Source organism: Clostridium sp. DSM 17811 (genome assembly GCF_018861905.1).
Classification (GTDB): Bacteria; Bacillota; Clostridia; order Clostridiales; family Clostridiaceae; genus Clostridium_AD; species Clostridium_AD frigoriphilum.
On record NZ_JAHLDU010000010.1, the window covers coordinates 115,344 to 173,014 of the forward strand.

General features: G+C 29.4%; 59 protein-coding genes (1 of these 59 only partly in view). 45 read left to right on the top strand and 14 right to left on the bottom strand.

From position 1 onward, the window contains the following. From typA to KPL44_RS14095, 30 genes are all read left to right on the top strand, one after another. Positions 1 to 395 carry the final stretch of a translational GTPase TypA gene (gene typA / locus KPL44_RS13950; protein ID WP_216251403.1) on the top strand. It extends 1,432 nt beyond the left edge of the window, so only the last 395 of its 1,827 coding nucleotides appear in the window; its start codon lies off the left edge, out of view; it ends in the stop codon at positions 393 to 395. Positions 396 to 557: 162 nt separating this feature from the next. Continuing rightward, complete coding sequence (locus KPL44_RS13955; RefSeq protein ID WP_216251406.1) at positions 558 to 1,217, top strand: O-methyltransferase; 660 nt, start codon at positions 558 to 560, stop codon at positions 1,215 to 1,217. A gap of 15 nt (positions 1,218 to 1,232) precedes the next feature. Beyond that, complete coding sequence (locus KPL44_RS13960; protein ID WP_216251409.1) at positions 1,233 to 2,459, top strand: peptidase U32 family protein; 1,227 nt, start codon at positions 1,233 to 1,235, stop codon at positions 2,457 to 2,459. Then, positions 2,456 to 3,079: a uridine kinase gene (gene udk, locus KPL44_RS13965; RefSeq protein WP_216251413.1), complete on the top strand. Its 624-nt coding sequence runs from the start codon at positions 2,456 to 2,458 to the stop codon at positions 3,077 to 3,079. Before KPL44_RS13960 ends, udk begins: the two co-directional genes overlap by 4 nt. Positions 3,080 to 3,145: 66 nt before the next feature. After that, complete coding sequence (locus tag KPL44_RS13970; protein WP_216251416.1) at positions 3,146 to 4,846, top strand: penicillin-binding transpeptidase domain-containing protein; 1,701 nt, start codon at positions 3,146 to 3,148, stop codon at positions 4,844 to 4,846. Between the two features lie 104 nt (positions 4,847 to 4,950). Continuing rightward, positions 4,951 to 5,652 (top strand): RNA polymerase sporulation sigma factor SigK, encoded by a 702-nt coding sequence (sigK, locus tag KPL44_RS13975; protein WP_253199872.1) that lies wholly within the window; start codon positions 4,951 to 4,953, stop codon positions 5,650 to 5,652. 146 nt (positions 5,653 to 5,798) lie between these two features. After that, positions 5,799 to 6,854 carry a type IV pilus twitching motility protein PilT gene (locus KPL44_RS13980; protein ID WP_216251418.1) on the top strand — a complete coding sequence of 352 codons (1,056 nt, stop codon included), beginning with the start codon at positions 5,799 to 5,801 and terminating at the stop codon, positions 6,852 to 6,854. Between the two features lie 382 nt (positions 6,855 to 7,236). Then, positions 7,237 to 8,490, top strand: coding sequence for a cell division protein FtsA (gene ftsA / locus KPL44_RS13985; RefSeq protein ID WP_216251421.1), 1,254 nt, complete (start codon positions 7,237 to 7,239; stop codon positions 8,488 to 8,490). A gap of 15 nt (positions 8,491 to 8,505) precedes the next feature. Further along, positions 8,506 to 9,600: a cell division protein FtsZ gene (gene ftsZ, locus KPL44_RS13990; RefSeq protein ID WP_216251424.1), complete on the top strand. Its 1,095-nt coding sequence runs from the start codon at positions 8,506 to 8,508 to the stop codon at positions 9,598 to 9,600. 200 nt (positions 9,601 to 9,800) lie between these two features. Then, a complete protein-coding gene (gene spoIIGA / locus KPL44_RS13995; protein ID WP_216251427.1) occupies positions 9,801 to 10,607 on the top strand; it encodes a sigma-E processing peptidase SpoIIGA in 807 nt (268 codons plus the stop codon). A gap of 49 nt (positions 10,608 to 10,656) precedes the next feature. After that, positions 10,657 to 11,364, top strand: a complete 708-nt coding sequence (gene sigE / locus KPL44_RS14000) for an RNA polymerase sporulation sigma factor SigE (RefSeq protein WP_216251430.1) — start codon at positions 10,657 to 10,659, stop codon at positions 11,362 to 11,364. Positions 11,365 to 11,602: 238 nt separating this feature from the next. Then, positions 11,603 to 11,863, top strand: a complete 261-nt coding sequence (locus KPL44_RS14005; protein ID WP_216203071.1) for a YlmC/YmxH family sporulation protein — start codon at positions 11,603 to 11,605, stop codon at positions 11,861 to 11,863. Positions 11,864 to 11,942: 79 nt separating this feature from the next. Continuing rightward, a complete protein-coding gene (gene nrdR / locus KPL44_RS14010; protein ID WP_216107138.1) occupies positions 11,943 to 12,410 on the top strand; it encodes a transcriptional regulator NrdR in 468 nt (155 codons plus the stop codon). 52 nt (positions 12,411 to 12,462) lie between these two features. Then, positions 12,463 to 13,179 carry a peptidoglycan editing factor PgeF gene (gene pgeF / locus KPL44_RS14015; RefSeq protein WP_216251433.1) on the top strand — a complete coding sequence of 239 codons (717 nt, stop codon included), beginning with the start codon at positions 12,463 to 12,465 and terminating at the stop codon, positions 13,177 to 13,179. Between the two features lie 54 nt (positions 13,180 to 13,233). Beyond that, complete coding sequence (locus KPL44_RS14020; protein WP_216251436.1) at positions 13,234 to 13,929, top strand: response regulator transcription factor; 696 nt, start codon at positions 13,234 to 13,236, stop codon at positions 13,927 to 13,929. Positions 13,930 to 13,931: 2 nt separating this feature from the next. Beyond that, complete coding sequence (gene pnpS, locus KPL44_RS14025) at positions 13,932 to 15,635, top strand: two-component system histidine kinase PnpS (RefSeq protein ID WP_216251439.1); 1,704 nt, start codon at positions 13,932 to 13,934, stop codon at positions 15,633 to 15,635. Positions 15,636 to 15,812: 177 nt separating this feature from the next. Continuing rightward, entirely contained in the window at positions 15,813 to 16,706 is an 894-nt protein-coding gene (locus tag KPL44_RS14030) for a phosphate ABC transporter substrate-binding protein (RefSeq protein ID WP_216251444.1), read from the top strand. A gap of 67 nt (positions 16,707 to 16,773) precedes the next feature. Next, positions 16,774 to 17,685 (top strand): phosphate ABC transporter permease subunit PstC, encoded by a 912-nt coding sequence (gene pstC / locus KPL44_RS14035; protein WP_216251446.1) that lies wholly within the window; start codon positions 16,774 to 16,776, stop codon positions 17,683 to 17,685. Beyond that, positions 17,685 to 18,572 carry a phosphate ABC transporter permease PstA gene (gene pstA / locus KPL44_RS14040; protein WP_216251448.1) on the top strand — a complete coding sequence of 296 codons (888 nt, stop codon included), beginning with the start codon at positions 17,685 to 17,687 and terminating at the stop codon, positions 18,570 to 18,572. The genes pstC and pstA overlap by 1 nt, the downstream gene beginning before the upstream one ends. A gap of 12 nt (positions 18,573 to 18,584) precedes the next feature. Further along, positions 18,585 to 19,337: a phosphate ABC transporter ATP-binding protein PstB gene (pstB, locus tag KPL44_RS14045; RefSeq protein ID WP_216251450.1), complete on the top strand. Its 753-nt coding sequence runs from the start codon at positions 18,585 to 18,587 to the stop codon at positions 19,335 to 19,337. Between the two features lie 23 nt (positions 19,338 to 19,360). Further along, positions 19,361 to 20,017: a phosphate signaling complex protein PhoU gene (phoU, locus tag KPL44_RS14050; protein WP_216251452.1), complete on the top strand. Its 657-nt coding sequence runs from the start codon at positions 19,361 to 19,363 to the stop codon at positions 20,015 to 20,017. A 71-nt stretch (positions 20,018 to 20,088) separates the two neighbouring features. Further along, positions 20,089 to 20,913: a substrate-binding domain-containing protein gene (locus KPL44_RS14055; RefSeq protein WP_216251454.1), complete on the top strand. Its 825-nt coding sequence runs from the start codon at positions 20,089 to 20,091 to the stop codon at positions 20,911 to 20,913. Positions 20,914 to 21,209: 296 nt separating this feature from the next. Further along, on the top strand, positions 21,210 to 22,547 hold the full coding sequence (locus tag KPL44_RS14060) for a DUF512 domain-containing protein (protein WP_216251457.1): 1,338 nt from the start codon (positions 21,210 to 21,212) through the stop codon (positions 22,545 to 22,547). After that, complete coding sequence (gene der, locus KPL44_RS14065) at positions 22,547 to 23,863, top strand: ribosome biogenesis GTPase Der (protein ID WP_216121483.1); 1,317 nt, start codon at positions 22,547 to 22,549, stop codon at positions 23,861 to 23,863. Before KPL44_RS14060 ends, der begins: the two co-directional genes overlap by 1 nt. Before the next feature lies 1 nt (position 23,864). Continuing rightward, positions 23,865 to 24,857 (top strand): NAD(P)H-dependent glycerol-3-phosphate dehydrogenase, encoded by a 993-nt coding sequence (locus KPL44_RS14070; RefSeq protein ID WP_216251458.1) that lies wholly within the window; start codon positions 23,865 to 23,867, stop codon positions 24,855 to 24,857. Positions 24,858 to 25,028: 171 nt separating this feature from the next. Further along, the gene (gene spoIVA, locus KPL44_RS14075; RefSeq protein ID WP_216251460.1) at positions 25,029 to 26,507 is read left to right on the top strand and encodes a stage IV sporulation protein A; all 1,479 of its coding nucleotides are present in this window, start codon (positions 25,029 to 25,031) and stop codon (positions 26,505 to 26,507) included. Between the two features lie 186 nt (positions 26,508 to 26,693). After that, positions 26,694 to 26,897: a hypothetical protein gene (locus tag KPL44_RS14080; protein ID WP_216251462.1), complete on the top strand. Its 204-nt coding sequence runs from the start codon at positions 26,694 to 26,696 to the stop codon at positions 26,895 to 26,897. A gap of 90 nt (positions 26,898 to 26,987) precedes the next feature. Continuing rightward, positions 26,988 to 28,250 carry a putative DNA modification/repair radical SAM protein gene (locus KPL44_RS14085; RefSeq protein WP_216251464.1) on the top strand — a complete coding sequence of 421 codons (1,263 nt, stop codon included), beginning with the start codon at positions 26,988 to 26,990 and terminating at the stop codon, positions 28,248 to 28,250. Then, the gene (locus KPL44_RS14090; protein ID WP_216251466.1) at positions 28,243 to 28,974 is read left to right on the top strand and encodes a TIGR03915 family putative DNA repair protein; all 732 of its coding nucleotides are present in this window, start codon (positions 28,243 to 28,245) and stop codon (positions 28,972 to 28,974) included. Before KPL44_RS14085 ends, KPL44_RS14090 begins: the two co-directional genes overlap by 8 nt. Before the next feature lie 127 nt (positions 28,975 to 29,101). Further along, a complete protein-coding gene (locus tag KPL44_RS14095; protein WP_216251468.1) occupies positions 29,102 to 29,467 on the top strand; it encodes a hypothetical protein in 366 nt (121 codons plus the stop codon). 68 nt (positions 29,468 to 29,535) lie between these two features. Here the strand turns inward: KPL44_RS14095 and KPL44_RS14100 are convergent, their stop codons facing one another. Together KPL44_RS14100 and nudC are read right to left on the bottom strand one after the other, a co-directional pair. Further along, positions 29,536 to 30,711, bottom strand: coding sequence for a DUF4317 family protein (locus KPL44_RS14100; RefSeq protein WP_216251469.1), 1,176 nt, complete (start codon positions 30,709 to 30,711; stop codon positions 29,536 to 29,538). 57 nt (positions 30,712 to 30,768) lie between these two features. Beyond that, positions 30,769 to 31,596: an NAD(+) diphosphatase gene (nudC, locus tag KPL44_RS14105; protein WP_253201776.1), complete on the bottom strand. Its 828-nt coding sequence runs from the start codon at positions 31,594 to 31,596 to the stop codon at positions 30,769 to 30,771. A gap of 409 nt (positions 31,597 to 32,005) precedes the next feature. Here nudC and deoD point away from each other — a divergent pair, with 409 nt between their 5' ends. Continuing rightward, positions 32,006 to 32,719 carry a purine-nucleoside phosphorylase gene (gene deoD, locus KPL44_RS14110; protein WP_216251472.1) on the top strand — a complete coding sequence of 238 codons (714 nt, stop codon included), beginning with the start codon at positions 32,006 to 32,008 and terminating at the stop codon, positions 32,717 to 32,719. Positions 32,720 to 32,801: 82 nt separating this feature from the next. On the opposite strand, the gene KPL44_RS14115 is transcribed toward deoD, so the two are convergent. Continuing rightward, complete coding sequence (locus KPL44_RS14115; protein ID WP_171297080.1) at positions 32,802 to 33,800, bottom strand: inorganic phosphate transporter; 999 nt, start codon at positions 33,798 to 33,800, stop codon at positions 32,802 to 32,804. Then, the gene (locus KPL44_RS14120) at positions 33,793 to 34,416 is read right to left on the bottom strand and encodes a DUF47 domain-containing protein (protein WP_216251474.1); all 624 of its coding nucleotides are present in this window, start codon (positions 34,414 to 34,416) and stop codon (positions 33,793 to 33,795) included. Before KPL44_RS14120 ends, KPL44_RS14115 begins: the two co-directional genes overlap by 8 nt. A 413-nt stretch (positions 34,417 to 34,829) precedes the next feature. Between KPL44_RS14120 and KPL44_RS14125 the strand changes: the two genes are divergently transcribed. The 4 genes from KPL44_RS14125 (at position 34,830) to KPL44_RS14140 (ending at position 40,297) form a co-directional block, all read left to right on the top strand. Then, positions 34,830 to 35,066 carry a TIGR04540 family protein gene (locus KPL44_RS14125; protein ID WP_216251479.1) on the top strand — a complete coding sequence of 79 codons (237 nt, stop codon included), beginning with the start codon at positions 34,830 to 34,832 and terminating at the stop codon, positions 35,064 to 35,066. A gap of 467 nt (positions 35,067 to 35,533) precedes the next feature. Next, positions 35,534 to 38,257 carry a type I pullulanase gene (pulA, locus tag KPL44_RS14130; RefSeq protein ID WP_216251482.1) on the top strand — a complete coding sequence of 908 codons (2,724 nt, stop codon included), beginning with the start codon at positions 35,534 to 35,536 and terminating at the stop codon, positions 38,255 to 38,257. Between the two features lie 120 nt (positions 38,258 to 38,377). Then, entirely contained in the window at positions 38,378 to 39,292 is a 915-nt protein-coding gene (locus tag KPL44_RS14135; protein ID WP_216251487.1) for an alpha/beta hydrolase, read from the top strand. Positions 39,293 to 39,556: 264 nt separating this feature from the next. Then, on the top strand, positions 39,557 to 40,297 hold the full coding sequence (locus tag KPL44_RS14140) for a TRM11 family SAM-dependent methyltransferase (RefSeq protein ID WP_253201777.1): 741 nt from the start codon (positions 39,557 to 39,559) through the stop codon (positions 40,295 to 40,297). Between the two features lie 62 nt (positions 40,298 to 40,359). On the opposite strand, the gene KPL44_RS14145 is transcribed toward KPL44_RS14140, so the two are convergent. Continuing rightward, positions 40,360 to 40,659, bottom strand: coding sequence for a hypothetical protein (locus tag KPL44_RS14145; RefSeq protein WP_216251493.1), 300 nt, complete (start codon positions 40,657 to 40,659; stop codon positions 40,360 to 40,362). A 205-nt stretch (positions 40,660 to 40,864) separates the two neighbouring features. Beyond that, positions 40,865 to 41,017 carry a lmo0937 family membrane protein gene (locus KPL44_RS14150; RefSeq protein ID WP_216121452.1) on the bottom strand — a complete coding sequence of 51 codons (153 nt, stop codon included), beginning with the start codon at positions 41,015 to 41,017 and terminating at the stop codon, positions 40,865 to 40,867. A gap of 173 nt (positions 41,018 to 41,190) precedes the next feature. Here KPL44_RS14150 and KPL44_RS14155 point away from each other — a divergent pair, with 173 nt between their 5' ends. The 3 genes from KPL44_RS14155 to KPL44_RS14165 all read left to right on the top strand — a co-directional run bounded on the left by KPL44_RS14155 (position 41,191) and on the right by KPL44_RS14165 (position 42,992). Continuing rightward, on the top strand, positions 41,191 to 41,514 hold the full coding sequence (locus KPL44_RS14155; RefSeq protein WP_216251494.1) for a hypothetical protein: 324 nt from the start codon (positions 41,191 to 41,193) through the stop codon (positions 41,512 to 41,514). 165 nt (positions 41,515 to 41,679) lie between these two features. After that, on the top strand, positions 41,680 to 42,633 hold the full coding sequence (locus tag KPL44_RS14160) for an ROK family protein (RefSeq protein ID WP_216251497.1): 954 nt from the start codon (positions 41,680 to 41,682) through the stop codon (positions 42,631 to 42,633). Between the two features lie 44 nt (positions 42,634 to 42,677). Next, on the top strand, positions 42,678 to 42,992 hold the full coding sequence (locus KPL44_RS14165; protein ID WP_071612912.1) for a hypothetical protein: 315 nt from the start codon (positions 42,678 to 42,680) through the stop codon (positions 42,990 to 42,992). A 71-nt stretch (positions 42,993 to 43,063) separates the two neighbouring features. On the opposite strand, the gene KPL44_RS14170 is transcribed toward KPL44_RS14165, so the two are convergent. After that, positions 43,064 to 43,450: a hypothetical protein gene (locus KPL44_RS14170; RefSeq protein WP_216251499.1), complete on the bottom strand. Its 387-nt coding sequence runs from the start codon at positions 43,448 to 43,450 to the stop codon at positions 43,064 to 43,066. A gap of 257 nt (positions 43,451 to 43,707) precedes the next feature. Here KPL44_RS14170 and KPL44_RS14175 point away from each other — a divergent pair, with 257 nt between their 5' ends. Continuing rightward, entirely contained in the window at positions 43,708 to 45,723 is a 2,016-nt protein-coding gene (locus KPL44_RS14175; RefSeq protein WP_216251568.1) for a YgiQ family radical SAM protein, read from the top strand. 50 nt (positions 45,724 to 45,773) lie between these two features. On the opposite strand, the gene KPL44_RS14180 is transcribed toward KPL44_RS14175, so the two are convergent. Continuing rightward, positions 45,774 to 45,959, bottom strand: a complete 186-nt coding sequence (locus KPL44_RS14180) for a hypothetical protein (protein WP_216251502.1) — start codon at positions 45,957 to 45,959, stop codon at positions 45,774 to 45,776. A 304-nt stretch (positions 45,960 to 46,263) separates the two neighbouring features. On the opposite strand from KPL44_RS14180, the gene KPL44_RS14185 reads away from it, so the two are divergent. Further along, entirely contained in the window at positions 46,264 to 46,752 is a 489-nt protein-coding gene (locus KPL44_RS14185) for a hypothetical protein (RefSeq protein WP_216251505.1), read from the top strand. 120 nt (positions 46,753 to 46,872) lie between these two features. Here the strand turns inward: KPL44_RS14185 and KPL44_RS14190 are convergent, their stop codons facing one another. Then, on the bottom strand, positions 46,873 to 47,460 hold the full coding sequence (locus KPL44_RS14190) for a protein kinase (protein ID WP_216251508.1): 588 nt from the start codon (positions 47,458 to 47,460) through the stop codon (positions 46,873 to 46,875). Positions 47,461 to 47,635: 175 nt separating this feature from the next. Here KPL44_RS14190 and pulA (KPL44_RS14195) point away from each other — a divergent pair, with 175 nt between their 5' ends. After that, complete coding sequence (gene pulA / locus KPL44_RS14195) at positions 47,636 to 49,525, top strand: type I pullulanase (protein ID WP_216251511.1); 1,890 nt, start codon at positions 47,636 to 47,638, stop codon at positions 49,523 to 49,525. Between the two features lie 113 nt (positions 49,526 to 49,638). Here the strand turns inward: pulA (KPL44_RS14195) and KPL44_RS14200 are convergent, their stop codons facing one another. Beyond that, the gene (locus KPL44_RS14200; protein ID WP_071612906.1) at positions 49,639 to 49,821 is read right to left on the bottom strand and encodes a hypothetical protein; all 183 of its coding nucleotides are present in this window, start codon (positions 49,819 to 49,821) and stop codon (positions 49,639 to 49,641) included. Positions 49,822 to 50,510: 689 nt separating this feature from the next. Next, positions 50,511 to 50,726, bottom strand: a complete 216-nt coding sequence (locus KPL44_RS14205) for a YwbE family protein (RefSeq protein ID WP_071612905.1) — start codon at positions 50,724 to 50,726, stop codon at positions 50,511 to 50,513. Positions 50,727 to 50,947: 221 nt separating this feature from the next. On the opposite strand from KPL44_RS14205, the gene KPL44_RS14210 reads away from it, so the two are divergent. From KPL44_RS14210 to KPL44_RS14220, 3 genes are all read left to right on the top strand, one after another. After that, positions 50,948 to 51,577 (top strand): hypothetical protein, encoded by a 630-nt coding sequence (locus KPL44_RS14210; RefSeq protein WP_216251513.1) that lies wholly within the window; start codon positions 50,948 to 50,950, stop codon positions 51,575 to 51,577. A 234-nt stretch (positions 51,578 to 51,811) separates the two neighbouring features. After that, complete coding sequence (locus KPL44_RS14215) at positions 51,812 to 51,970, top strand: hypothetical protein (RefSeq protein ID WP_216121431.1); 159 nt, start codon at positions 51,812 to 51,814, stop codon at positions 51,968 to 51,970. A gap of 280 nt (positions 51,971 to 52,250) precedes the next feature. Then, the gene (locus tag KPL44_RS14220) at positions 52,251 to 53,399 is read left to right on the top strand and encodes an aminotransferase class V-fold PLP-dependent enzyme (RefSeq protein WP_216251516.1); all 1,149 of its coding nucleotides are present in this window, start codon (positions 52,251 to 52,253) and stop codon (positions 53,397 to 53,399) included. A gap of 22 nt (positions 53,400 to 53,421) precedes the next feature. On the opposite strand, the gene KPL44_RS14225 is transcribed toward KPL44_RS14220, so the two are convergent. From KPL44_RS14225 to KPL44_RS14235, 3 genes are all read right to left on the bottom strand, one after another. Then, positions 53,422 to 53,967, bottom strand: a complete 546-nt coding sequence (locus tag KPL44_RS14225) for a DUF4489 domain-containing protein (protein WP_216251518.1) — start codon at positions 53,965 to 53,967, stop codon at positions 53,422 to 53,424. Positions 53,968 to 54,120: 153 nt separating this feature from the next. Continuing rightward, positions 54,121 to 54,885 (bottom strand): hypothetical protein, encoded by a 765-nt coding sequence (locus KPL44_RS14230; RefSeq protein WP_216251520.1) that lies wholly within the window; start codon positions 54,883 to 54,885, stop codon positions 54,121 to 54,123. Between the two features lie 254 nt (positions 54,886 to 55,139). After that, positions 55,140 to 55,883, bottom strand: coding sequence for a hypothetical protein (locus tag KPL44_RS14235; RefSeq protein ID WP_216251523.1), 744 nt, complete (start codon positions 55,881 to 55,883; stop codon positions 55,140 to 55,142). A 212-nt stretch (positions 55,884 to 56,095) separates the two neighbouring features. Here KPL44_RS14235 and KPL44_RS14240 point away from each other — a divergent pair, with 212 nt between their 5' ends. Next, positions 56,096 to 57,631 carry a hypothetical protein gene (locus KPL44_RS14240; protein ID WP_216251525.1) on the top strand — a complete coding sequence of 512 codons (1,536 nt, stop codon included), beginning with the start codon at positions 56,096 to 56,098 and terminating at the stop codon, positions 57,629 to 57,631. Positions 57,632 to 57,671 lie beyond the last annotated feature (40 nt).

The following is a 57,671-nucleotide window of genomic DNA, read 5'->3' on the forward strand; positions in this document are numbered from 1 at the left end:
GATTTAAGGGTGAGATTCCAGATAGAAGTAGAGGTTCACTAATTGTATTTGAAGGTGGAGAAACTATAACTTACGGATTATTTAATGCTCAAGATCGTGGTACTCTTTTCTTAGAACCAGGAGTACCTGTATATGCTGGAATGATTGCTGGAGAATGTGCAAGAAGTGGAGATATGGAAATAAATGTTTGTAGAAAGAAACAATTAACAAACACTAGATCTTCAGGAGCAGATGAATCACCAAAACTTGTTCCAGTAAAACCTATGTCACTAGAGCAGTGCTTAGAATTTATAGCAATAGATGAGTTAGTTGAAATTACTCCTCTAAATATTAGAATGAGAAAAAGAATATTAGACTCTGGTGAAAGAAAAAGAGCCGGTGGCAAAAAGAAATAAATAAAATAAAAAGTAAATAATTTTATTAATGAAAAAGAAAACCGCATAATTAATTTATATGGTTTTCTTTTTTAATATAAAAGGTTTTTATATACATATTAATATAAAGATGAAGCGCAAGGAATTTAGATAACTTGTGTTATTAATTTTGGAGGAAAGTAAATGAGTGGGGTAACATATGATTATATGGAGCAATATTTAAGAGAACTTATACCAAGTAATAGTGGTATTTTAGATGATCTAGAAAAGTTTTCTATTAAAAACAGAGTTCCTATAGTTCAAAAGGAAACTGCAAAATTTTTAGAGTTAATGGTAAAAATGAATAAACCTAAAAAGATCTTAGAACTTGGAACTGCTATAGGATATTCTGCTATTTTAATGAATATCGCATCATCTGGTTTAAGTGAAATTACAACTATTGAAAGAGATCAGAGAATGATAGAAATTGCAACTGCTAATATAGCAAAATGCGGACTGCAAAATAAAATAACTATTGTAAAAGGAGATTGTTTAGAGCTTTTGGAAAGTCTCCAGGATGAATATGATATGATTTTTATGGATGCGGGTAAAGGCCACTATAATCATTTTCTTCCTAATTGCTTAAGGCTTTTAAAAAAAGATGGAGTTCTTATTGCAGATAATGTACTATTTAGAGGAATGGTTGCATCAAAAGAACTTGCAACACATAGAAAAATCACTATAATAAAACGTATGAAAAGCTACTTAGAACTAGTATCTAGTAATGATGACCTTATAACTTCTGTAATACCAATGGGAGATGGCATTTCAGTTACTGTAAGAAAGAATATAGGTAGCAGATAGGGGGGAATAAAACTTATGAAACCAGAAATACTTGCACCAGCAGGTAATTTAGAAAAATTGAAAGCAGCTATAAATTTTGGCGCAGACGCAGTTTATTTAGGCGGAAGTAAATTAAATTTAAGGGCTTTTGCAGATAATTTTAGCAATGAAGATTTAAAAGAAGGAATAGAATTTGCACACGTAAGGGGTAAAAAAGTTTATGTTACTTTAAATGTTTTTCCTCATAATGATGATTTAGATGGCCTAGAAGATTATTTAAAAGAAGTATATGAGATAGGCGCGGATGCTATCATTGTATCTGACCCAGGGATTATTATGACAGCGAGGGAAGTAGTACCAAATTTAGAAATACATTTAAGCACTCAAGCTAATAATGTAAATTATAAATCTGCTATTTTTTGGCATAAACAAGGGGTTAAAAGAATTGTTCTTGCAAGAGAATTGTCGTTAAAAGAAATTAAAGAAATTAGAGCAAAATTACCCGATACTTGTGAACTTGAAGCATTTGTTCATGGCTCTATGTGTATGTCCTATTCAGGAAGATGTCTTATGTCAAATTACATGACTGGTCGCGATGCAAATCGTGGGCAATGTGCTCAGCCATGTAGATATAAATATTTCTTAATGGAAGAAAAAAGGGATGGAGAATATTTTCCTGTAATTGAAGATGATAAAGGTTCTTATATTATGAATTCAAAGGACTTATGTATGATAGAACACATACCAGAACTTATGGAATCAGGCGTAATGTCCTTTAAAATAGAAGGAAGAATGAAAAGCTCATATTACGTCGCTTCTGTTTGCAAATCCTATAGAGAAGCTTTGGATGCGTATGTAGCAGATGGAGCAAATTATAAATTTCAAAAAAAATGGTTGGATAATCTATTAAAACCTAGTCACAGACAATTTTATACTGGATTTTATTTTGGGGATCCTAACAATCAGATATATGAATCTTCGTCATATATTAGAAATTATGATATAGTTGGAGTAGTAAGAAAATATGATGAAAAAAGCAATATTGCAACAATTGAGCAAAAAAACAAAACGTTTCTTTGCGATACTGTTGAAGTGCTAAGACCTATAGGTGACAACATTTTAATTACATTAGATGATATGAGAAATTCTAAGGGAGAAAGTATACCATCTGCCCCAAGTGCTCAAATGATATTTACTGTAAATGTTAAAGAAAAACTTTGCGAAAATGATATCCTTATTAAGGCTAAGGAGAAAAAGTTATGAATCATCCTATACTAATAGGGATAACTGGCGGGACAGGTTCTGGAAAGAGCACTATTGCTAGAGAAATATATAAACATTTTGATGAGTCATGTATTGCTATGATTGAGCAAGATTCTTATTATAAAGATCAAAGTGAACTCTCTTTTGAAGATAGAATTAAAACAAACTATGATCATCCTGATGCATTTGATTCGCAGCTTTTAGTGGAACATTTTAATCTTCTTTTAAAAGGTAAAGTTATTCAAAAACCTATATATGATTTTAAAATATTTAACAGAACAAAAGAAACAATTAGTGTAAAACCTAGGGATATAATTATATTTGAAGGAATACTTATACTGGATAATAAAATTCTTCGTGATATGTTAGATATTAAAATATATGTAGATACTGATGCAGACGTAAGGTTTATAAGAAGACTTACAAGGGATATTAAAGAAAGAGGAAGAACAATGGAGTCTGTTATAAAGCAATATCTAAACGTAGTTAAACCGATGCATGAGCAATTTATAGAACCTACTAAAAGATATGCAGATATTATAATACCAGAAGGTGGACATAATAAAGTGGCTATTGATATAATTAATGCAAATATAAGTCAGATACTACAAAGGCGATAAAAATAACACATGAGCAGTATAAAACATCTCATTTTAGGCTAGAATTAGTCTAGGGGAGGTGTTTTTATGTCTAGTAGAAACAACATTTTTGGTTACTCGAATCAAAATAATGAAATTAGAAAAAGAACTTGGCTAGTGATGGTTTTATTTATGATATTATTTGGCTTTTTAATTTATCGAGTTTCAAATTACATGTATTTTAACTCAAAGCCATTAAAAACAATGGCTGATGCACAGTATACTATTGATGAAAAATACGGTGCTTTATATAAGGTATTTGATTGTAATGGAGAGGACCTTTTAAATTATAAAGAAAAGTATTATGCGATTATAGATCCAGTGGATTATACTAGATTTAATGAATACACCAGTAAATATGACTTAGAAACATTAACAATTACACTTAGAAATTACAATAAAACATATGATTTAGAAAAAATTAAAGCAACCGGTAATGGAGAAAAGTTAAGATATGAAATCGATAAAGTTACATATGAAAAGCTCAAAGATATTAAAAAGGTAAAAGGGTTTTATACTTATTGTTCTACTGATGTTGTAAAGGATGGGTATTGGAAAACAGAAAATATATTGACAAGTACAACTTACAATAAAGTAAGTGTTAACCCACTATCTAAAAAGGAAGTTAGTAATACTGTATCTAAGAGTTCTGATTCCCTGGAAATGAAAATATATAATAAAACTAAGAATAATGAATACACAAAAACTAGATTTTCTAAAGGAATTAATGGTGAAATGGGAGCAGCTACAACCGTTACACCTAAAAACAACATAAATGTAAGACTTACAATAGATAAACAAATTCAAGAAAAAGTTGAGGAAATTCTTCACAATGAAAAATATAATAAAATTGGTGTTGTACTAATGGAGAGTAGTAGTGGAAAGATAAGGGCTATGGCACAAAAAGATGATAATGCATATAATGTAAATCTAGGATATCCAAGTACTAATGGTGCTTTACCGGGATCGATTTTTAAGGTTATTGTTGATGAAGCGGGTATAGATATGAATAAAATAGATAAGAACCAACAATTTACAATAAATCCTAAATTATTCACTCAGGAGAACTTTAAAGGAAATACATTTACTGTAGCAGAGGCTTTAGTCAAATCTTCAAATAACATATTCGCTCAGATAGGTTGGAAGGTTGGCGTTCAAAATATATATAATTATGCCCGAAAACAAGGCATGTTAAGTAAAGTATTAGATTTCCAGCAAGAGGATATTGGTAATTTTGAGGAGGATATATCAAATCCTACATATGCCCAAACGAGCCAGACAGCCATTGGTCAAAATGTTACAATAACGCCTCTAGAAGCACTTAGCATTCCAAATACTATTATAAATAATGGAGTATATGTTAAGCCAAGTATAATAGATGCATATGTAAATGACAAGAAAGAGGTTTTAGAGAAAATTAAACCTAAAACCAGTACCGTATTAAAAAAAGAAACAGCAGAAACGGTTAAACTTCATATGATAGATGTTGTGAATAAAGGAACTGGTGATGCGGCTTACATTAAAGGTATGGATATAGGTGGGAAAACAGGTACTACTACATACGAGAAAGGAAATAAATCCGATGGTTGGTTTGTAGGTTTTTTTACTTTAAACGAAAAAAATTATTCTATGGTTGTATATGTGAATGATATTAAGATGAATAGATTAGGTATTGCAGATGAGGAAGGTGGAGGTACAGCTGCTCCAATATTTAAAAAGGTAGTTTATGCGCTTAAAAATATTCAGTAATAAATTTATATAAAAATTAAATAAATTTTTAAGTACAGGCACTTTTAATAAAACAATTCATATTATATTAATAAGCTCTATTAGGAGGAACAGCTGTGTTTTTCATGAATTGTTTATTAGATATGATTGGAAATGTTACATTTTTGACAGCTTATATAACTGGTAGTAGTTCATTCCCTCAACCATTAAGTGAAGAAGAAGAAAAATTTTATTTAATAAAGCTTGGGGAAGGCGATTTACTAGCTAAAGGAATACTTGTTGAACGAAATTTAAGACTAGTTGCACACATAGTAAAAAAATATTCCTATCCTGGAAAAGATGTAGATGACCTCATATCTATTGGAACTGTAGGACTTATTAAAGCCATTGATTCTTTTGATACAAATAAGGGAACAAGGCTTGCTACCTATGCTGCAAGATGCATAGAAAACGAAATACTTATGCTTATTCGAAACAATAAGAAAACAAAAGGTGAAGTGTATCTGCAAGACCCTATTGGCACAGATAAAGAGGGAAATGAGATATCACTTATGGATGTACTTAGTAGTGATGAAGATTCTATAATTGATATAGTAGAAAGCAAGATACAAATTAAAAAATTGTATAATAAGATAAACGTAGCTTTAATGGATAGAGAGAAGACAATAATTCAAATGCGTTATGGATTACTTGATGGCAACCCTAGAACTCAAAGAGAAATTGCATTGATACTAGGAATTTCTAGATCATATGTATCAAGAATTGAGAAAAGAGCATTGAAGAAGCTTAATAAAGAATTAAATAGTACGAAAAAAATTGGTAAATAGTTCTAGAAAACTAGAACAACTATGGTATAATTATATAATCTACAATTGTAAGTAAAATAAAAATCTTGAATAGTATAAGTTGAAAATTAAAATTAACGATGCAAGATTAATATTAGGAACTTCACTAAAAAACAGGAGGACAAAAGATGAAATCTCTTAGCGAGTTATTAAAATGGACAATAGAACAAAATGCATCAGATTTACATCTAACAGTTGGCTCAGTACCAGTTATTAGAGTTAATGGCCATCTAATACAAGTTGGTGAAGATAAATTAACTCCAGCAGATACTGAAAAATACGCAAGAGTAATATTGGATGATTCATATGAAGAATATTATAATAATGGTGAGATTGATACTTCTTACTCTATTGGAGGACTTGGAAGATTTAGAGTTAATGTTTATAAGCAAAGAGGAAGCGATACTATTGCAGTTAGAGTAGTTGCATTAAAGATACCTACACTCAAACAACTTGAACTTCCAGAGGTTGTTCGTGCACTTACCACAAAACAAAGGGGCTTAGTCTTAGTGACTGGACCTACAGGAAGTGGTAAAAGTACAACGCTCGCGGCTATGGTTAACGAAATTAATTCAACTAGAGCATGTAATATTATTACACTTGAAGATCCTATTGAGTATCTGCACAAACACAATAAATCAATTATTAATCAAAGAGAAATTGGAAAAGACAGTAAAAATTATCAAAATGCATTAAGAGCAATTCTTAGAGAAGACCCTGATGTTATATTAGTAGGTGAAATGAGAGATCTTGAAACAATTTCTATAGCTATTACTGCAGCTGAAACTGGACATTTGGTTTTCTCTACACTACACACTATAGGTGCAGCAAAAACAGTAGATAGAATAGTGGATGTATTTCCTCCATATCAACAACAACAAATTAAGGTTCAATTGGCTGCAGTGATGCAGGGAATAATTTCACAGCAATTAATACCTAAGATAACTGAAAAAGGGAGGGTTGCTGCTCTTGAGGTAATGATATCAACCCCAGCAATTCAAAATCTTATTCGCGAGGGTAAAACGCATCAATTACAGTCTTGTGTTCAAACTGGCGGGAAATATGGGATGAAAACTATGGATATGTCAATTTCAGATTTATATAAAAGATCGGTTATATCTAAAGATGATGCAATAACTTACTCTGTTGACAATGAAATGATGGTAAGAATGTTAGCACTTTAATTAATAATTCTAAATAAGCTAAAAGCAAAGATAAATTATGGCTTTTAGCTTGTTCTATTTTAATTTGAAATTAAATTATATATTACAAGAAAATATTACCTTGGGAATATTCCCATATAATATAACATTGCATTTTCTATATATTGATATTATACTTAGTGTATGAAAATAAATTATCTTTTAAGTATTATTAGGTTAATATAGTTTACTAAATTGAAATTAAAGTTATAAATATTCAATTATACAATAAAATGTAAAAACTTTTAACCGTATTTAGATTTAAAGTAAATTTTTTATTAAAAAAGATAAAAATAGGAGGAAATTTTATTTTCTTGTTGAATATATACACTTGAGGTTTCTCTTATGAGGGGGGATAAACTTAATGAATGAACAGATTGTAGGAATTGATTTAGGATCATCGAAAATATGTGGAGCAGTTGGTAGAATTAACAGTAATGGAAAACTTCAGATTATAGGCATTACATCAGTTGTATGTAGTGGTTTAAATAAATCAGTTGTAATAGACATAGATAGTACAGCTGAAGCTATTAAGCAATGTGTTACTCAATTGGAACGTATGACAGATACTCAAATTAGTGAAGGATATATATCACTACCTGGAGGAATTTGCGAATTAGTGAGGAATACTGGCATGATTGCAATATCTTCTGAAGACAGGGAAATCAAACAAAGTGATGTGGATAGAGTAATTGAAGCAGCTAAACTTATTTCAGTTCCGGCCGATAAAGAAATAGTGGGTGTTGAGCCTGAACAATATATTGTTGATGGATATGACAATATTAAAGATCCTAGAGGGATGAGTGGAATGAGGCTCGAAGTTGAGGGACAAGTTGTCATGGCGCAATCTACAGCAGTTAGTAATTTATTGAAAAGTGTTAAAAGAGCTGGAATTAAGGTAAATGGTATAGTGCTTCAACCATCAGCAATATCTGAGTCTGTACTTCGAAAAGAAGAGAAAGATATGGGAATAGCACTTGTTGATGTTGGAGCTCAGACTATTGACATATCAATTTATAAGAGTGGAAAATTAAAATATACATCTATTGTTCAATTGGGTGGAGATAACATAACTAATGACATATCAGTTTGTCTTAAAGTTCCTTTTAGTGAAGGTGAAAGATTAAAACTTAAATATGGAAGCCTTATCAAGGGTGCAGAATTTGATGATGAAAAGATTAGAGTTAAAGATTCTTATAACAATTTAATGGAGATTGATAACAATTTATTAATTGATATAATTTGTGCTAGGGTAGAAGAGTTATTACATTTAATTAAAAGAAATTTATTAAATAGTGGGTTTTATAAGGAAATTTCAGGCGTAGTAATAGTTGGTGGAGGTATATCTTTGTTTAGAGGTATGAATGATTTAAGTAAAGATATACTTGAAAAATCAGTGAGAGTAGGATCTCCTGAATATGTAGGCGCAGCTAGTCCAATATATGTTACAGCAGTAGGAATAGTACTTCAGGCTGTTAATAATCTTAAAACTAATACTAGTTCAGATGAAGAGTCAGATGAACAATCGCACGATAACAAATGGTCGAAAAAACAAAATACAAAAGGGAAGAATAAATTAGCGGCAAAAGTTAAAGGCTTTTTTGCGGATTTTTTCTAAAAAGGAGGTATTGTTGTGTTAGATTTTGATGTTGATGTTCAAGAGTTTGCTCAAATTAAAGTAATTGGGTGTGGTGGTGGAGGAAACAATGCTATAAACAGGATGATTATGGAAGGGCTTAAAAACGTAGAGTTTATAGCTATTAACACAGATAAGCAAGCTTTAATTCTATCTCATGCTGTTCAGAAAATTCAGATTGGTGATAAACTTACAAAGGGACTTGGAGCAGGTGCTAATCCAGAAATTGGTATGAAAGCAGCAGAAGAAAGTAAAGAAGAAATATCTCAAGCAATAAAGGGTGCAGATATGGTGTTTATTACCGCAGGTATGGGTGGTGGTACTGGTACTGGGGCTGCACCTGTGGTCGCAGAAATTGCTAAATCCATGGGAATACTTACTGTAGGAGTTGTTACAAAACCATTTCCATTTGAAGGCAGGAAAAGAATGATTAATGCTGAAGTAGGAATAAAAACTCTTAAAGAAACAGTGGATACTTTAGTAACAATACCAAATGAAAGACTATTAACTATGGTTGATAAGAAAACTACATTGATGGATTCTTTCAAAATGGCAGATGATGTTTTAAGACAAGGTATACAAGGTATATCTGATTTGATTACAATACCAGGCCTTGTAAATCTGGATTTTGCAGATGTAAGGACAATTATGCTTGCAAAAGGTCTTGCACATATGGGAGTTGGTAGAGCTTCTGGCGATAATAGAGCCCAAGAGGCAGCAAAACAAGCTATCTCAAGCCCATTACTTGAAACATCCATAGTTGGTGCTACAGGTGTGCTTTTAAATATTACTGGTGGAATGGACCTTGGATTACTTGAAATTAATGAAGCTGCAGAGATTGTGCAAGGGGCGGCTGACCCAGATGCTAATATTATTTTTGGAGCAGTTATAGATGAAGAGCTAAAAGATGAAATAAGAATAACGGTTATTGCAACTGGTTTTGAAAGTGATAATGTTGTAAAACAAAATAAAACTGTGCAAAAACCTAAAGTAAAAGAACCGGTTGTTCCTAACGAAGAAGTTGCGTATACTAAGGATTATGAAGATTCTGATTTAGAAATCCCAGCTTTTTTAAGAAGACAAAACAAATAATAATACAAAATAATAATATAAAATAAATTATAAAGTGCCCTTTGGGCACTTTATTTGCGTTTAGGGCAATTATAAATGTATTTACAATAATATGGGAATAGGTGACGTTTTATGAAAGAATAAAAATAATTACATGTGGTAAAAAATGACAAAATTTTGATGCTAATAGTTATATAATAATCTTAAAGGAGGAAGAGAGGATGGTAGTATATGTAGATGTTCTTATATTAGTAAATTTTATAGTTAATCTATTCATATTACACGTTACTGTTCAAACGTTAAAAAAAAGAGTAAAGCTTAAGTGGCTATTCATTTCAAGTCTAGTAGGTAGCTTATATGTTATAACAGTATTGTATCCTAGTCTTAAGTGGCTGACATTTTTACCTTTTAAGATATTAATAGTAATTGTTATGATAGTTATTGCATTTCATGAAAAAAGACTTTTATTTAATATTAAAGCTTCATTAATCTTTTTATTATACTCAATTCTTTTAGCTGGGATGTGTTTTTTTATTCAGATGAATAGTAAAAAGGATATGTCATTTGATGTAGTTATAATAAATTTCTCTTATGAAAAGTTGCTACTTTCAGTAATGACCATTTATATAGTGATATATAGGGTCGTAATTTTTGTAAAAGATAGGAAGAAAATATCTACGCTTATATACACAGTAGATATAGTAAATAAGAATTATATAAAAACTATTAAAGCATTTCTAGATACTGGAAATGAGCTTCGCGAGCCTGCTTCCAATCTACCAGTATTGATTGTTGAACGGAATATTTTAAGCGAAATTTCCCTAGAAAAAAACAATACATACTTCATTCCTTATACTGTAGTAAATGGAACTAGTGGTAGATTTATTGGATTTAAACCAGAGTATATTAACATTCATATTAATAAAAAAAATATAGAAACAAAAGATGTAATTGTAGCATTTTGTGAGTATAAATTAAGTAAAGATAATGATTATAATGGGCTTATGTCTAGAGGAATACTCAATTAATAAGCCTGAAATTAGTAATTATTTTAATAATATGGATAAGGAGGAAATTATGTTTAATTTTAAAGTAATGTTAAACAAGTTATTTGCTAAATTTAAAGTATTTTCAAACAATTTGTTTTATATAGGAGGCAATGATGCGTTACCACCTCCTTTGACTAAGGATGAAGAGGATGAATTGGTAGTTAGACTTGATACCGGGGATAAAAGTGTAAGAGCCACCTTGATTGAGAGGAATTTAAGGCTCGTAGTTTATATAGCAAGGAAGTTTGAAAATACAGGAGTGAACATTGAAGATTTGATTTCAGTAGGAACTATAGGGCTTATTAAAGCAGTTAATACCTTTGATCCTGAAAAAAAAATTAAGCTTGCTACATATGGATCGCGATGTATTGAAAATGAGATTCTAATGTATCTAAGGAGAAATAGTAAAATAAAAACTGAAATTTCTCTTTATGAACCGTTAAATGTTGATTGGGATGGTAATGAATTATTGCTTTCTGATATAATTGGAACGGATAATGATGTGGTTTATAATATTATTGAAGAAGATGTAGACAAACAATTACTTTGGCTTGCTATGCAACGGTTAAATTCACGAGAAAAAGAAATTGTGCAACTAAGATTTGGATTAAATGGAACAACAGAAAAGACACAAAAGGAAGTTGCTGATATACTTGGAATATCACAATCTTATATATCAAGGCTTGAAAAAAGAATAATAAAAAGATTGCAAAAGGAAATTAATAAAATGGTGTAGGTTAATTTTAGATTGGTATTAGGCACATGAAAATAAATAACAGGTCAGTATTATTTTTGACTTATTATTTATTTTCATGTGCCTTATTTAAAAAGATCAAATAAAATTCTAATTATAAATATATTCTTAGTGTCTAATGAATATAGATAATATAAAGTAGTAGGCATTCAAAAGACCTAGTTTAAGAATTACTAGCTACTTGAATAAGAAGGTTTAAAACACTCTAGGAGGGAATAAAATGGAAAGCTTAATGTTTGCGATTAACAATTTAAGACAGATGGAAATTATAGATATAAATTCAGGGTCAAAAATGGGATATATTAAAGACTTAAAAGTGGATTGTGATGACTATAAAATTATTTCAATCTTAATGCCAACTCAGAAGTCATCTTGGTTTAATAAAAATAATAGTATTGAGATACCATGGGAAAAAGTTAAGAAAGTTGGTGTTGATGTAATTCTTGTAGATGGTAGTGATCTAATTATGGAAAACGAATAATAGACTATTTTAATTTATAAGATAAGTGTATAATGTTAGTATATTTGTTAACTATACTAGAAAAAGGGCGTGAAGACCATTGAAGTGTCCATATTGCAGCTGTGAAGAAAGTAAAGTGGTAGACTCTAGATCAACAGATGACAATATTGCAACTAGACGTCGACGCGAGTGTCTGCGGTGCTTTAAACGATATACTACTTATGAAAAAGTTGAAGATGTGCCTATTTTAGTAATAAAGAAAGATTTTAATAGAGAATATTTTGATAGAACAAAGATATTAAATGGACTTATGAAGGCATGTCAAAAAAGACCAGTTTCAAGAAAACAAATTGAAGCTATTTGTGATGAAGTAGAAAAACAGTTGAATAATGAAATGCTTACAGAAGTAAAATCTGATTATATAGGAGAACTTATCATGAGCATACTAAAAAATGTAGATGAGGTTTCTTATGTGAGATTTGCTTCGGTTTACAGACAATTTAAAGATATTAATACATTTATGGAAGAGATAAGAAAATTGATGTCTAATGAAAAAAAATGCCCATAGGCATTTTTTTTTCATTTCTAAAAATCATGCAATATATATAGGGGATGAACTAATGGAAATAGAAACTTTTGATAACTATAAATTTCTGAAATTTAAAATTGATAATGTCGTTATTTTGTTTTCAACAGCAAGTGGTGGCCTTAACTTTAACTGCCATACTGATGAAGGATTGGTAAATCTAGAAAAGATAAAAACATATTATAACCTAGAATCTGTTGGATATTTAAATCAAATCCATAGTGACTTAATTTTTGACTTTGATGGTAATATAAAAGATGGAGATGCTTTAATAACAAATAAAAAAAATAGAGCTATAGGTGTTTTTACGGCAGATTGTGTTCCTGTAATTTTGGTAGATACTAGTAGAAAGATTATAGCCGCAATACACAGTGGATGGAAAGGTACAAATGCTTTGATAGTAAGTAAAACAATTGAAAGAATGCAAGAAACTTATGGTACATTAACTAAAAACATTAGGGCATATATTGGACCACATATTGGAGGGTGTTGCTATGAGGTTGGCAAGGAACTGATAGAGGAGTTTACTAGTAAAGATATTTATAGTAATATTAAAATAAGTAATAATAATAAATTGGATTTAGAAAAGTGCATTATAGCGCAGCTTAATGCAAAGGGTATAAAAAAAGATAATATTAAAATTACTAATACATGTACTGCTTGTAGTAAAAAGTATGAATTGTATTCGTACAGAAATAGTGAAAATAAGCAAGGGAGAATGTTTTCATTTGTTTATTTCGAAGACATTTAAGAACAAAAGGTGGCAATTTAAGTAATAACCGCATAAAAATATGGAGGGATTAATATGGCTGAAGAAAAAGTATTAGTAGTGGATGACGAGGAACATATAAGGGAATTAATTAAATTTAATTTAGAAAAAAATGGATATAAAGTTATATGTGCTGACAATGGGATAGATGCTGTAAAGCTTGCTAAAGAACAAGCACCACAATTAATGTTATTAGATTTGATGTTGCCTGGAATGGATGGATTAGATGTATGTAAAGAAATTAGAAAAGATTCAAATATGTCAGGTATGCCGATAATTATGATAACAGCAAAAGGGGAAGAAATAGATAAAATAATAGGGCTTGAGCTAGGTGCAGATGATTATATTACAAAACCATTTTCAGTAAGGGAGCTTGTAGCGAGGGTTAAAGCTATACTTAGAAGAACTACTATGCAGATAGTTGAAAGAACTTTTAAGATTGGTAATCTGGCCATTGACTTTGGTAAACATGAGGTTCTAAAAAGTGAAATAAGAATTGATTTGACTTTAAAGGAGTTTGAATTATTACAAATATTAATAAAAAACAAAGGTAGGGTTATGACCAGAGATTTTTTGCTGGACAAAATATGGGGTTATGAATATGTAGGAGAAACAAGAACGGTAGACGTCCACATAAGGCATTTAAGGCAAAAGATTGAAGAAGATGATAAAAATCCAGTGTATATCCAGACTATTCGTGGTATAGGATATAGATTCAATTTTGGAGAATAATAATGAAAAAGAAATTATTAATATATTTATTAAGTACTGTGATTTTTATATTTGTAGTAGTAACATCATTAATTGTATCTATCTTTAATTATGAATATGAAGAAAATTTAAAAGACAAACTACAAATAAATAATAATATGATAATTAGTTTATTGCAAAGCAATAATTTAAAAGACCATCAAAAGTTTTTTAAGCAGAACTTAAAGAGTTCTGAGCTTAGAGTTACATACATCGATAAAAAGGGTAAGGTTCTTTATGATTCAACTGTAGATGCGAGCACTATGGATAATCACAATGTTAGACAAGAAATAATAAAAGCAAGAAGTAGTGGAACTGGATCCTCAGTTAGATATAGTGCTTCGACTAAGAAGCATATGATGTATTTTGCAACTGAATTTGGTGATGGTTTTATAATTAGAAGTTCTAATCCACTTAAAATTATAAGTGGGCTAGGTAGTAAATACTTCAAGCTTTACATTTTAGCTATAATTTTTTCTGCTATAATGTCAATTTGGTTTTCTTTAAAACTATCATATATTATAGTAAGGCCTATTACAGATTTAATTTTCATTACTTCTAGAATTAGTAAGGGTGAATTTCATAGGAGAGTTAGTATATTATCAAATGGTGAAATAGGACAATTAGCCAAAAATTTTAATGAGATGGCAGATAAACTAGAGTCTACATTAAATGAAGTTACTGATAAGCAAAACCGGCTAGAAGCAATTTTGCAAAGTATGGATAGTGGAGTCATTGCAGTTGATAGAAAAAATAGAGTTATAATAATTAATCCATATGCTAAAAAAATGTTCGGTATAACAAAAGATATTATAGGGCAAAATCTTTTAGACAATATAAGGAACTTTGAATTAGAAAATATATTACATCAAAGTGATGATAATTACAAAGAAATAAGAATATCTTGGCCAAAAGAAAGAGAACTTAGGATAAAAACTGCAGATATTATTAATGCAAATGATCATATCGGTACTGTTGCTGTTGTTCAAGATATTACTGAAGTAAAAAAACTAGAGAATATGAGAACACAATTTGTTGCTAATGTTTCTCATGAACTTAAAACACCATTAACATCTATTAAAGGATTTGCTGAAACCTTAAAATACGTTGATGATGTAGAAACAAAAGAAAAGTTTTTAAATATAATCAATGAGGAAGCTGATAGATTAACTAGATTAATTACAGATATTCTAACACTTTCACATATAGAGCAACAAGAGGAAGTAAAAACGGAAAAAATTAATGTTAATAAAATTGTAGAAGATGTGTACAATTTAATGAAAAACACAGCAGATTTAAAAGGAATTCATTTATCAGTGAAACAGCACAATGTTAAAATATTGATAGGGGATACTGATAGATTTAAACAAATGTTAATTAATTTAGTGGATAATGGTATAAACTATTCTGAATCAGGTAATAGTGTTTGTATAGGAACTGAGAGTAAAACTGATGGATTTATTTTATGGGTACAAGACACTGGGGTTGGAATAGCTAAAGATCAGATTCCACGTCTTTTTGAGAGGTTCTATAGAGTAGATAAGGCTCGTTCTAGATCAAAAGGTGGAACAGGTCTAGGTCTTGCCATTGTTAAGCACATAGTACTAGAATTTAACGGAAAAATATATGTGGAAAGTCAATTAGAAGTTGGAAGCAAATTTATAATAGAGATCCCATATCAAGAATAAAAATAGAGCTACCACATTATAATGCGGTAGCTTTATTTTTATTGAATGTAAAGTTTAATTAACATTAGCTAAACTAAAGTTAACTTTAACATAATATAAAGTTAACTTTATGGGTATATTATTATAAGAGTAATGAGTAGTTAATAAAACGATATAAATTGAATGGGGGAAATATTAATGAGAAAAAAATATTTGAAATTGATGGTTGCTGCACTAACAGTTGTAATGACAGCAGGATTTTTTACTGGGTGTGGAAGTAAAACTGAAACGACTCCTAAAACTACAACAAAATCGGCTGCAATATCCGGTTCAATAACTGCAGCAGGATCAACTGCTCTTCAACCATTAGCAGAACTTGGAGCTAAAAAATTTAAAGTTAAAAATCCAGATGCAACAATAAATGTTCAAGGTGGGGGAAGCGGTACTGGACTTAAGCAAGTAGGAGAAGGTAGTGTGGAAATCGGTAATTCAGATATATATGCAAAAGATAAAGCAGGAATTGATGCAGCTGCATTAACAGATACTAAGGTATGCGTTATAGGTTTTGCTGCAGTAACAAATCCAAAAGTTAAGGTTGAATCATTAACAAAAAAACAATTAATAGATATATTTACAGGAAAGATAAAAAACTGGAAGGAAGTTGGCGGAGCTGACATCAAAGTTACTATTATAAATAGACCAAAATCTTCAGGTACTAGAGCAACATTTAAAGAATTTGGATTAGATAAAAAAGAAGAAGCAACTGGTTTGACTCAGGATTCAAGTGGCTCAGTTAAACAAGCGGTTAAACAAACAGACGGAGCAATAAGTTACTTAGCATTATCATATTTTGCTGATGCAACAAACAAAGAGGGCTTAAACATATTAAAAATTGATGGTGTTGAAGCAACTGCAGCAAATATAAGCACAGATAAATATAAAATTTGGTCATACGAGCATATGTATACTAAGGGTGAACCTACAGGAGCAACAAAAGCATATTTAACTTATATGACAAGTGCTGAAATGAAAGCATCAATAACAAAATTAGGATACATTCCAATGGCAGATATGAAAGCTAAAAGAGATTAATGCTGACTAAAGGTTGGATAAAACCAACCTTTATTTTTCATTAAAATAATTTTTGAGGTAAAATATTATGAAAAAAAATGATAAAAAAACAATGTTTTTAAAACTTAAGAATGAATATTTGGGACGTGGTTTTGCAACATTTTGTGGTGCGATTATAGTAATTCTTACTTTTTCAATAATAATATTTCTAACTAGTAAAGGCTTAAATACATTTATTAAACATGGATACTCAATATTCCGTTTTGTATTTTCTGGAAATTGGGACCCTGAGGGTAGCGGAAAATCCTCGATTCCTCAATTTGGAACTTTAATATTTATCTTTGGTTCTACAATAGTATCTTTTCTTGCGGTACTAGTAAGTGCACCAATAGGAGTAGCACTCGCTGTATTTATGAATTTGATTTCACCAAAACTCGGGAAAAAAGTTCTTCAACCTGCCATAGAATTGTTTGTTGGAATCCCATCCGTTGTTTATGGTTGGATAGGTGTAAGTGTATTAGTTCCTTTTATTAAAATTTTCTTTGGAGGAATAGGATTTAGTTTACTTGCAGGAGTACTAGTTATAAGTGTAATGATTTTACCGACAATAACAAGTATTTCATCTGATGCTATAAGAACCATACCAAAAGATTATATAGAAGCATCTTATGGACTTGGTGCAACAAGGTGGCAAACTATAATTAAAGTGATTATACCTGCAGCTAAAAGTGGAATACTTACAAGTATTGTACTTGGAGTCTCAAGAGCATTTGGGGAGGCACTTGCGGTGCAAATGGTTATAGGAAACTCAGTTACTTTCCCTAAGGGGTTACTTGGAACTACAACTACATTAACAAGTATACTTACTATGGATATGGCAAATACAATAAATGGTACAGCTTGGAATGATGCATTGTGGTCAATAGCATTGCTATTGCTAATAATATCATTTATATTTATAATTATTATTAGAAAAATAGGGAAAAGAGGTGAGCAGTAATGAACGCTAAAGTTAAGGATAAAATTGCAACAATAGTTTTGTATATAGTTTCTGCTTTAGTAATTCTTTTGCTTGTAAGTCTCATTGGATATATAGTATATAATGGAAGAGAGTCATTAAATTTAAAGTTTTTATTTGGTGAGCCAAAAATTGGTGAAGCTGGTGGAGGAATTGGACCTCAATTATATAATTCATTAAGTTTACTTGTAGTAACACTTATAATTACAGTACCATTAGGTATAGGAGCTGGAATATATTTAGCTGAATACGCAAAAAAAGGAAAGATACTAAATATTATTAGATTGTGTATTGAAACTATGGCATCATTACCATCCATTGTCGTTGGTTTATTTGGACTTTTAGTTTTTGTTAACATGACGGGATGGGGATATTCTCTTTTTGCTGGAGCTTTAGCCATAACTATAATAAATTTACCAGGACTTACTAGAGTTTGTGAAAATGCTGTTAAAACTGCGTCAGAAGGTGTTAAAGAAGCTAGTTTGGGATTAGGTGCTACTAGGTGGCAGACTATTAAAAACGTCGTGTTACCATCTGCAATGCCTCAAATTTTAACTGGTGTAATACTAGCCGCCGGTAGAATATTTGGAGAAGCAGCAGCTTTACTATATACTGCAGGTATGAGTGCACCAGCTGTAGATTTTGCTAATTTTGCAGTGAACAATAAGGATTCAGCTTATAGCTTATTTAGACCTGCTGAAACCTTAGCTGTATATATATGGAAACTTAATTCTGAAGGAATGGTACCTGATGCTACTAAGATAGCTAATGGAGCCTCTGCCGTTTTAATAATAGCAGTGCTAATATTCAATGTATCTGCAAGAATAATCGGGAAGAAATTATATGAATCTCATGCAGGTAGTAAATAAGGAGGTAACAATATGGGAATAATTACAGCAAAGAATTTAAATCTATATTATGGAAATACGCAAGCATTAAAGACTGTAAATATTGATATAGAGAAAAATTCGGTTACTGCACTTATAGGACCATCAGGGTGTGGTAAATCAACATTTTTACGTACTATTAATAGAATGAATGATTTGATAGATTCTGTTAAAATAGATGGAGAAGTATTATATGAAAATGAAAATATATACGGTCAAGACTATGATGTTATAGATTTAAGGAAAAAAGTTGGAATGGTATTTCAAAAGGCTAATCCATTTCCTATGTCAATATATGAAAACATTGCCTATGGTCCCAAAATACATGGGATAAAGAATAAGAAATTGCTTGATGAAATTGTAGAGAAAAGTCTTAAGGGGGCTGTGCTTTGGGACGAAGTAAAAGATAGACTTAAAAAGAGTGCACTTGGATTATCTGGTGGACAACAGCAGCGTCTATGTATTGCAAGAACTTTGGCCGTAGAACCTGAGGTGCTTCTTATGGATGAGCCAACTTCTGCATTAGATCCTATTTCAACTTTAAAGATTGAAGAACTAATGGATGTCCTTAAGAAAAAGTATACAGTTATCATTGTTACACATAATATGCAACAAGCTGGTAGAATTTCTGACTTTACAGCATTTTTCTTGAATGGAGAAATTGTTGAAAGCGGGAAAACGGAAGAAATATTTTATAAACCTAAAGATAAAAGAACAGAGGATTATATTACAGGAAGATTCGGCTAAAATAAAGCGAGGAAGGTGATAATATGGCAAGAAAAGTATTCGAAGCAAATCTTCAAGAGCTCCATAATGATTTAATTAGAATGGGGAGCATTGTAGAAAAACAAATTTATGACTGTATCGATGCATTAGTTACTCAGAACATTGAGAAAGCTCAAAAAATAATGGAAGATGATGATATCGTTGATGTTATGGAGAGAGAAATAGAAGATAAAGCAATAAGGTTAATTGCTATGCAGCAACCTTTGGCAATAGATTTAAGAAATATTTTCACTACAACAAAAATAGTAACGGATCTTGAAAGAATGGCTGATTATGCTGTTGATGTTGCTAAAATTACAGTAAGATTGAAAGATGAAAAGTATATAAAACAACTTGTGGATATACCTAGAATGGCAGAAATCGTAGTTCTTATGATAAGAGATTCTTTAGATGCATATGTATCTGGGGATATTGAAAAGGCTTATGCTGTATGCAAACGAGATGATGAAGTAGATGATATATATAAGGAAGTGTTTGGCGAACTTCTAAGAATAATGTTTGAAAATCAAAAGACTGTAAATCAAGCTACTCAATTTTTATTTATTTGTAAATGGTTAGAAAGAATTGCTGATCATACAACAAACATATGTGAATGGACAATTTATTTAGTTACAGGTGAAAAAGTTAATTTAAATGAATAAATTTTAGAAAAATCACAAAAACTATAATATAAATAGACTTATATTTAAAATATTATAGTGGAGTAGTGATTATGAAGAACAAAAAATTCAAAACTTTTTTTATGTTTTGTTGTATTAGTCTGATTATGGTAAGTATAGGATGCAAAAAAGATGTTGGAAACAAAGCAAATGGACCCAAAAATATTAATATAATTTGTGAAGATACAGTTTTTCCAATGGTAAGTGACTTAGTACATGATTATAATTCAAATAATGAGACTACAATAACTGTGAGATCTGAAGATAGAGAAAGTGCCTTTAATAAATTATATAATTCTGAGGTTGATGTATTGATAGGATATGTTCAGCCAATTAGTGATAAAATTAAGGCTGAAATGTTAGCATATGATGGTATAGGAATCATTGTTAATCCTGGTAACAATGTAAATGGTATCTCAATTCAGGAATTAAAAAAAATATATATTGGCAAAATTGCAAATTGGGAAGGACTAAATGGTGGATCAAATACAATAATACCAGTAGCATTTAAAGATAAATTCAATTCAATTCAGCAAGAATTTAATTTGAAAATAAAAGATACTCCTATAAAAGAAGAAATGAGCAAAAGTACTCAGTACGTATCAAGTATGGAAGAAATGAAAACTTTTATTGCTCAAAACAAAAATTCTATAGGTTTTATACCAGGACAATGGTATAATAAAGAAAGTAAGTTTTTAAAATTAAGTGGTGTTGAAATTACTATATCAAATTTAAAAAATAATCTTTATTTTTTAAGATTTCCAATAAAAATGTATTATTCGGAGAAAAAAGAAGAGAGTTTAAAGGATCTTTTTCAGTATTTTAAAAGTGAAGACGGCAAGAAAATCATAAGAAAATATTGCATAGAAGCATTTTAATACCTCCTTCTTAGGAGGTATTTTTATTCTGTATTAAATTATATTATAATTTGAATTATTTATTTTGAAGTGTCGAAAAAACTTGTAAGTAAGCGAAATATGCTATTTATCTTCATTTAAAGACAAATGCCGTTGACTTAGGGATATAATTCATGTAATATAACTTAATGGAATGCTATAATTTATTGTATAACTAATTTCTTATTATATTAAGAACATATTTAGTCTTAATATATTAATTCTAATTCCTCATAAAACCTTTTATTTAAAAGGTCATTGTAAAACAGGAGGTTAAAATGAAAAACCAAATAGCGAAGATACTTCCAGGGAGTATTGCAGAAGAAATTGAGCTTGAAGTAGGAGATAGATTAATTAGTATAAATGGCAATAAAGTAATAGATATTATAGATTACAAATTTTTGATTACAGATGAACTTCTTATCATTGAAATTGAAAAGGTAGATGGTGAGATTATTGAAATCGAATTTGAAAAAGATTACGATGAAGATTTGGGAATCCAATTTGTTGATGCCATTTTGGATAGGCCAAAGAGCTGTCATAATAAATGTATATTCTGTTTTATTGATCAATTACCTGATGGAATGAGAGATACTTTATATTTCAAAGATGATGATTCAAGATTATCGTTTTTTCAAGGTAATTTTGTAACATTAACTAATATGAAAGAAGAGGACATTGATAGAATTATTAGATATAAGATAAGCCCTATTAATGTATCGGTTCATACTACAGATGTTGAGCTTAGAAAGATAATGCTAAACAATAAATTTGCTGGAAATGTGTATGATAGGTTGAAAAGACTGGCAAAAGCTGGCATTAAAATTAATTGTCAAGTGGTCGCATGCCCTGGCATCAATAATGGAGTAGAACTTATAAAAACTATTGAAGATTTGTATAAGCTTTATCCGAGCATTGAAAATCTAGCGGTTGTACCAGTTGGAGTAACAAAGTATAGGGAAGGCCTGTTTAATTTAACATTGTATGATAAAAAGACTGCGGCAGAGGAAATAGAGAGTGTTAAAGAATTACAAGAAAAATACATTAGAGAAATAGATTCACCGTTTATTAGATTATCTGATGAATTCTATGTTGTAGCAAATATCGATGTTCCTTGTGAGAAGTTCTATGATGGTTATTCTCAACTCGAAGATGGCATTGGTATGATAAGATTACTTAGAAGCGTTATTGACGAAGATATAGTAAAACTAAAGCTTAATAATGAAGGAAGTTTTACATTTATAACAGGTCATTCAGCTTATGCAGAAATATTAAAGGTAGCTGAGAAAATAACTGCATGTAATAACAAAATAAATATTGACGTAAAAGAGATAGCAAATGTTTTTTTTGGCGAAACTATTACAGTAGCAGGTCTTTTAACAGGAAATGACATAATCAAGCAACTGACAGGTGAAAAACTCGGTGAATATTTAATACTTCCTAGTAATATGTTCAAAAGTGGATATGAACTAGGAAGTAACGAGCAACAAATTTTCTTGGATAATGTTACAGTAAGTGATCTAGAAAAAAGATTAAATACAAAAGTTTTAATATGTGATTATTCAGGAGAAGATTTAATAAATATAATAAACCAAAATAGTCGGGAGGCAAAGTAATGGCAAAACCAATAGTAGCAATAGTAGGAAGACCCAATGTAGGTAAATCTACATTATTTAATAAATTAGCAGGGAAGAGAATATCAATAGTTGAAGATACACCAGGGGTAACAAGAGATAGAGTGTATGCTGATGCAGATTGGTTAAGACATAATTTTACAATAATTGATACAGGTGGTATAGAAGTTGAAAGTCAAGATATCATTTTAGCGCAAATGAGAAGACAGGCACAAATAGCTATAGAAACAGCAGATGTTATAATTTTCATAGTAGATGGTAAACAAGGACTTACAGGTTCAGATTATGAAGTTGCACAAATGTTAAGAAAAAGTAAAAAGCCAATAGTACTTGTAGTAAATAAAATAGATCATCTGGAACTAGAAGCAAATGCTTTTGAATTCTATAATTTGGGAATAGGTACACCAGTAGCTATTTCAGCAACTCAAGGTCTTGGACTTGGAGATATGTTGGATGAAGTAGTAGTGCATTTTGATAGTGTTTATTCAAATACAGAAGATGCAGAATATATTCAAGTTGCAGTGGTTGGTAAACCTAATGTTGGTAAATCATCCCTAATAAATAGAATGCTTGGAGAAGAAAGAAATATAGTAACTGATATAGCAGGTACTACAAGAGATGCTATAGATAGTAAATTAGAAACTGCAGAAGGAAAGTTTGTTCTTATAGATACAGCAGGAATAAGAAGAAAAAGTAAAGTAGAAGAGGGTATTGAAAGGTATAGTGTTATTAGGTCACTCGCTGCTGTTGAGAGAGCTGATGTTGTTATACTTATGCTAACGGCTACTGAAGAATTAAGTGATCAAGATGAGAAAATTATAGGGTATGCTCATGAAATGAAAAAAGCAATTTTAGTTATAGTAAATAAATGGGACCTAATAGAAAAGGATACTAAAACTATGCTGGAGTTTAAACAAAGAATTCAAGCAGGCTTAAACTTTATGGCTTATGCACCATATTTATTTATATCTGCAAAAACAGGTCAAAGAGTACATAAGGTATTATCATCAATAAAAGAATGTTATGATAACTATTCAAAAAGAATTGCTACGGGTATATTAAATGAGGTTATAAATAAAGCTGTACTCATGAACGAACCTCCAACAGTAGCAAATAAGAGATTGAAAATATTTTATGTTACGCAAGTAGACTCTAAACCACCAACATTTGTATTCTTTGTAAATAACCCTAATTTACTACATTTTTCTTATCAAAGATATTTAGAAAATCAATTGAGAAATAGTTTTGAGTTTAGTGGAACGGGTATAAAACTTATATTCAGAGAAAGGAAAGAATAAAATGTCAAAAGTTGCTTTTTTAGGTGGAGGTAGTTTTGGTACTGCATTGTCAATAATGCTTGCGAAAAAAGGAACTAGCGTTAACATCTGGGATAGAAAACTAAGTGTTATTAATGACATTAACATAAAAAGGGAAAACATTAAATACTTACCCAATATTACGGTACCCTCAGGAATAACAGCATTTGTTGATATAGAAGAGGTTATAAATGATACTGATATAATTGTGTTATCAGTTCCATCGCATGTTATAAGACATATATGCAAGATGATAACTCCATATTTAAAACAAAACCAAATTATTGTTAGTATTGCAAAAGGAATTGAAGAGGGTTCATTAAAAAGAATTTCAGAGGTTATAGAAGAAGAAATCCAAAGTAATCCAATTGTAATACTTTCAGGTCCCAGTCATGCAGAAGAGGTTGCTTTAGATATACCTACAACTGTAGTAGTCACATCTAAACAAATGGAATATGCAATGATTGTTCAAGATGTTTTTATGACTAATAAATTTAGAGTTTATACTAATGAAGACATTATAGGAGTAGAAATTGGTGGAGCAGTTAAAAACATTATTGCATTAGCAGCTGGTATATCAGATGGTATAGGCTATGGAGATAATGCTAAGGCAGCCCTTATGACAAGGGGCATGAGTGAAATTATAAAAATAGGAACTAGGCTTGGCGGCAGAATTGAAACATTTTATGGATTAACAGGTATGGGTGATCTTATAGTAACTTGTACTAGTATGCATAGTCGAAATAGAAAGGCTGGTATTCTAATTGGAAAAGGTATTCCAATGGAGAAGGCGTGCAATGATATAGGAATGGTAGTTGAGGGTATAAAAGCTATAAGAGCTTTTTACGAACTTAAAGAAAAAGAAAAAGTTTCTATGCCTATAACAGATGTATTATACAAAGTACTATTCGAAGGTAAAGATCCTAAATATGGAGTATATGAATTAATGTCAAGAAATAAAAAAAGTGAGTTTTAATTATATCAAGTTACTAAATATAATTAACCTAAAAACCATTATAAAAAATCCGATTTTTATTAAGAAATTAATAAAAATCGGATTTTTTTATATTTTTTTAATCAATAGTAATAATTTGATGAAATCTAAAGTATATTTATATTGATAATAATAAGTATTGGGAGGTATATATTGGATAATTTTGATATATATAAAGATATAGCAGAAAGAACACAAGGAGATATTTATGTAGGTGTTGTAGGTCCTGTAAGAACTGGCAAATCAACATTTATAAAAAGGTTTATGGAGCTTATGGTAATTCCAAACATAGACAATCCGCATAAGAAAGAAAGAGCAAAAGATGAACTTCCTCAAAGTGGTTCAGGTAAATCAATTCATACTACGGAACCTAAATTTGTGCCAAACGAAGCAGTTGAAATTGAGTTTGAGGGTGGCACTAAATTTAAAGTTAGAATGGTTGATTGTGTTGGGTATATTGTTAAGGGAGCGCTCGGATATGCTGAAGGAGAAGTTCCAAAAATGGTTAATACGCCTTGGTATGATCATGAAATTCCATTTGAGGAAGCAGCAGAGATTGGAACAAAAAAAGTAATAAATGAACATTCAACTATTGGACTTTTAATTACAACGGATGGTTCTATCACTGGGATAGAAAGAAATGAATACTTAGAAGCCGAAGGAAGGGTTGTTGATGAGCTTAAATCAATAAATAAACCTTTTATAATGGTATTAAATTCTAGTAACGCAGCTGCACCTGAAACATCAGTTTTAGCAAGAGAATTAGAAGAAAAATATGATGTTCCAGTTCAGGTTATGGATGTTATAAATATGAATGAAGAGGATATCTCTAATATATTTCAAAGGGTTCTTAAAGAATTCCCAGTTAAGGAAATTAACATAGATATGCCAGAATGGATTGAAAATCTAAGTTCTAAACATTGGGTTAAAGTAAATTTTATGAAAGTTTTAAAAGATATGTGCAAGGATATTTTTAAAGTTCGCGATATAACTAAATCTTTACTCAGTTTTAAAGAAGTTGATTTTTTAGAATCAGCAAACCTTGATGAAGTAAATATGGGTGAAGGGACTGCTAGAGTTAAAATAATTCCTAAACATGAACTGTTTTATAAAATACTCGGTGAAACCTGTGATTGTGAAATTAAAGGTGAAAATGATTTATTAACATTAATGGGAGAATTCTCGAGAGCAAAAGTTGAATATGATAAAATTGCAGATGCATTAAAGGATGTTCGTGAAAAAGGCTATGGATTAGTAGCGCCACAGCTTTCAGAAATGACCTTAGAGGAACCTGAAATTGTTCAACATGGAGGTAGATACGGAGTCAAATTAAAGGCATCAGCTCCATCACTTCACTTTATTAAGGCGGATATACAGACAGAAATATCTCCTATTATGGGTACTGAAAAGCAAAGTGAAGATTTCTATAAATCCATTTTAGATCAATTTGAAAATGATAAATCACAAATTTGGCAGAGTAATATGTTTGGCAAGTCCTTAGAAGTATTAGTTAAAGAGGGCCTTCAAAATAAATTGTTTAAAATGCCTGATGATGTTCAAGTGAAAATTCAAAAAACGCTACAAAGAATTATAAATGAAGGTAATGGTAGCTTAATATGTATTATTTTATAAATTAATCTAGAATATATTAAAAGTCTGTATCCGTAACGGTTGCAGACTTTTAATACTATACTTTAGGAAAGAAAACTTATCCATATATAATTACTATATATTTACTATGAATTTAGTGTACAATAAGGTAAAGACAATATTAATTTATTTTTAAATATGAATTACAAGTTAATTGGAGGTTTGGAAATGTTAGAGGGAGAAGTTAAAGAAAGTTTGATTAGAGAAGGTATACATGGTGATGCAATAAAAGCATTAGATGAAAAGGGGAAATGTTTATTTGATATAAACAGTACAAGAGATGTTTGCTTTGAATTAATTGACGCTGGGGTTAAGTTTAGTTGTGAACAAAGCATTTTGGATGATGGATTGTATTTAATAAAAATATTATAGTACATATGAAAGTTAAAATTCCAACAAATAACTCTTTTAATTTAGCATCAAACATGGTAAAATGAGAACAAATGTTTGCGAGGTGCTATAATGGATGTAATGAAAAAACTTGAGATATTATCAAATTCAGCAAAGTATGACGCTTCTTGTTCATCAAGTGGCTCTAATAGAAAGAATACAAAAGATGGAATAGGCAATGCAGCAACCTCTGGAATTTGTCATTCATGGTCACAAGATGGTAGATGTATTTCACTACTAAAAATTTTATACAGTAATAAATGTATATATGATTGCAAATATTGTATTAATCGCTCTAGTAACGAATTAGAGAGGACAAGCTTTACTCCTAAAGAAATAGTAGATCTAACTATAAATTTTTATAGAAGAAATTATATTGAAGGACTATTCCTTAGTTCTGGTGTAGAAAGAAGTCCGGATTACACTATGGAAAATTTAGTGAAAATAATAAAAGAATTACGATTGGTCCACAAATTTAATGGTTATATTCATGTAAAAGCAATCCCAGGAGCTGATCCAAAACTTATTTATGAGGCAGGATTATATGCTGATAGGATGAGTGTAAATATTGAGCTTCCTTCGGAGAAAAGCTTAAAGCTTCTAGCACCGCAAAAAAATAAAGCAGATATATTAAAACCTATGAGTCTTATTAAACTTAGTATAATAGAGTCAACCGAATATAAGAAGAAAGGTTTTAACGTACCTAAATTTACACCAGGTGGGCAGAGTACTCAGATAATGGTTGGAGCAACTAATGAAAGTGATTTAAGCGTAATTAGTCTTACAGAAGGGTTATATAACACTTTTGGACTTAAGAGAGTATATTATTCTGCTTATGTGCCAGTTATGCAACATGCAAATCTACCAGCGATTCAAACAACACCTCCACTGCTTAAAGAACATAGAATGTATCAGGCAGATTGGCTTTTAAGACACTATGGATTTAAGGCAAATGAATTATTAGATGATTTAAACCCTAATTTTGATACGGATTTAGATCCTAAAGCATTTTGGGCATTGAACAATCTTGATAAATTTCCAGTAGAGGTAAATAACGTTGCTTACGAGACTCTTCTTAGGGTGCCCGGAATAGGAGTAAAATCTGCATTAAGAATTGTAAGGGCAAGAAGGCTTTGTAATCTCTCTTATGAGAACTTAAAAAAACTAGGAGTAGTACTTAAAAGAGCTAGGTTCTTTATAACTTGTAGCGGTAAATTTTACGGGGACAAGAGTATGGAGAGATTGACTCTTAAGAATTACCTATTAGATCATGAAAGTTTTGACAAGCCACAACAAATAAGCTTGTTTAATTTAAGGAGTGATTTGTTTGCTTAGATATATTTATGATGGAACATTTGATGGGTTCCTATCTGTTATATATAATTGTTATTATGATAAAATGCCTGAGTGCATAGAGCGGGAAGATAGGTATAAATACAATATGTTATTTGATGATAATATTATTATGAGCGATCTAGTTATATCCAATAAAGTATCAAAAGCTATAGCTCAAAAAATATCAACTGACACATTAATTCATGTATATCAATCATTTTTATCTGAGATTGAAGGCATTGAATTAAAATTACTTAAATATATACAATTGGGATTTAAGATGGGAAGTATTGCTAATGATTATCTAGTAAATGAATCAGTGAATGATATACAAAAGTATTCAAGGAAAGTGGCAACTGAAGCACACAAATTTTTAGGCCTAGTTAGATTTCAAGAATTTAATGGCATATTATATGCAGCAATAGAACCAACGTATAATATTTCAGAGCTAATTGCTAATCATTTTAAGGAAAGGCTTGCCAACGAAAAGTGGATAATTCATGATGTTAAAAGAAAATTTGGTATAGTTTATGAGAATAACGAATGGATACTTAGGGATCTTAAATTCGAGAAATTAGAAAGTCATGAAGAGGAAGAGTTATTTTATCAAAATTTATGGAAGGTATTCCATAAAAGTGTTTCAATAAAAGAAAGAAAGAATGAAAAGCTGCAAATAAAAAATATGCCTAAAAAATATTGGAACAATCTAATTGAGATGGAATAATATTTTGGGAATATGATGACACTTTTCTTATATTTTACTGATTCTTTAAAAAATACCCTAAATCGTGATATAATAGACATGAGTATATTTACTAAATTACTGTTAGTTAAAGGAAGGAACGATTATTATGAAGAAATCACAAGAATACATACAGGTTGAAAGTCCTATTATAAGTATGGAAAAAAGAAAAAAGATGATGGAAACAATTTACAAAACACTAGAAGACTTAGGAGCTATTAGTAAAGAAACAGCAAAAACTAGTAAGGAGATACACAATTGTATTCCAGATGAGCCGACTGTTAAAGACATAGATACTGGGAAAAAGATTAAGAAAGTGCAATTGAATACACCTTCATTTATAGGTTCACTTTCAGGAGTTATGTCTAAAGAAAAAATAATAGGAAAAGTGTATAGTGTAGAAAAACAAGAAACTACATGGTACATTAGGGGTAATAAAAAAAAGATTGATGATATAGACCCTAGAGATATGTAATTTAAATAACTTATATAAATAAAAATAAGTCTTATAATCTAAGACTTATTTTTTATTTATTAAATTTATTAAAATTCTTCAGTTTCTAATTTAAAACCTTCTATAACTATGTCATCCTCAATTTCAATAAGTAGACATCTTCTGCCATCCTTGTTTCTTACCTGTTTAATCGAGTTAAGATCTTTTGGAGTTAAAGTGATATTTGCGATTTCACTAGTAATTTTAATTGATTTAGAATTAAATTCTGGTACAATATTATTTATCTTAAAATCATACTGACTACCGCAAGTCTCTTCAAATGCTGTTTCTATATCAGATATGATCTCCGCGCCACAATTACTAAGAATATTTTTCACATCTGTAACTCCAAGGATTGGAGTTTCGCCTTCTTCAACTTGCTCTGCTAACTCATGTATATTAGCATAGATATCTTGCATAAGTTCTGGTTTTATTTTATCTCCAATTATAGATTTTAATATATCGCCAAAGCAATTTTTTTCATCTTCAGCAGTAAATTTGAAACCACAGTTAAGAACATTTTCTATAAAAGCTGAATTTAATTCCTTAGGCTTTGAAGCATAATATAAACACTTATTAAAGTCTGAATAACCGCAACTAAGGCTAGGGAACATAAAGCCCTCTAAAGGAGCATTAAGATTAATAACTGAATCAAGCACTGAATTTGCTTTAAATTCTTTATCAGTATAATCGAATTTTAGTGTTCTTTTTGGAATGTCTATTTTATTAACACTGGATAAAATAAAATTAAAAGCATTCATTGAATCTTGGATACTTTCATCTGTGTCCATATTCTTATGACTTGACCCTATATAGTACTCAGCTTTTATAAATGTGACAACAACATCTGTTTCATATTTATAGTTAGCTGCAATTTTATTAATAATTATATTAATATTACTTTCTATTTCATCTTTAGTAGTTGATTTTAAGGCACTTGTTAAAAATTTCTGAGTGTTATCTTCATCTTCGATGTTTTGAAAATCTAATTCAAATATTTTAGTATCAAGTGCGCCTGTAAGTACTTTCTTAAAATTTCCTAGAAATAGTTCTTTTTTATCCATATCCATTCTATCAAAGTAATCAAACTCTGAATGGATAATAGGTTCATAATCAATTTGTACATTATCCTTTTTTAGATAAACGCTATAAATCTCCTCAATTTTTATCATGCCATTTTCTAATTTGAATTCTTTTCTTATATCTGCCAATTCTTTTTTATTCATAATTAACCTCTTTTCGTTGTTATTTTATATTAAAATTATACCACTCGTCTTGCTTAATTAATAACTCTTTACAAACCAATCAATTAACTTTTTAGCTATACTTATACTGTCTGGTGTTATAGGCATATCACTTGGATCATACCAGTGAGCCTCGCCTATTTCTTCACCATCCACTTGTATTTCTCCACTTGCATATTCTGCAGTAAATCCAATCATTATAGAGTTTGGGAAAGGCCAAGGTTGATTTCCAAAATAGCTAATGTTCTTTACAGTAATTCCTGTTTCTTCCTCAACCTCCCGAACAACACATTCCTCAAAAGTTTCCCCAACCTCTAAAAATCCAGAAACTACACTATATAAATCCTTAGGAAATTGAAGGTTATGAGCAAGGAGTAATTTTCCATCACGTACAACAGCTACAATTATGGCCGGTGATATCCTGGGATAATTTGAGAGCCCACATTCTGGACATTTTTTAGCCCTTTCTCCATCCACATTTTGAGTTAATGTACCGCATCTTCCACAATATACATGATCATTATTCCAATTTACTACTTGAATTGCTCTACCTCCAATCCAAAACATATCTTCTGATAGCTTGTGAGTTAAAGATTTAAGATTCATATAAGACATGAAATTTGGAATAACAACGTCTTCACTTATTTCTCCACAGTAACAATTTATTTCATTTTCAGAACCCAAAAATTGAACATTATTCATTTCTAAATTTTCTAATTCTTTAATAGTTGGTATACTTGCTATATTATTTTCTAATTTCACTAGTAATTCATCATTGCAAAATAGAAAATATAAATCCATATTGGTTTTAGGTAAAACTTCAATTACTCCGGGTATATAATTTGTGTTATTTTCATTCTTACACATTAATATCATATCTCCAATCTATAGTTATATCGTACCTATTTAATAAGTACGATATGTTATTAAATATTCATATAAATATCACGTAATTATATCATATATATTTATGTTTTGATATTTAAAAAGGAATAATATAGTAAAACCATGATATAAATTAAAATTATATCATATATTAATAGTGAGTCTAATTTTAAAAACTGCTCAAAAAAATATCAATAATTAAATTAGTTTACATACTTATAATTATGTAAACTAATTTGAAAATGTAAACCAAAATAAAAAAATATTAACTAATAAAAAACCGAAATAAAAAAATAAATATTCAATATCAAAACATTCTATATTTTGGTATAATATAAATAATAATAAAATATTAGTTACAAAATAAAAAACAATTATAAGGAGGTTCAATATGATACCTACACCACATATTGAAGTAAAAGAAAAAGGAATTATTGCAAAAACAGTATTAATGCCAGGGGATCCATTACGTGCAAAATTTATTGCAGAGACTTTTTTGAAAAATGTTATTAAATTTAATACTGTGCGAAATATATTCGGATACACTGGTACATATAAGGGACGTAAAATTTCTGTAATGGCTAGTGGCATGGGTATGCCAAGTATCGGTATATACTCATATGAGTTATTTGATTTTTATGGGGTAGAAAACATTATACGTATTGGTTCTTGTGGTGCTTACACTACTGATTTGAAATTATATGATGTAATATTATGTACGCAGGCTTGGAGTGAATCTACGTATGCAAAAGTTCAAAGTGGATATGATAAAGATACTATTGATGCATCCTCTTCACTTAATAATAAGTTAGAAAAAATTGCAGATGATTTAGGAATTATAGTACATAAAGAAAAAATCCATTCTTCGGATGTATTTTATAGTAAAAATAGTGATAGTTATAAGGAGGTTTATGAAAAACATTGTTGTACTTGCGTAGAAATGGAATCCTTTGCTCTATTTAGTAATGCAAAAGTATTAAATAAGAAAGCAGCTTGTTTGTTAACAGTATCAGACAATTTGGTAACTCATGAGTTAACTACTTCTAAGGAAAGACAACAATCATTCACAAATATGATAGAAATAGCTTTAGAGATGGCAGAATAATATTATATAATAAAAAAATCCTCAATATAAAATTATTGGGGATTTTTTTAAAGTTTTTAAGGACATTTCATAATGTATTGTATTATCTATAAAATACAAGTGCAATCACTGACGATATAAGGGCACTACACGGAATAGTTAAAACCCATGCAACGAGTATAGTTCTCGCAAGGCTCCATCTAACGGCAGAAAGCCTTTTACAAGACCCTACACCCATTATTGCGCTAGTTATTACATGGGTAGTGCTCACTGGTGCACCTAATGCAGTAGCTGCTTGAATAGTAAGTGCAGCTGCAGTTTCTGCTGCAAATCCATCAATTGGCTCTAGCTTTATCATATTAACACCCATGGTTTTTATTATTTTCCAACCACCTACCATTGTACCGAGTGACATTGCTAATGCACAAGAAATTTTTACCCACAATGGTATAGCAAAGTTAGTAGCATTTAAAAAGCCACCAGCAATTAGTGCCATAGTTATAACACCCATAGATTTTTGAGCATCATTTGAACCATGGCTATATGCCATTAAAGCAGCAGAACAAATTTGTAATTTTTTAAATACACCATTAACTTTTTTATGAGTTGCTTTATGGAATAACCATGTAAGCAAAAACATAAATAAAAATCCAAATACAAGTCCTATTATTGGTGACGATATAAGAGGGATTATTATTTTATCAACAAACCCTTTCCAGTTAACTACAGAAAAATCAAGTTTATGAGTAGTTATGGAGGCACCTAAAAGTCCACCAACAAGTGCATGAGAAGAAGAACTAGGAATAGCATAATACCAAGTTATTAGGTTCCAAATAATAGCACCTACTAAGGCTATAGCTACAATTTGAGGAGTAGCTATGCCATTATTTATTATTCCCGTTCCTATAGTTTTTGCAACTTCTGTATGTAACATAGCACCAACAAAATTCAGTACTGCAGCCATTCCCAATGCTTGCATAGGTGTAAGTACTTTAGTACCAATAGATGTAGCAATAGAATTAGCTGTATCGTGAAATCCATTTATAAAATCAAAAATAAGAGCTAATATTATTACAACAACTATAATTGATGAACTAAGCATATTTCATACCAACTCCTCGGATTTCATTTGCAAGTGTTTCACAAGCATCAATGCTATCTTCTAGATAATGGTATAAATCTTTCCATTTCATTACGAATAAAATATCTTCGGGATTTTCGAATAGTTTTCTCATTGCTTTTCTGTAAATTAAATCAGCTTCGTTTTCCAAAGTGTTTATATCGATGATTTTATCCACTAAGATAGTGCTTTTGCGAAGAGATTTTAATTCAAAAATCACCTTAACAAGGTCTGATGAGACAACCATAAGTTTGTCAACAAGTTCAATAGCTTCTGGAGTAGCCGAGGTAACATTATACATATAGAACAAATGGGCTGTAGATTCAATACTATCAGTAATATTGTCTATTCCTTTTGTTATATTAAATATATCTTCTCTGTCTAATGGAGTTATAAACATTTTTTTAGTATATTCAATTAATTCATGGGTTACAAGGTCGCCTTCATGCTCAAGCTTTACTAGTTTCTCTAATCTTTCATTAGGATTATCGAGTTCATTCATTAACAATTTTAGCTCTTTTGCGGAACTATTAAATATTTCAGCTCCCTTCGAGAAAAGCTCAAAAAACAAATTGTCTTGTGGTTTAAAATTAAACATATATTGTTCCTCCTTCGATAAATAAAAAACATGTTTTAAATTAAAATATGTACTGCTGAATTTAAAATTAAGATATATTTTAAACCGTACAAGCCTAATTATATGATATTACTTAACAAAGTACAATATTGTATTAATATATTTAACATAACTTAACGTAGACTGTAATATTATGTTTTATAATGTAAAATTTTACTCTGAGTTTTTTGCTATTTCGTCAATATTAATGAAAATAAGATAGCTTTCTTAAAAAATATTGTCTACATTAAGTAAACATATCTATATTTAAACTAAATATTTTATTAGTAATATAAGATTATAATAAAAATCTGTGATATAATTTTAGTCGAGTTTAGGATTTTACTTAGGTATTATTCAATAAAAACTAATTATAAATCAATGAGGAGTACAATATGAGAAAAATTTATAAGAACCCAAAAGAATTAGGAACATGTTTAAAAGATTTAGTAGATTTTTATTTAGATGATGTTATAGAATATAATAAGCTAAAAGAAAAAATAATTATATTAGCCAATGCCAACGAGGATAAACTTTCTAAGGAAGGCTCTATTCCTATAAAAATTTCAAATATACTAGGTGAATCTAGAGTAGCTATTATTAAGAAAATTTTATCTGAAAAAGAAAATTAATTTTTATAATTTCATCAAAAAGTAGGCTATGTATCACAGAATAACAAACCACTTGTATATATCTTACGTAAATTATATAATGTATTAAGATGAAAATGTTTAAATAGCAAGAAGTGGTATAAATGACTAAAAAAAAATGATAAGAATACACAATAAATTATTATCATTAATGGAATTCGTCGAGGGCTATTTGATTTAAAAAAGGTATCAAATTGCAGACTTTTAGTCAGCTATCTGTGCCTTAATATTTTAATCATTAGCCCTATTTATTTTAAACGATATATTAATTCTATAAATACAACATTAATTAGTATATTGCTAGAACTTAACAAAATAATGATTTCATTTAGTTGATTGTTGTAAAATATTTCAATATAATATATACTAAATTTATTCACAATTATTATTTAAGTTATAAGTAAATCAAAAAAATATAGACCATAATTTTATTTTTAGGGGAGAGATTTATGAACTTTTGGAACGGGAATAACAAAAGAAATACTTTAATTATTTTTCTTACTACTGTTTTAGTTATGACAGGATTTCTTTTTATATTGCCAAATATCCACACCTTTGCACAGAGTGATAAAACAAAGATAATTATTCATTATGCTAGAAATGCAGACAATAATTCAAAATGGAAGATGTGGTTATGGTCTGACAAAAAAGAGGGAAATAAGTTCGATTTTACTAGTAAAGATTCATTTGGACAGATTGGTGAAACTGAGTTCGATGGAGACCTTAATAAAGTAGGTTTTATAATTTACACAAATGAGTGGAAAAAAGATACAGAGGATGATAGATTTATTGAAGAATTCAAGAATGGTGTAGGTGAAGTTTGGATTAATGGTGGAGACCCTAAAATATACTATTCTTTAGCTGAAGCAACCAAATTAAAAGTTACCATTATACCTGGTAAGACTATAAACAAACCAAATAAATTTGTAAGTGCGAAATTAGATGATTTGAAAACTATAAACATAGAAACTAATGTATCATTTCCATTTGTCTCAGCTGATGCTCAAGGCTTTATAGTTAAATCAAATGGAAAAGCTTTAAAAATAAATAAAATAACAAGTGCTAAGGTAATTGCTGGTTCTACAACAGTAGCGAATATAGAACTTAGTGAAAATGTAAATTTAAATCAAACCCTTACAATCTCAAAGACAGCCTTTCCAGAAAAGGAAATAGCATTTGGTAATGTAATGCAAAGCGCTAGTTTTGAAAAAATGTTTTCTTATGAAGGAAATGATTTGGGTAACACTTATTCTACTAGCAAAACGAGCTTTAAAGTCTGGGCACCTACTGCAACTGAGGTTAAGCTAGTAACCTATGAACATTGGAATGATAAAACTGGCACTGAAATCAAAATGAAGAAGAGTGAAAAGGGAACATGGTCTTTTGACCTAAATGGAAATCAAAGTGGTATATTTTATACTTATAAAGTTAACATTAAAGGCGTTTGGAATGAGGCTGTAGATCCTTATGCGCATTCTGTATCCGCAAATGGTGATAAGGGTGCTGTGGTAGATCTTAAGAAAACAGACCCTACGATCTGGAAGCCAAATGAAAAGCCTGATTTTTCGAATTTAACTGATGCAATTATATACGAACTACATGTTAGAGACTTCTCCATAGACACTAACAGTGGTATAAAAAACAAAGGCAAATTCCTAGCATTTACTGAAATGGGCACAAAGGGAATTGATGGTAACTCGACAGGGGTAGATTATATAAAGGCATTAGGGGTAACACATGTGGAGCTTATGCCCATATTCGATTACTCTACTATAAATGAAACTTCAAATAAATCACAATTTAATTGGGGCTACAATCCAAAAAATTACAATGCACCTGAAGGAAGTTATTCAACTAATCCATATAACCCAACTACGCGAGTTAAAGAATTAAAACAAGCAGTACAAGCCCTTCACGATAATGGATTAAGGGTAAACGTGGATGTAGCTTATGATCACATGTACAGCGGTATTAACTCTAATTTCAATAAAATAGTACCTGGGTACTATTTTAGAACTAATTCAAATGAAAGTGGTTATGGAAATACAATAGCTTCTGAAAATGTTATGGCAAGGAAATTCATTGTTGATTCAGTTATCTATTGGGCAAAAGAATATAATTTAGATGGATTCAAATTCGATCAGATGGGTCTTATTGATCAAAAGACGATGAATGAAGTTAGAAAAAAACTAAGCAGTATAAATCCTTCTATTCTCGTTTTAGGAGATGGATCAGATAAGGGTACTACCCTTTCACCAGATGTAAAAGCAAATAAACAAAATGCAAGTAAACTTACTGAAATAACACAATTCAATGATGAAATAAGAGATGGTCTAAGTGGAAGTGTGTTTTTACCAAAAGCAAAAGGTTTCATTAATGGTGCACTTCAAAAAGATACAGCCATAAAAAAAGGAATAGTTGGAGGTATAGATTACTCTAATATTATAGAGACTTATGGTAATGTAGAACCGGTACAAATTGTTAATTATGCTGAATCCCACGCTAATAATACCTTATGGGATAAGCTCCTTTTAACAAATCCTAAGGATAGTGATGAAATAAGAGCAAAAATGCACAAAATGGCAGATTCTATGATTCTTACTTCACAAGGTATTCCATTCTTCCAAGCAGGTCAAGAATTTTTAAGAACTAAGGCGGGTGTTAAAAACTCTTATAAGGCAAGTGATAATGTAAATAAGATTGATTGGACAAGGGAATCTAAAAACATTGAAACTGTTGATTATTTCAAAGGCTTAATTGAATTAAGAAAAGCACATCCTGCCTTTAGAATGACCTCTGCAGATATGATTAAGAAAAATTTGAAATTTTTAGTAGTTCCTGAAAATGTGGTAGCATATGAAATGAATTACAATGCAAACATGGATAGTTGGGCGCACATTGTAGTTGCATATAATGCAAATAGGGAGGATAAGACTGTAAAATTATCAAATAATGGCACATGGAATATCGTAGTAGATGGCGATAAAGCAGGAGTTAAAACTATAAAGCAATTTAATGGAGAATATTTAGTTGTTCCTGCACTAAGCTCTATTGTGGCTTATTATGAATCAGAAAATATATTTACATCACTAACTTTTAGAACTTATATTATATTAGCGCTAGGTGTAGTTGCTTGCATAATGTTTTTTTTGAAAAAGAGAAAAAAAATCTAAAAATGCACTGATTTGCGTATTTTAAGGGTCCTATATTAAAAAAAAGGGCTCTTTTTTGCTTCATAATTAATAAATTTATACGGATTTATAATTTTAAATATAGTCAAAAGAGGTGTTAACATGTTAATTATAATATCTTTTATAGTAATATTAATTATTATTACTAGTATCATTTTATTTGTAGGTTGGCATTTTTCAAGTATAGTCATTTATCCTGAGGTTATAAACTATACCTGTACATATGACACTGAAGTAAAAGATGGAAAAATAGAAATAGAAAAATTTAACAATTTGGAAAAACAAGAGGTATATATAGATTCAGAGTATAATTATAAAATTCATGGATTTTTCTTCCCGAATAATAATTCAAAAAAAGTTATTATATTGTGTCATGGAATAACTTGTAGTTTATATTCTTCTGTTAAATACATGGATATGTTTTTAAAAAAAGACTTTGCTATTTTTATTTATGATCATAGAAATCATGGTTTAAGTGGGGGATGTAATACTTCATTTGGTTATTACGAGAAGTTTGATTTAAAAAAATGCACTGATTGGTTATTTGATAAATTAGGAAAGAATATTATAATTGGTCTACATGGGGAATCCATGGGTGCTGGCATAGCTATTCAAAATATTGCAATCGACGATAGAATTGATTTCTGCATAGAAGATTGCGGTTACTCTGATGCGCAGGATTTATTTAGTCGTAGATTAAAGAAAGATTATAATATAAATAATTTTGCTCTAATAAAATTAGCAAGTAAAATCAGCAAAATCCGAACAGGATGGGATTTTAAAGATGTGTCACCTATAACAACTCTACCAAAAGTAAAAGTTCCGATTTTGTTCATTCACGGAGAAGATGACGATTATGTACCTACCTATATGTGTAAACAAATGTACGCAGCCACGAATAGTTACAAGGATATGTATATTGCTCAAAAGGCTGGTCATGCACAATCATACTGGAATAACAAAGATGAATATACAAAACGAATTTACAAATTTTTAACGGATATTAATATAATTTAAACAATAAATTCATTTAACTAATATAAAATAGAATGTTCTATATAGAAAGGTTGTGTTTTAATGTTTCATCTATTACAAAATGAAAAGAAGTATTTATACGTCACTAATTATTCCAGTGACGAAGAAAGTTTATGTAAAATGGAAATCAAATGTCTTTTCAATAAACCTCTTAATGATAAATATCTGTTTTCTAATATACACATAGACCCCTCTAGAAGTCCTTTCATAAAAAAATGCATTTCAGTAATGTATACGGGAGAAACAATGGAGAGAATTATAGAGCAAATTAATAATGACGAATTAACTAGCAAAAAATATAAAGTTGCTTATATTAATGCACCTCATGAAAATATAGGTTTTCATGAGAGTCGTAGAATTGAATTTGAAATAGGATTTAGCATACTTGGAGAATGTGAAATGAAAAAACCAGAAACTATTTTTGGTATAACAAAAATAGCAAACACATGGATATTTGGTAAATGTGAAAGCAACACTTCTGAATGGTTACAACGGAATAAAAAACCTTTTTCTTATTCTAATGCATTAAAGGTTAACGTTTGTAGAGCCATTGTTAACATAGCCGTAGGTAATAATCTAAACTGTAGTGTTGTAGATCCCTGTTGTGGCATTGGAACAGTACTAATTGAAGCTATTTCAATGCATATTAATATTAAAGGTTATGAAATAAACCCTTTAATTGGTAAAAATGCTAAGACGAATCTCCGATATTTTGGATATGAAGATGTGATAACTATTGGTGATATGAATGATATTCAAAATAAATATGATGTAGCTATCGTTGATCTTCCCTATGGTATATTTACTCAAATTACGACAGCTCAGCAGTTAGCTATTATGAATAGTACGCGTAGGATAGCAGCTAAAATGGTAATCATTACTTTTGATGATATGGAAGAACAAATTAAATCTGTTGGCTTTCAGATAGATGATAGGTGCAGTGTATCAAAAGGAACCTTTCAAAGACATATATACATATGTAGTTAATAAAAAGGAGGTGCATAAATTTATATACACCTCCTTTTTAGGGTCGGATTTAAACTATGTAATTAGAACTTTTCTATAGAAATATCATATTTTGGAATTCTACTTTGAAAATACTTTCTTAAATCAGGTACAGATATATAAATTTGATTTTCTAGTACTTCTAAATAAGCACAAGCTGTAATAAACTCTTTTTCATTTTTATTTGGTTTTCTGTCGTTTCCTAATACAAAATCAATATATTGATTTCTTAATATATTAGAAATACATATCTGTTCATTTTTTTTTAGTTGGCACCATTTCTTGTTATTTTGGGCAGGTGGCTCGTTACATTTTATATCATTATCAATTTGTTGTTTTACCATTATTTTACCTCGCAATTTTATTCTTTTATAATCTACATTATACGTTAAAACAATAATTTATTTCAACAATAATCTAACTAACACAAATAAGTATATTTGCTTTTATGCAAATATACTTATTTGTGTCAGCTATAATTTATATTTTACTAGAAATTTCTCCGAAAATGTGAATATTGGTTAAAAAAATTATCTGGACAATAGGTTTTCAGACTTTTTTTCTACCTGAAATCATATCCACTATAAATACTATTGCGGCGATTACAAGTAATATATGGATCATACCACCACCTATTTTAAATATAAGGCCTAAAACCCAAAAGAATACTATTATTCCACCTAACCAACGTAAAAATCCCATATAAAACACTACCTTTCATATATATGTTTATTTATTATCATTAATTAATATAATGGCCCAAAGTCACCTAAAATATACAAAATATTTTTCGTAAAATAATTAGATTTATCAATGACCCTATTTTTTAACAATTTACTGTATAATGTAATTAATATAAAAGATAGGGTGATAAAATGTTTTTTAATAGTAAAAAGACAAAAGCGAAAAAAGAAAATGAAGCAAGACTTAAAAGAATCAATAATTTTGAAGTAAGATATGTCACAACTAGAGATCCAAATCAATATGGTGAATCTATAATAGGGAAGAATTGTGTAATAAATATCTTAAATAACCAATTTATCATTCAAAGTGATAATAATGTCATTTTTAAACACTCCATAGAAAGTTTACAGTGTTCTGAATTAATGAGCCAAAATGGAATAATTCTAAGTTATACTGATGATAAAACAAGTAAATATGTAGAAATTATAGCATATTATAAGTACCATAGAAAATAAATGTATAAATAATTTGGCAATTTTTAAAATTTACAAAGCATGAATACGTAAATATGATATAATTTAACGGTACATAAAATTATCTAATTTTATTAAAACATAATTATAAATAAAATATTTTTATCCAAAATAAATGGTAGCAGAAGCTATGGAAGGAAGCAATGTATGTATATAGGTATTGATTTAGGAGGTACTAATATCGCTATTGGTATTGTTGATGAGAATGGAAAAATAGTGCACGAAGAATCATGTGAAACAAGGTCAGAAAGAGAACCACAAGAACTAATAGACGATATGATAGCCCTAGTTCTAAAGATTCTAGACGAATACAATATGCAAATCAACGAAATAACAGCTATAGGGGTCGGTATTCCAGGTCTAGCCGATAAAGATGGTAATGTGATATTTTGTGTCAATCTTGGTTGGAGAAATGTACCATTGCGAAAGATGTTAGAAGATGCACTTCATACACCAGTTTACATAGATAATGATGCAACAGTGGCTGCACTTGCCGAATATGAGAGTGGTTCTATGCAAAATTGTAAAAGTGGTTTAATGCTAACTTTAGGTACAGGTATTGGTGGTGGAATTATAATAAACGGTGAAATATATAGTGGGTTTAATGGTGTAGGGTCAGAACTTGGACATACAGTTATTGGTGAAAATTTTTATAATTGTAATTGTGGAAGGAACGGCTGTTTAGAGACTTTTGCATCATCTACTGCTATAATAAAATATACAAAAAAATTAATTATGGAAATGAATGAACCCACTATAATTATGGGAAATGTGGAGGGTAATATAGATAATCTAAATGCAAAAATAATCTTTGATTGTGCTAAAAAAGGGGATAAAATAGCCACTTTAGCTGTTAATAGATTAATAAAATATTTAGGTATAGGCATCCTTAATATAGTTAATTTTATTGATCCAGAAATAATAGTCTTGGGTGGTGGAATTGCAGGGGCAGGTCAATATCTTTTGGATTTGATTACAAAAGAAGTAATAGCAAATAAGTATTATAAGGATTTACCTATTGCCAAAATTGTTTTAGCGCAGTTAGGTAATAAAGCGGGTGTAATTGGTGCTGCAATGGTTGCAAAACATGGAGATATATAACATTAATATAAAATAATAATGTTATACTTTATTAAGGAGTGGTTATGATGGAAATTCAAGATATAATGTCAGGCAATTTTTCTCAGTACCCTGAAGAAACACAAATTTTTATGAAAGAATACACAGAAAAGCTTCGAGAAAATATAAAAGAAGAATTAATAAAAGATATATCCTCAAAAATGCTTAATAATATAGATAAAAGTAAAGACTATTTTATGAATGTTTTAACTGATATTTTAGATAATGGATATAAAGGTCTTAATAAATTGTCTACTCAGTCACTTATCGATATGTATTTGGAAAGAAAAAATCAGGATGACTTTTTAATATTGCTTGAAAAAGTAAATGAACAAATCTAATTCCTATTTAGGTTTATTAAATTTTAGAAAGAACAATTTAATAAACCTAAATAGGATTAGAAATATGAGGACTAGTAATTAATAGATATTTCTCCACATAGAGTTGTATCTTTAGTTTGCGTCCAAGTAGCTTCAATTAGAAGGTTTACTTTTAATCCTGTTTTATATTTAAATGATATCTCTTTATCATGTACTACGTTATGATTTTCGTAAACCACTAAATTTCTTTTTGATTTGTCTCTAATTACAATATCCCAAACTCCATTTTGAGGTTGAAATATTTTAGCAGTAATAATCAAGCTTGACCAAAAGGAATTATTAGTTCCAGTTTCATAAGAACCTTTTCCATTATGAATATTTATTTTAAAATCTTGTTGAATATTGTTAGTAGTGTTTGTTATTGCTTCTTCATTATATCCTATGTTTTCATTTTTTACGCTACTTATTGAACGATGCATACATTTCCCCCTTATTATAAACTGTTAAATTATAGTTTATATATGTGAACTTCACAACGTGAAGTCATTATATTATATGCAAACATATAAAAATGGTGTTACTAAAATTACAAAAAGTTGTTTTTTTTTATATAAGAGGTACCTTATATATCTAGTTAAATTTATTGATTTTAAAGAATTAATTTATAAAGCATGCTATAATTGTATTTCACATTATATATTAAAACTTACGATTAAATCAAAAGAAGGTGGACTTAATTAAAGATAATAAATATTTACCTATTAGCAAACAAGATATTGCAGATAGAGGCTGGACCGAATTAGATTTCATTATAGTTACAGGTGATGCATATGTAGATCATCATAGTTTTGGAACTGCAATCATTTCAAGGGTTTTAGAAAATGAAGGTTATAAAGTAGGAATAATAGCCCAACCTGATTGGAAAAATATAGATGACTTTAAAAAATTAGGCAAGCCAAGACTTGGATTTTTGGTCAATTCTGGAAATATGGATTCTATGGTTAACCATTATACCGTAAGCAAGAAAATAAGAGAAAAAGATTTATATTCTCCAGGTGCAAAAATGGGCCTAAGACCTGATAGAGCAACAATAGTCTATTGCAATAGAATTAAGGAAGCTTATAAAAATGTTCCTCTTATTATTGGTGGGATAGAAGCAAGTTTAAGGCGCTTTGCACATTATGATTATTGGAGTGATAAGGTAAGAAAATCAATGCTAATAGATAGCGGAGCAGATTTATTAATTTATGGCATGGGCGAAAAACAAGTCGTTAATATTGCGTCAAAGTTAAATGAAGGCATAGATATAAAAGATATTACACAAGTACTTGGCACCTGTTATGTTACTGACGATATAGAAAATATAGAAGGCTATATTGAAATAGCATCTTATAAAGAAGTATGTAGAGATGTACATAAATATTCAGAGGCCTTTAAAATACAATATGATGAGCAAGATCCCATTCGCGGAATTGGTATTGTGCAAAAGCATGCTAATAAGTACCTTGTACAAAACAAACCAGAAATGCCCCTTACGAGAGAAGAATTAGATATAGTTTATGGCTTGCCATATCAGAAAAATTATCACCCTAGTTATGAAGCAATGGGCGGAATACCTGCTATAGAAGAAGTTCAGTTTAGTTTAGTAAGCTCGAGAGGATGTTTTGGGAGTTGCGCCTTTTGTGCCATAACTTTTCATCAAGGAAGAATTGTACAAAGTAGAAGTGAAAATTCGCTAATTGAGGAAGCAATTCAAATTACAAAACTTAAAGATTTCAAAGGATACATTCACGATGTAGGAGGCCCTACAGCTAATTTTAGAAGGCCAGCATGTGATAAACAGTTAAAAGTAGGAGCTTGTAAGGATAGACAATGTCTGCATCCTAGCCCGTGTAAAAATTTAGACGTTGATCATATGGAGTATTTAAAACTCCTAAGAAAATTAAGAGAACTTCCAAATATAAAAAAGGTTTTTGTACGTTCAGGATTGCGTTATGATTATATTATGGCAGACAAAGATGACACTTTTTTAAATGAACTTATAAAGCATCATGTTAGTGGACAGCTTAAGGTCGCACCAGAACACGTTGCTCATAAAGTTCTAAAATATATGGGTAAGCCAGCAGGAAAAACTTATAATAAATTTTTAGAAAAATTCTATGAGTCTACTGAGAAAATAGGTAAGAAGCAATATGTTATTCCTTATTTTATGTCTAGCCATCCTGGATGCACACTAGAATCATCAATAGAACTAGCAGAATACCTTAGAGATATTAATTATCAACCAGAACAAGTACAAGATTTTTATCCAACACCGGGTACTTTGTCAACTACTATGTTTTATACAGGGTTTGATCCAATAACTCTTGAAGAAGTACATATACCTAAAACAAAAAATGAAAAAGCTATGCAAAGGGCACTTCTTCAATATAAAGATCCTATGAAATACGATTTAGTATTATCAGCTTTAACACAAGCTGGAAGAGAAGACCTTATTGGTTATGGCCCTAAGTGCTTAGTAAAACCTAGAGGAAAAAAGAATAAAGAACAATTTAATAATCAGACTGGAAAGCAAAAGGAATTAAAAGGCGGCAATAGAGATAAAGTTAATAACATAAAGAGTAAAACTAAGGATGCGCCTATCAGTAAAAGACTAAAAGATAAAAGCAAACCTATAAGCATCCAAGGTAGGCCGAGTCAGGGAATTAAAAGTACTAACAAAAAGAAATCAAAACTTAAGAAAAGACAATAGTTAGTTATAATAAATACCTACATTCAATTAAAGGATGTAGGTATTTATTATTAATCTATTGTAACTATTTTATTTATACTTTCTTGTTCTACAAGTTCACTTTTACTGAAACCCTTCCTAAAATATCTGATTTGCTTATATTTTACTTTGTTCATTTCAAAATCTAAAACATCAATTCTGTCACCAATATAAATAACAGCTTTTTTACTTCCTTTTAAAAATACATGTATTTCCATAGTTTCACCTAGTAGCTGCGTATCAGCTACTCCTTTCTTTATATTCTCACTTTAATAATATTAATGCAAAATATCTTAGTATTATATAAGTTCGTTTAATTAAATAATATTCGCCTTAAGAAGCTAGAAATTATATAATATTATCTAAATTATAATTGTAATATATACATTTATCAAGGTAAAAAAAAGATAAATAATAGTCAACCATTTAGATAATAATGAATATAATATTAATAAAATAGCAATACAAGCATCTTTCTATTGAAAAACTATTATAGATTTACTTCTAAAGGAGATAAGATATATGATATGTAAAGAGTATTTATTGGATACTAATATAGTAATAAAGGTGTGGAATAAATATCCTACTCTACTTGATACTATTGAAAATATAAAATCTGTTGATTTTAAAATTTCAAAGGACATAGCAGGGGAATTATCAGTAAAGGAATATGTAAAATTCAATGAAGATTTTGTACTCTCAAATAAATTTTTGAAATTGTTAGGACATATCATTACTAATAATGAGACATCTTCTAATTTTATAAACGATAGTTTACCAAATGATTTTATTAAATATCAGCAAGACAAAAATATATATTTAGTTAATGGAGATAAAATTTCAATAAATGATTATAGTTTAATTGATATTTGTCAAAAAAACAAAGAATATGTCCTTGTAACGGATGATAAAAAGTTAATTAGAAGTGCAAAAATTATATTAAATTCTTCAAGAGCACTAAACTTTCAAGAATTTCTAGATGATTTAAGAGATTTAGATGTATTGCAATAAAATATTATTGTAAGAGACTGTACCTTTATGGATTACAGTCTCTTATGTTGTTTTTAACAATTACTTAGTAATGATAGCCTATATAGGTACTAGAAATTTTATTATAAAAATTTATAATACCTACTTAATATTTTTCTCTAAATATTGGTTAAATCTAAAACTCCATAACTTATAAGTTTTTGGACGTTTTTCACTAACTACTGATAAAAACTCATCTATTACTCCTAAGTTATTCAGTCCTTTCATTAAATGTCTTGGATAATTTACATTTTTAGAGTAATTATTTTTAGGATCAATTACATTAATCGAAAAATCATCCATTAAGTATAAATCTTTACACCTAATGTCTAGTCTGTTAAATTTAAGTTTAGTAAACTCTTCAATAAGTTTAATTATGTTAAGCGATATTACTTCATTAATACCATGTTTTTTTATATATTTATCAAGACGTTGCCCACCAGCATAATCTCTTACAATGTAGTATGCTCCATGCTCATAAACATTAGGGAAATATTTGCTTTTTCTAGTTTTAACAAAAATATTATATTCTCCAGAACAAACTTTCTTATCTTTAAAAATTTTAATTACTCTTTTGTTAGGAAGCAAATAAACTATTCCATTGTGGCCTGACCCTAAAAATTCTGATGTTCTAAGCATTTTTTCAACTTTACTGTTTAATTGAATATAGTAACTTTTGTCTTCATTCATATTATCATCTTCTTTATAATAGATATCACTATATTATATGACAAAGGCTTGTAAGTATTTCCTATATATATAAATGTTATCTTGATTAATATTATAATTAATAATATAATGTTAAGGAATATATATACAATTAATTGAATCACTTTAGTGGATTCTTAAGGAGAGAGATTTGATAATGACAAAAATATTAGATGCTCAGGAATTCATATATAATGGAAATGACTTAGGTGCTGTTTATTCTAAGGAAAACACAATATTTAAAGTATGGGCACCTACCGTAGATAAAATATCAGTAATAGTCTATGAATCATTCGATGATTGTTTAGGAAAAAAACATGAGATGATTAAGGGAGAAAAAGGGGTTTGGGAACTTAAGCTTATTGGGAATTACAAAAATAAATATTATAATTATTTAGTATTAAATGATGGTATAGAAAGAGAAACGCCAGATATATATACTAAAGGTGCAAGTGCTAATGGTGAAAAGGGCATGATTATTGATTTTTCTTCTATAAATCCAGATAACTGGGCAAATCACAAACGACCTGCAGCAATTAATAGAACTGAATCAATTATATACGAAATTCATATTAGAGATTTTTCATCATCAGAATATTCAGGAATGAAAAATAAAGGAAAATATTTAGCTTTTACTGAGAAAAACACTAAAACACCTATAGATGTTATTACAGGACTCGACCATCTCAAAGACTTAGGAATAACCCATGTTCATCTATTACCTGTCTTTGATTTCGCAAGCGTAGATGAAAACACAGAAGAATATAACTGGGGATACGATCCGTATTTATATAATGTTCCTGAAGGTTCATATGCTACTAATTCTCATGATGGTACTGTACGAATTAGAGAATTTAAAACTATGGTCCAAGCCTTGCATGAAAATGGTATTAATGTAATTATGGATGTTGTATATAATCACACTTTTACTAAAATAAATTCTCCTATGGATATCTTAGTTCCAAAATATTATTATAGAACAGATGATTATGGCAACTATACAAATGGTTCTGGTTGTGGGAATGAAATTGCATCCGAAAAACCAATGGTTAGAAAATTTATAGTTGATAGTATTAAGTTCTGGGCTCAGGAATACAAAATAGATGGTTTCAGATTTGATTTGATGGCACTTGAGGATATTGCTACTATGAAAGAGATTGAAAATCAAGCTAAAAGTATTAATTCAAACATTATTATTTATGGCGAACCATGGACAGGAGGGCCATCTTCATTATCACAGAATATGCAGATGAAAAAGGGTAGTCAAAAGGGCACGCAAGTATCTGTATTCAATGATGATTTAAGAAATGCATTAAAGGGGGATAGTGATGGGGCCAGTTTAGGGTTTGTTAATGGTGGAAAAGGTTTTGAGTTAGAAATCAAAAAAGGTATTGTAGGTGGAATCAAATATAATAATGATATATGCAATTTCACACAAAATCCTGGAGAATCCATAAACTATGTAAGTGCTCATGATAACTTATGCTTGTATGATAAATTTGAGAAAAGCAATCCTCATAATACTCCATTTGAAAGAGAAAAAATGAATAGGTTAGCATTGTCCATAGTGCTTACATCACAAGGAGTTCCTTTTATCCAAGGTGGAACAGAAATATTAAGGACTAAACAAGGAAACTATAACAGCTATAATGCTGGAGACATGATTAATAAAATAAGTTGGAATAGAAAGTCTGTGTTTTTAGAAACTTATGAATATATTAAGGGACTTATTGCTTTAAGAAAAAGTCAAAAGGTTTTGACTTTAGATAATGAAAATGATGTAAGAAAATCGTTGAAATTTCTAGACTCACCGTGTAACAGCGTTGCATATGAATTAACTTCAACTTTTGCAGGTGATTATGATAATTTAATTATAATTCATAATGCTAACAATAATGAGATTAAATTTATTATACCAGATACTGATGAATGGATAATTATAGCAAATGAATTAGAAGTAAATGTGCTTGGTGTATGTAAAGGTGATAAAACATGCCAAAGTGATATAATCGTACCCGCTATTTCTAGCATTATTTTATGTAAATAGCAAAAACATTATTTGTGGAACATGCAAAGAAGCTACATTTTTTTAAATGCAGCTTCTTTGATTTTATTAAATCATATCACAAAATATTTAATGATTTGAAAAAGTACTAAAATCTAGGGTTCTATCTCAATATAAGCTATTGCCTTCTTATTAAACAAATATTTTTTACCCATAGTGTTAACTTCATGAGGCCTGGTGTTTTCAAAATTATAAAACCAGTTTTTAAATAAATCACTTTCAGATTGTTTTAAATCCAATATTTCACTTTCACCACTAATAAAAGAAATCGTTAACATTTTAGTCACTCCTTTTCAAGTAAATAGTCTCTTAAAGTATATATTCTATACTGAAAAGGAATTTCCTCTTTTTTCAACACTTTTTATTTCAAAATATTATGATAATATATACTATAGAAATAATCTCTATTATTAATTTTGAATCCAAAATTATAAATATATATTTACAAAAAAAAGAAACCTTCACTAGAACTGTAGTAGTGATAGATTTGCTTTTTTATTATTAGTCTAGACATTCCAAACATTCATTTATTACATCTTCTGTAATTTCAAATACGTATTCTGTTCTCATATAGGCACCTCCTTAATAGTATATGGGTACACAAAAAATATTAATTGTAACTCATATAATGTGATTTAAATTCATGTTATAACAAACGATATGTTATAAGTGTTATCAGTACGTTATTCAACAAAATTTTAATAAGGGATTCATTAAGAAATTTTCGAATGAAAAGGGTAAGAATTTAAGCGTGGGTTTTTAAAATTCGTGTCTTCTCTTTTGTTAAGTGATTTAATGATCCAATTTTAATGCGTTAGTACGTATTAGATAGTTTTGTAAAGATTTCATTGTTACTAGGTAACTTTTTAAGTATATAACATTTTAAGAAAAAATGCAAGGGAAACTTTGAATTAAAATAAAAATCCAATTTATTATTAATAATAAATTGGATTTTAACTATTAAATTCTACTTTGAAATAATGGCTTGCACTCTGCCAACTTGGCCATCTTCTAACATAACTTTTATTCCTCTATGATGTACCGCTGAGTTTGTTAGTATTCTTTGAACTACACCCCTAGTTAATTTAGTTGTTCTTTGGTCCTTTTTTAATACAACATCTACTGTAGTACCAACTGGTACGTTACTTCTTGTTTGTCCTCTGTTATCATTTTGCGTAATCATGAACTTGTAGTCTCCTTTAATAAAATTACTTAAAAGCATATATGTACTCTTTAATATAATCTTTATTTATATAAGCTTATATAAAACAATACTCCATATACCCTTGTTTTGTCAAAATAATTTTCATTTAGATAAATATTTTATAATAACTAATATAGAATAAAATAAATTAGTATGGAAACCATATTATAGAAAATATTTTTTGGAAAGGAGATATTGTGATGATAGAATCATTATTATTCATACCTGATAATCTTTTAAACCCTATTATATCATCTACATCTATAATAATTGGTGCCGTTTTAGGTGGCATTTTCAGTTGGTTTATAAATAAAAATTCTACCGCGATATCAATTAAGACGCAGAGTAAAATTGAAAAGACCAATAGAGAATACGCGGAGCAAAATAAAGCTTTAAAGCTCAGTGAGTATGCGACAATTATTCAATTAGATATATGTACAACATTATTTCAAAGTTTAAGAATGTTAAAAGAATTTGATAATGAGAACAAAATCAGTATTTATCCTATACCTATGAATTTTAATTATGCGCAGGCAATTGTGGCCTTATCAAAAGATTTTAATCTGAAAGATATTAGTTATATTTATCAATTATATGGAATTATAGAAAAATTATATAATGATACAAAAGGTTATCATTATGATGAAAAACATTATACTTTAATAAAAGAGGATTATGAGATGTTTATTAAGAAGATTTATGGAAATAACTTCTTAAGAGTTTTAGAATTTGATATCGATATAGTTACGTATGAAGATTTATATAACAACGAAATTATAAAACTAGGATATAAGAATGTACTTATAAAATTGGATAATATTACTCATTAGGTTCTTTAATCATGTAAATTAAGATATATTATAATATTAAAAAGTAATTTTGATCAAATTCTCTGTTATTTTATAATATTATATTGAAATTATAGAAGAACTAAGATAGACTGATTAGTAGAGAACACAACAAGTTGAGTTTGTATATATAATGAAAAAGTGGAAATTATAAATTGGAACATAAATTCTATAGTATCTACCATTCTTGATTTGCTGCCGAAGGAGGAAGAATTTATGTCAAGTAATAATATTGAAATGATGAAAAAAATTATTGAAGAAAAGAAAAGGAAAAGTTCTGAGCAAAGTGGACTTTCAAGAGCTACTAAGGTAATTGGTAAAAAAAGCAAAGCGGCAAGAAGTACTAAAAAAACTGGTGGATTATTCGATAAATAAAAAGCTATTCTTAATAGTAACTTCGTTACATAAACTATTTTTAAGGTAATATCCAAACTTAATTAATATTAATTTGAAAATGAGCTCCTATTTTAGGGGTTTTATTTTTTTGTATTTCTATTAAAATTCCTAGTGTAAATTACAATATCAAATTATGATTAAAGTCTAGTGATAAATCAAAAAGAAAAAAGTTAATATTATATTAAGCATAATATTAAACATATCAAAATATTTATATTATATAAACGATAAAATTCTATAAACAAAATAGGAGGGTTTTATGATATATCTTGATAATGCTGCCACAAGTTTTCCCAAACCAGTGGGGGTCTATTCCGAAGTATTAAAGTGCATGGAAAATTATGCTGCAAATCCAGGGAGAGGTTCTTATGATATGGTAATTGAGGCTTCTTCTAAAATTATGGATACAAGGCAAGAGTTAAGTGAACTTTTCAACATTCCTAACCTATTAAACATTATTTTTACTTGTAATGCTACTGAATCTCTAAATATAGGCATAAAAGGAATACTAAAGCCAGGGGATCATGTTATTAGTACAGTAATTGAACATAACTCGGTTTTAAGACCATTAAATTACCTAAGTAAAAAAGGAATAACATTTACTCTTTTGGGTGTTGATGAAAATGGGTATTTAAACATTAATAATCTAAAAAAGAAGATACGTAGAAAGACTAAAGCAATCATAATAAACCATACTTCCAATGTATTAGGAACTGTGCAAGATATAAGAAGTATAGGCCAAATCGCAAAAGAATCAGGAATAATATTTATGGTCGATGCATCTCAAAGTGCAGGAGTTTTACCAATAGATGTAGTACTTGATAATATTGATTTATTAGCTTTTCCTGGTCATAAAGGATTATATGGGCCACAAGGTACAGGAGGCCTTTATATAAAAGAAGGTGTCAATCTGGATTCGTTTATTCAAGGAGGAACTGGAAGTGATTCACTGTCTATGAGGCAACCGGACTTTCTACCTGATAAATTCGAAAGTGGAACCTTGAATACACCAGGAATAGCAGGATTGTATGAAGGTTTAAGGTTTATTAAAAAAATAGGGATAGAAAACATAAGGAACCATGAAATTATGTTAGTGGGATATTTAGTAAAAGAATTAAAAAAATTATCTTATATTAAAATTTATGGAGGAACTGATTATGAAAACAGGGGAGCAGTAGTTTCTTTAAATATAGACAATGTAGATGCATCTGAAGTAGGAGATTTGCTTAATAAAAGAGGAATAGCAGTTAGAACTGGTTTTCACTGTGCATCACTAATACACAATATAATTGGTACAAGTCAAAGAGGAACGGTTAGGATAAGCCCAGGATATTTTAATAGCTTAGACGATATTGAAAAACTTATTAAAGCTTTAAAAGATATACATGGAAAAAGGCCCTTTTTATAGGGTCTTTTTCTTTAATATGCTATTAGTAGCAATTACAGTTAACTTCATTTTCTACTACTAAAGCTGAAAATGTTGGATTGTTAATAACGGTAGTTCCTGCAGCACCATCCTCAGTAACAGTTACAACTACAGTATACGTGCAACATTCGTCGAAACATGAGTCACTATCACAATCACAATCACAAACTATGAAAGTAAAGGCATCAGACCCAGTAGTACCAGCTGGTCTAGAAAAAGTCCATACAGGTCCAAGTGCGGTTGCTGTAGTTTGCTTTCTACATTGTTTAAATATTTGGAAATCAAGGGTTACTTCTGCACCTATAGTAACTATATTACTTGCAAATTCAAACTTAATGCATGGATTACAAAAATGTTCAGTTTTTAAATTAAGCGTATTAAGTGTAAAGCTAGTAGGCGTAGGAAGTGTAGATGGAATTGTTACTGGGAAGCCTGTTTTGCACTTTAATAAAAATTCAGCCTCTTTTTCTTTTTTATGGTTATCCTCTTTTTCTTTTTTACAGCCACATCCTTTTTCTTCTTGCCAATTACCTTTTGACATTGAATTCATATATTTATTCCTCCTAAATTTTAATTCGTTATATAGAGTAAAAGAATTCTAAATGTACTGTTTATAGGGGTGGATATATTAGAACTCTTATACTATAATGTATGAGTCTTACATACAAATGTTCTAGTTATTTTAAACTTTCCTAGAATTTACTCACTCATCATCTTCTTCACATTCATCATCAAACAAAGGCCTAAGTTTTTGATCTGGGAAGAACTTTGGAACTGGGGCCCTATCAAATTTTTCACAAGGATTTTCTTCGCATTCCTCTTCGCATTGGCAAGGTACTGGGCAATATCCATATGCAGGAATTAATAATTGAACAATTAGTTCACATTTTACAATAAGATGAAATCCTAAGGTTACATCTAAAACACTATTATCACAATCATCTTTGCAAAAAATTCCATCTAAACATTCTGCTACCAATTCAAGTTTTATAATATCAGAATCAAGATCACTGGATTTACCAGTTGAAACTGTTGTAGCAGATATTTGTGCTATTGAATCTGGACAATATAGTTTTGGTATAACCTCTGTACGATTAATCTCATAAAACTCACATTTAGTTTCTCCATCACAATTTATAAATTCTGCATAAAATGAAATTACAAAGCAAACTATTACTTTCTTATAACTAGGATTTTTCTTTAATGGGATTTTCTCTACTGAAATTAGCTTTAAATTAAAATCTCTGCACCCTGTAAATACTCTTGGATTGTCAAGAGGGTCACTTCTTAATTCTGCATCTGTATCTACGGTATCTGGTCCGCACCCATAAACTAAACACCTTTTAATTAGGCATTGGTCAAATACTTTTGGAATTTCAACACATACCAACTCGGCTGGATCAGGAAGGTGTCCTTGTTTGTTAACAACACCAGGTCTTGCAATAAAGTCATTATGAGTAATAGACATATATTATCCTCCTTTTATGTTAAGTGATACACTACTAATTCGTGTTCTCTATTTTATAATATGCAGTTGCCTATAAGTTGTGATTAATATATTGGTTGTTAAAATAAATAGTTTTAAAATGTTAATTTTAAATTAGATTTTTTTTAAAAAGACCCTTTTTTTAGAGCCCTTTTATCTATTCAAGTACTAATAATAATGGTAATAAATGTAATAAATGTAATGAAAGTAGTTATGGGGTACAATATAAGTGTCACTTACTCATCAAATAAGGGTTTAAGCTTTTGATCCGGGAAAAATTTTGGAACCGGAGCCCGATCAAATTTTTCACATGGATCTTCTTCACAATCTTCTTCGCATTTACAAGGAACGGGGCAATAACCATATGCAGGAATTAATAGCTGAACAATTAGCTCACATTTTACAATAAGATGAAATCCTAAGGTTATATCTAAGAAACTTTCACCACAATCATCTTTGTAAAAAAAACCATCTAGACATTCTGGTACCAACTCAAGTTTTATAATTTCAGAATCACTATCACTTGATTTACCAGTAGGCACAGAAGTAGTAGATATTTGTGCTATTGAATCTGGGCAATATAGTTTTGATATAACTTCTGTACGATTAATTTCATAAAAATCGTAGCTTGTTTCTCCTTTACAATCTATAAAATCCGCATAAAATGAAATTACAAAACAAACTACTATTTTTTTATAACTAGAATTTTTCTTTAATGGAATTTTTTCTACCGAAATAAGCGTTAGATGGAAATTTCTACATCCTGTAAATATTTTTGGGTCATTAAGGGGATTGCTTCTTAACTCCGCATCTGTATCAAATGTATCTGGTCCACAACCATAAATTAAGCATCTTTTAATTAGACACTGGTCAAAAACTTTTGGAATTTCAATGCAAACTAATTCAGATGGATCAGGGAGGTATCCTTGTTTATTAACGATACCTGGTCTTGGAATAAAATCATCATGTGTAATAGCCATTAATTCTCCTCCTTTTATGTCAAGATATACACTTTTAATTCGTGTACCTTAGGGTATATTATGCAGGTGCCTATTAGTTGTGAGTGATATACTTTTTTATTAAAATTATCAAATACTGTATTATGGATTCACTATATATAGTTTTTAATATCCACTATTAGGTTATATAATGCTTTGTATTAAAATATAATTTCTATAGGGAGATGAGTAATATGATAATATGTAGTCCATGTTTATTATACGATGATGAAAATCATATATGGAAATTCTATATAAACGATAATAGAGAACTAGTATATAGTATTATGTACAATGAAGATAAATGGACTAAAGAAAAAAAAATTGATAATGAAGTTATAGATTTTGCAGTAAGTTTAGATATAAATAACAAAATATGTATTATATATAGTGTCAAACTCGGAGAGCTTAAGTATTGTGTATGGGAGGTTAATAATTGGCTTGGAAAAACTATTTATACTTTTGAAAATAAACACTATGAGATGTCAGAATTAACTGTTATTACAATTCATAAATCAATAAATATATTTTTCATAGCAAAAAACAACATAAATAAAATAAACTGTTCTTTAATTCATTTATGCTTAAATAAGGATGGTAGCATATTTAATACAATAGATACCATACCATTTCAAAAAGATATTTTTTTTCATTATGAAGTACAGAGGTTAGAAAATGATAATTTATCTTTAATATTTATTAAAGGCGAAAAGGATGAAGTAGTACTAAATTTCATAGAATACAGAAATAATAAATGGAGTAATCCCAAAAGATTATATGGTATTATTGGTAGTAATGTTAACTTTTACACATTATTGCATTTAGATAATATAAATATAATGAATTTGTCTAAAGAAGGTCCTTTATATCTGCTAGAACATGTACTAATTGAACCTGATGGGAAAATGAAAAATTATAAAGTACATGAAACGTCTTATAAACCAACTAACTTTTGTCTGGTTGAAATTAAAGGCATACTTTGGTCAATGTGGTCTGAAGGTGAAAATGTTTTTGTGTCTTCATTTAAAGACAAATGGAGTGAACCCTTCAGATATTATACGGAAACAACCGATGAATTTTTAATATACAAATATTTATCTTTAAATAATACAAATAATGATATAAAGTGTAGATATGTACTAGGAACAAATTCTTTTGAAATAAATTTAGTGTTACCTACCTACACAAATAATGACCATAATAGTGATCTTTCCAAAACAAATAAAGTAGATAAAAAAGTAACACTAGATTCTACTGTTGAAAAAGCCAAAAATAATTTACAAGAAGAAATTTTGATTTTAAAAAAAGAAAACAAAGATTTGAAAAAAGAACTTATAGATTTGCAAATAAAGTATCAACAAAAACTAAGGGTTATAGAGGAATCTGAAGATAATTTCTTTAGACTTACAACTGCAAAGAAAAAGGCTGAAGAAAAACTTTCTATAATAGCTGAAATTCAAAAAACTTCTATGGAAAAATTAAAGGTAATGGAAGTTGAAAAAATATCTAGTACTGTACTACTAGATGAATTAACAAATAAATCACAGGAACTTGCTAATGAATATGAGGGATTAAAAAAGCAGAAAATATCTAAATCTAATGTTATAAGCGAATTGGAAAATAAATTGCAACAATTAACTAATGAAAAGGAATCGTTAAGGCAAGATTTAGATTTCGAAAAAAGCATAGGTATTGTAGATAGAATTTTTAAAAAAAGGTCTGAAAAATAAATGTCATATTAATATAAGAAACTCAAGATAAAATATTTCA

Bases quoted from the DNA above. Each gene is read 5' to 3' on its own strand.
- KPL44_RS13955 (WP_216251406.1), top strand. From the start codon at position 558: ATGAGTGGGGTAACATATGATTATATGGAGCAATATTTAAGAGAACTT.
- KPL44_RS13960 (WP_216251409.1), top strand. From the start codon at position 1,233: ATGAAACCAGAAATACTTGCACCAGCAGGTAATTTAGAAAAATTGAAA.
- udk (WP_216251413.1), top strand. From the start codon at position 2,456: ATGAATCATCCTATACTAATAGGGATAACTGGCGGGACAGGTTCTGGA.
- KPL44_RS13970 (WP_216251416.1), top strand. From the start codon at position 3,146: ATGTCTAGTAGAAACAACATTTTTGGTTACTCGAATCAAAATAATGAA.
- sigK (WP_253199872.1), top strand. From the start codon at position 4,951: ATGAATTGTTTATTAGATATGATTGGAAATGTTACATTTTTGACAGCT.
- KPL44_RS13980 (WP_216251418.1), top strand. From the start codon at position 5,799: ATGAAATCTCTTAGCGAGTTATTAAAATGGACAATAGAACAAAATGCA.
- ftsA (WP_216251421.1), top strand. From the start codon at position 7,237: ATGAATGAACAGATTGTAGGAATTGATTTAGGATCATCGAAAATATGT.
- spoIIGA (WP_216251427.1), top strand. From the start codon at position 9,801: ATGGTAGTATATGTAGATGTTCTTATATTAGTAAATTTTATAGTTAAT.
- sigE (WP_216251430.1), top strand. From the start codon at position 10,657: ATGTTTAATTTTAAAGTAATGTTAAACAAGTTATTTGCTAAATTTAAA.
- KPL44_RS14005 (WP_216203071.1), top strand. From the start codon at position 11,603: ATGGAAAGCTTAATGTTTGCGATTAACAATTTAAGACAGATGGAAATT.
- pgeF (WP_216251433.1), top strand. From the start codon at position 12,463: ATGGAAATAGAAACTTTTGATAACTATAAATTTCTGAAATTTAAAATT.
- KPL44_RS14020 (WP_216251436.1), top strand. From the start codon at position 13,234: ATGGCTGAAGAAAAAGTATTAGTAGTGGATGACGAGGAACATATAAGG.
- pnpS (WP_216251439.1), top strand. From the start codon at position 13,932: ATGAAAAAGAAATTATTAATATATTTATTAAGTACTGTGATTTTTATA.
- KPL44_RS14030 (WP_216251444.1), top strand. From the start codon at position 15,813: ATGAGAAAAAAATATTTGAAATTGATGGTTGCTGCACTAACAGTTGTA.
- pstC (WP_216251446.1), top strand. From the start codon at position 16,774: ATGAAAAAAAATGATAAAAAAACAATGTTTTTAAAACTTAAGAATGAA.
- pstA (WP_216251448.1), top strand. From the start codon at position 17,685: ATGAACGCTAAAGTTAAGGATAAAATTGCAACAATAGTTTTGTATATA.
- pstB (WP_216251450.1), top strand. From the start codon at position 18,585: ATGGGAATAATTACAGCAAAGAATTTAAATCTATATTATGGAAATACG.
- phoU (WP_216251452.1), top strand. From the start codon at position 19,361: ATGGCAAGAAAAGTATTCGAAGCAAATCTTCAAGAGCTCCATAATGAT.
- KPL44_RS14055 (WP_216251454.1), top strand. From the start codon at position 20,089: ATGAAGAACAAAAAATTCAAAACTTTTTTTATGTTTTGTTGTATTAGT.
- KPL44_RS14060 (WP_216251457.1), top strand. From the start codon at position 21,210: ATGAAAAACCAAATAGCGAAGATACTTCCAGGGAGTATTGCAGAAGAA.
- der (WP_216121483.1), top strand. From the start codon at position 22,547: ATGGCAAAACCAATAGTAGCAATAGTAGGAAGACCCAATGTAGGTAAA.
- KPL44_RS14070 (WP_216251458.1), top strand. From the start codon at position 23,865: ATGTCAAAAGTTGCTTTTTTAGGTGGAGGTAGTTTTGGTACTGCATTG.
- KPL44_RS14080 (WP_216251462.1), top strand. From the start codon at position 26,694: ATGTTAGAGGGAGAAGTTAAAGAAAGTTTGATTAGAGAAGGTATACAT.
- KPL44_RS14085 (WP_216251464.1), top strand. From the start codon at position 26,988: ATGGATGTAATGAAAAAACTTGAGATATTATCAAATTCAGCAAAGTAT.
- KPL44_RS14095 (WP_216251468.1), top strand. From the start codon at position 29,102: ATGAAGAAATCACAAGAATACATACAGGTTGAAAGTCCTATTATAAGT.
- KPL44_RS14100 (WP_216251469.1), bottom strand. From the start codon at position 30,711: ATGAATAAAAAAGAATTGGCAGATATAAGAAAAGAATTCAAATTAGAA.
- nudC (WP_253201776.1), bottom strand. From the start codon at position 31,596: ATGTGTAAGAATGAAAATAACACAAATTATATACCCGGAGTAATTGAA.
- deoD (WP_216251472.1), top strand. From the start codon at position 32,006: ATGATACCTACACCACATATTGAAGTAAAAGAAAAAGGAATTATTGCA.
- KPL44_RS14115 (WP_171297080.1), bottom strand. From the start codon at position 33,800: ATGCTTAGTTCATCAATTATAGTTGTTGTAATAATATTAGCTCTTATT.
- KPL44_RS14120 (WP_216251474.1), bottom strand. From the start codon at position 34,416: ATGTTTAATTTTAAACCACAAGACAATTTGTTTTTTGAGCTTTTCTCG.
- KPL44_RS14125 (WP_216251479.1), top strand. From the start codon at position 34,830: ATGAGAAAAATTTATAAGAACCCAAAAGAATTAGGAACATGTTTAAAA.
- pulA (WP_216251482.1), top strand. From the start codon at position 35,534: ATGAACTTTTGGAACGGGAATAACAAAAGAAATACTTTAATTATTTTT.
- KPL44_RS14135 (WP_216251487.1), top strand. From the start codon at position 38,378: ATGTTAATTATAATATCTTTTATAGTAATATTAATTATTATTACTAGT.
- KPL44_RS14140 (WP_253201777.1), top strand. From the start codon at position 39,557: ATGGAGAGAATTATAGAGCAAATTAATAATGACGAATTAACTAGCAAA.
- KPL44_RS14145 (WP_216251493.1), bottom strand. From the start codon at position 40,659: ATGGTAAAACAACAAATTGATAATGATATAAAATGTAACGAGCCACCT.
- KPL44_RS14150 (WP_216121452.1), bottom strand. From the start codon at position 41,017: ATGGGATTTTTACGTTGGTTAGGTGGAATAATAGTATTCTTTTGGGTT.
- KPL44_RS14155 (WP_216251494.1), top strand. From the start codon at position 41,191: ATGTTTTTTAATAGTAAAAAGACAAAAGCGAAAAAAGAAAATGAAGCA.
- KPL44_RS14160 (WP_216251497.1), top strand. From the start codon at position 41,680: ATGTATATAGGTATTGATTTAGGAGGTACTAATATCGCTATTGGTATT.
- KPL44_RS14165 (WP_071612912.1), top strand. From the start codon at position 42,678: ATGATGGAAATTCAAGATATAATGTCAGGCAATTTTTCTCAGTACCCT.
- KPL44_RS14170 (WP_216251499.1), bottom strand. From the start codon at position 43,450: ATGCATCGTTCAATAAGTAGCGTAAAAAATGAAAACATAGGATATAAT.
- KPL44_RS14180 (WP_216251502.1), bottom strand. From the start codon at position 45,959: ATGGAAATACATGTATTTTTAAAAGGAAGTAAAAAAGCTGTTATTTAT.
- KPL44_RS14185 (WP_216251505.1), top strand. From the start codon at position 46,264: ATGATATGTAAAGAGTATTTATTGGATACTAATATAGTAATAAAGGTG.
- KPL44_RS14190 (WP_216251508.1), bottom strand. From the start codon at position 47,460: ATGAATGAAGACAAAAGTTACTATATTCAATTAAACAGTAAAGTTGAA.
- pulA (WP_216251511.1), top strand. From the start codon at position 47,636: ATGACAAAAATATTAGATGCTCAGGAATTCATATATAATGGAAATGAC.
- KPL44_RS14200 (WP_071612906.1), bottom strand. From the start codon at position 49,821: ATGTTAACGATTTCTTTTATTAGTGGTGAAAGTGAAATATTGGATTTA.
- KPL44_RS14205 (WP_071612905.1), bottom strand. From the start codon at position 50,726: ATGATTACGCAAAATGATAACAGAGGACAAACAAGAAGTAACGTACCA.
- KPL44_RS14210 (WP_216251513.1), top strand. From the start codon at position 50,948: ATGATAGAATCATTATTATTCATACCTGATAATCTTTTAAACCCTATT.
- KPL44_RS14215 (WP_216121431.1), top strand. From the start codon at position 51,812: ATGTCAAGTAATAATATTGAAATGATGAAAAAAATTATTGAAGAAAAG.
- KPL44_RS14220 (WP_216251516.1), top strand. From the start codon at position 52,251: ATGATATATCTTGATAATGCTGCCACAAGTTTTCCCAAACCAGTGGGG.
- KPL44_RS14225 (WP_216251518.1), bottom strand. From the start codon at position 53,967: ATGAATTCAATGTCAAAAGGTAATTGGCAAGAAGAAAAAGGATGTGGC.
- KPL44_RS14230 (WP_216251520.1), bottom strand. From the start codon at position 54,885: ATGTCTATTACTCATAATGACTTTATTGCAAGACCTGGTGTTGTTAAC.
- KPL44_RS14235 (WP_216251523.1), bottom strand. From the start codon at position 55,883: ATGGCTATTACACATGATGATTTTATTCCAAGACCAGGTATCGTTAAT.
- KPL44_RS14240 (WP_216251525.1), top strand. From the start codon at position 56,096: ATGATAATATGTAGTCCATGTTTATTATACGATGATGAAAATCATATA.